This is a genomic window from Undibacterium sp. MH2W, from assembly GCF_049340215.1.
Taxonomy (GTDB): domain Bacteria; phylum Pseudomonadota; class Gammaproteobacteria; order Burkholderiales; family Burkholderiaceae_D; genus Undibacterium.
On sequence record NZ_JBMPPA010000002.1, the window covers coordinates 632,105 to 689,775 of the forward strand.

Sequence of the window (57,671 nt, forward strand, 5' to 3'; positions counted from 1 at the left end):
TGTCGGCTTTTCTATTGCGAATCCAGCGCGTATCGCCCTTGATTTTGCTGACGTTGGCAATGGCACCGGTAAGACGTCTATCGACATCAATACAGGTGATCTGCGCACAGTCACATTGGTCGAAGCAACCGGTCGTTCTCGGATGATTTTTAACCTCAATAAGCCGCTCAATTATGCGGCTACCATCGAGGGCAAAATGCTCATCGTGACTATTGATGGTTCTGGTGGACTTGCGACTGCAGCGAACTCACAAGGCTTGCCTGTCAATATGGATGCGCCGATGCAGACCTCGAAGCCCATGTTGCATGATATTGATTTTCGGCGTGGCGTTGCTGGCGAAGGACGCATTGTTGTTGATTTGCCTTTAAATCAAGTGGCTGTCGATGTACGTCAACAGGGACAGAAAATTTATGTCACTTTCTTAAAAGCTGGTTTACCGGATGTTCTACGTCGTCGACTTGATGTGGCTGACTTTGGTTCTCCTGTGCAGACAATAACAACAACCCCCTCTGGCGAAAATGTCCAGATGGTGATCGAGCCGAAAGGCTTATGGGAACAGAGTTCTTATCAAAGCGATACGCAATTCGTCTTGGAAGTGAAACCCATCAAAGAAGATCCGAACAAACTGACGCAAGGAACGCAGGGATACCGCGGGGAGCGCTTGTCGTTCAACTTCCAGAACATTGAAGTGCGCGCCATTTTGCAAATCATCGCAGAGGTGAGTGGTCTTAACGTGATTGCCAGCGATACAGTCACCGGTACGATCACATTGCGTTTGAAAGATGTTCCTTGGGATCAGGCATTGGATAACATCATGCAGATCAAAGGCTTGGACATGCGTAAGAACGGTAACGTGATCTGGGTTGCGCCAAAAGACGAGTTGTTGACGAAAGAAAAACTCGAATTAGAGCAACGAGCACAAATTGCCGATTTAGAGCCATTGAAAACAGAGTCCTTCCAGTTAAATTACCAAAAAGCGGAAGCATTCAAACTCGTTTTCGGTAATGATGGATCAACGACGAACCGACTGCTGTCTAAACGCGGTAGTGCAGTCATCGAGCCGCGCACTAACCAGTTATTCGTGACTGATATTCCTTCTAAAATCGAAGAAGTTCGTAAGCTGATTCAAAAAACGGATATCGCTTCCAAGCAAGTCATGATCGAAGCGCGTATTGTCGAAGCGGACGATACGTTTAGTAAAAATCTGGGTGCGAAGTTGGGATTCACTGACTTACGTGGCCTTAATGGCGGCACGACGGGCTATCAGGTCAATGGTAATCAAAGCGTTGCGATCACAGGAACGATGACAGGTGTCGGTGAACAAACGCTCCAAACTGCAGCGACAGGTAACACACTTGCTAATTCACAGTTTGTGAATTTACCAGCGGCTTCGATTGGTGGTTTAACGCCGGGTAGTTTGGCGGTGAGTTTGTTCTCATCCGCTGCAAATCGTTTCTTGAACCTCGAGCTTTCTGCCCTCGAAGCGGATGGCAAAGGCAAAGTGATTTCTAGCCCGCGTGTGGTTACTGCCGATCAATTAAAAGCCTTAATTGAGCAGGGTACTGAATTGCCATACCAAGTGGCAACGGCAAGTGGCGCTACGTCAATCGCGTTTAGAAAAGCAACGATGCGACTTGAAGTTACACCGCAAATTACACCAGATGGCAACATCATCCTCGACGTTGAGGTGCACAAGGATAGTGTCGGTCAGCAAACATCTTCAGGTCTTGCCATCGATACGAAAGAAGTGAAAACGATGGTGCTGGTCGAAAATGGCGGTACGGTGGTTCTTGGTGGTATTTACCAGCAAACAGAGGCCGACAGTGTGACTAAAATTCCATTTTTTGGTGATCTTCCGCTCTTAGGGAATTTGTTCCGGACAACGGGCAAAAGTAGTGCGAAAACAGAACTCCTGATTTTCATTACCCCGAAAATTATGACTGACCGTTTAGGTTTAAAGTAAACTCCACCCCCTTATTGTGATTAATAAATGCTTTCGCTCAACTACAGGTGTTTCATGAAAAGCTTTTTCCGGATTCTTTCTGGCTTATTTTTGCTGGCATTGATGTCAGCGTGTGGTGGTGGTGGTGGCTCACCAGGAGCGACGGGTGCCAAAGTGGCCCTGTTTACCTCTGCCCCAGCGTCGATTAACGTTCTTCCAGGACAATCTCAAAGTTTCACCGTGGGTGGTGGTGTGCCTGATTACACCGTGAGCACAAGTAACACAGCATTATCTGTTAGCGTGTCCGGTACAACTTTGACTATCTCGGCATCCACCACAACGACGGGTACATTTACCGTTGTGGTCACTGATCATGCGGGTACGCAAGTCAATATCACCGTTGTTGTTGGTACTGGAGCCGCATTAAAAACGTCTGCGTCTCCAAACGTAACGCTGTTGATCGGTGCCCAATCGGCTGTGTACTCGATCACGGGTGGTAGTGGGCTTTACATTTCTGCAGTGAGTAATGGTCCAGGGATTGCCGCTGTTAACTTTAATCAAAAAGCTGGCACATTTATTATCAGCGGCGTCGCAGCTGGTACGACGACTGTCACGGTAACGGATAGCCAAGGTGCACAGGTCTCGATTTCAGTGACGGTGGGTACAGGAATCACCTTCTTTACGTCAGCGCCAAGTAACATTAACTTGAGTCCAGGATCACTGTCATCGGTCTATCAGATCGGTGGTGGTAGTGGTGTCTATAATGTCGCGAGCAGCTCGAGCAATGTACGTGTCAACTTTATTCCAGGTGGAAGTGCCTTCTCCTTGGTTGGTATCAGTGCAGGTTCTGCGTTGGTGACGGTGACCGATACGCAAGGTGGAACTCAAACAATTAGTGTGACAGTTGGCACAGGTTCTAGCTTATTCATCAACGCCCCATTCAGCGTTGCTGTGCCTGTCGGGGCGACGTCTTCCACCTATCAGATCGGTGGTGGTAGTGGTATTTACTTCGCGTCAAGCAGTAACGCAAGCGTTGCGACGGTCACTCTGACCAGTAGCGGCATTAACTCTGCGCAGTTTGCGATTACCGGCGTTTCGCAAGGAACTGCCTCAATTATCGTGTCTGATAGTTTGGGTGCAAGCCAGCAATTGTCAGTTACCGTTGGTTCATCTGGCGGCGCATTGGTGACTTCTGCGTCAGGAAGTATCAACATTGCCGTCGGTGCGTCATCTGCCTACAAAGTGCAAGGTGGTAGCGCGCCTTATGCTGTTGGTACAAGCAATGCGAGTGTCGCCACGGCGACGATTACTGGCGGTACCTTAACGGTGACCGGTAATGCAATCGGCCAAGCAACGTTAACGGTATTAGATTCTTCCAGTCAAACAGTGACAATTTCTGTACAAGTAGGTGCCGTATCGAAATTATTCACGAGTGCGCCAAGCAGTATTACATTGAGTCCAGGCACCGTATCATCGACTTTCACGATTGCCGGTGGTAGCCAGATTTACCTCGTCAGCAGCGCTAATAACAGTGTTGCTACAGTGAGCCTGAACGGTAGTAACTTTATTATTACTGGCGTTGCAGCAGGTTCGACTTCGATCATTATCACTGACACAAACGGTACGACGATTCAAATTAACGTTACCGTTACTGGTGCTACAACGAATTTGTTCACAACAGCACCCGCAGCAGTGACCTTGTCGGCAGGAGGCGGTAGTGCTTCCTACAACATCAGTGGTGGTACGGCGCCTTACTCGGTTGTGAGCAGCAATACGACCGTGCTGACGGCCGTGCTTAACGGTTCAACGTTCCAGCTGACTGGTAATTTGTCTGGTTCGGCGACCGTCACAATCAAGGATGCGGCTGGCGTGAGCTTGACACCGATTACAGTCACTGTGTCAGGTGGAACTTCTAATGCACTTTACACAAATGCACCTTCTTCAGTGCAAATTAGTGCTGGTAGCAGCAATGCGCCTCAGTATCAGATCTCGGGTGGTGTCGCACCTTACAGCGTCGTAAGTAGCGCAACAGGTGTGGCAACCGTGAGTTTGAGTGGAAGCACTTACACTGTCACCGGGATTGCTGCTGGTACTGCCAACATCGTCATTACTGATTCAGCCGGGACGAAATTGACAGTAACAGTGACTGTTGGTAGCAGCGTATCCATTCCATTTTATTCTTCAGTACCAGGTAGTGTGACGATGACAGTAGGTCAGTCACCTGTCCCAACGTACGTTGTCGGTGGCGGTACTGCGCCATACACTGCTGCATCGAGTAGTGAAAGTGTTGTTAAGGCGACGATTTCAGGTGGTTCATTGATTCTGACGCCGGTGAGTGCAGGTACGGCAACTGTTCGTATCATTGACAGTGCTGGAGGCGCACCAATTTCGACGACAGTGACTGTGGTAACTTCTAACGTTGTGAATTTGGGTGTGGCGCCATCAGCCGTTACCCAAGCGTATGTTGGAGACGTTCTCCAGTTCTCCGTCAATGGTGGTTCAGCGCCATATACGATAGTTTCTAATAATCCATCCAGTGTCACAATTGGAAATATTGTTCAAAACACATCTAGTGCAACCTTTACTGCTACGATGGCAAAAGTGAACAATTCCGCTGCGATTGTTGTGACGGATAGCAAAGGAACAGTCGTTCAGGTAACCATCAGTTCTATTTTGGCGGCTGTTAATAATCTGTCTTTAACACCAGTGAATTGGTCCATATTGGATAACAACAGTTCATCCGTATCGTTGACGTTAAACGGTGGTGTACCTCCGTTCCAAGTCTTTACAGCCGGAACGAACGCTGCACTGTTATCCTCCGTCACCGTCACCAATAATGGCGTTGCATTGTTGCCATCCCAAGCACCGTTCTTTACAGACCGGACGCTGACGATCGGCTTAGGTAGCCAAGGTACACGTTGCGTGGGGGCCGATACAACACTGACTTTCACAGTTGTGGATAGTCTGAATACGTCAACAACGAGTACAATGAAGATTCTAACTGGTGGCCAAGGTTGTTAATGAGGGATCAGTAGTAAAAAGGTTGTGCAGGAGACTTTGTGAGTGTCCAGGCGCTGAATTTAATTTGCCCAGGAAATTGCGATGTCTGGCAATATTTTTCTAGTAGGTCTTATGGGGTCCGGGAAGACGACAGTCGGCCGGGCCCTGGCGAGAAAGTTAAACAAACGTTTTATTGATTCTGATCATGAGATTGAGGCCCGTACTGGGGTCTCGATCCCAGTCATTTTTGAGATAGAGGGTGAAGTTAGTTTTCGTCAAAGGGAAGCGGACGTCATCCGTGATTTAACTGCCCAGAATGATATTGTTCTGGCGACCGGTGGTGGCGCCATTCTCAATCCTGATAGCTTGAGATACCTGCACGAACGCGGCACGGTCATTTACTTGCGTGCGGGTATTAGCAGTATTCTTCAACGCACAAAAAACGATAAAAATCGTCCGTTACTCAGAACCGCGGATCCCCGTAAAAAGCTCGAAGAGTTAGAGGCGCAACGCCATCCCCTGTACCAGAAAGCAGCCCATCTGGTCATTGAGACCGGCCGCCCCAATGTGCAGCACCTCGTACAAAATATTCTCGACAAGTTACCCCAGCCATTAGTGGCAAGCTATTTTCAATCTCATCCAACTAACATGCATTCTGTACACCAAAGCGCCATTCAATCGATGAACGTTCAATTAGGCGAGCGTAGTTATCCCATCTCGATCGGTCAGGATCTGTTAGGAAATGCGGCGCTGTTGGGAGAGAAAATTCGCGGCACGCATGTTGTCGTGGTCACGAATACGGTTGTTGCTCCTCTTTATCTGCAGACGCTTGAGACGCAACTTCATGCACTCGGTAAAACCTGTAGTGCCGTGATCTTGCCAGATGGCGAGGTTTATAAAAACTGGGATAACCTCAATTTAATTTTCGATCATTTACTTGCGCATAAGTGTGATCGCAAAACCACCTTAATCGCACTTGGTGGTGGTGTCATTGGCGATATGACGGGATTTGCAGCGGCAACGTACATGCGTGGCGTTCCTTTTGTACAAGTGCCAACCACATTGCTTTCGCAAGTAGATTCATCCGTTGGAGGTAAAACAGGCATCAATCATCCGCTAGGTAAGAATATGATTGGTGCGTTTTATCAACCTCAAGCAGTGATTGCAGACACAGCAACGTTGAACACCTTACCAGACAAAGAGTTGTCTGCGGGCTTGGCAGAAGTGATCAAGCACGGTGCGATTATCGATGCGACTTTTTTCGCATGGCTCGAGCAAAATATGAGCAAACTGCGTGCGAAAGATCCGCAAGCGTTAGCGCATGTGATTGCCCGCTCGTGTGAAATCAAAGCGGATGTCGTTCGACAAGACGAACGCGAAGGAGGACTGCGTGCTATCCTCAACTTCGGCCATACTTTTGGACATGCCATTGAAGCAGGACTCGGCTTTGGAACGTGGTTGCACGGCGAAGCGGTCGGCTGCGGCATGGTCATGGCAGCTGAGTTATCATTCCGATTAGGTTACATCGATTTCGTCAGCAAAACCCGCATCAAGCAATTAGTCGAAGCGGCAGGATTGCCGGTCGTCGCGCCGGATTTAGGTGAACAACGCTGGTTAGAGTTGATGGAAGTCGATAAGAAAAATGAAGGTGGGCAAATTAAATTTATTTTGCTCAAACCGTTGGGTACGGCAGTCATCACTAGTGTGCCGGAACCTGTTTTGTTAGAAACGTTACGCCACTGCATCCTAGAATAGCAATGACATTGACAGATCAACATTTAGCACCCTATGCCGCCCAATCGTCCACATCGAGAGGGCGGCTTTTTATTGAGCCCGCATCCAGTTCGCGGAGTGAATTTCAACGCGATCGTGACCGCATCATTCACTGTTCTGCCTTTCGTCGGCTTGAGTATAAAACACAAGTGTTTGTCAATCACGAGGGGGATCTGTTTCGAACTCGGCTGACGCACAGTCTTGAGGTCGCGCAAATAGGGCGCTCGATTGCGCGTAATCTCCGTTTGAATGAAGATCTCGTCGAAGCCATCGCTCTCGCCCATGATCTCGGACACACACCCTTCGGGCATGCAGGGCAAGACGCGCTCAATGCTTGTATGCAGCCCTATGGCGGCTTTGAACATAATCTGCAAAGCTTAAGAATTGTTGATCGTCTCGAAGAGCGTTACGCTGCGTTTGATGGATTAAATCTTTGCTTTGAAACCCGCGAAGGTATTCTCAAACACTGCTCGCTCACGAATGCCAGCGCACTCGGTGACGTTGGCGAACGATTTATACATAAAACGCAACCCAGTTTAGAAGCGCAATTGACCAACCTCGCAGATGAGATTGCCTACAACAATCATGACATCGATGATGGTATTCGTTCCGGGCTCATCACAGAAAAACAAATGCTCGATGTCGATATTTTTGCACATCACCGAGCGGAAGTTGAACTTGCCTATCCAGGCCTAGCGGGCCGTCGTGCGATCTCAGAAACTATTCGTCGCATGATCAATACGCTCATCACCGATTTAATTAAAACATCCGCAGCACGTATCGCCGATTCTCAGCCAACATCCGTCGACGATGTACGTCGCATGCCAAAAATGATTACGTTCTCAGACGCACAATATCAAGAGGCCAAAGTTCTTAAGCAGTTTTTGCATCACCAACTCTATCGGCATTATCAAGTCAATCGCATGATGTCAAAAGCACGGCGCATCATTCATGAGTTATTCGATGCCTTTATCGCAGAACCGAATCTTTTACCCCCAGATTACCAAGTTCTTTCTGCCATTGATGAAGTATCCAAGCAACATCAGCAAGCGAGAAAAATCGCAGACTACATCGCAGGTATGACAGATCGCTATGCTATGAGAGAACATCGCCGACTTTTTTCTATTAATGAAAACTGAGTCGTCGCGCACCACCCTATTTACGGAGAAAATCATGCCCCAATTTCATATCAAACGTCGTCAATTTACCCGCTGTATTCCTCTCGTTTTGCTCGGACTCTCCGTGACTGCGCATGCCATTTCACTCAATGATCTGAGTAATCAAGATGCGAGTGCCGGACTCAAAGCTGCATTAGACAAGGGCTCAACCGTCGCCGTCAGTAATCTCGGTGTGGAGAATGGCTTTCTCAATAACGAAAAAGTGAAAATTCAGTTGCCTTCCATTCTCGAAAAAGCCCGACCCATTCTCAAAATGACCGGGAAAGGACAGCAACTCGATGACCTCGTCGTTTCCATGAACCGTGCCGCAGAAGCAGCAGTTCCCCTAGCAAAACCACTGCTTCTTAACGCCGTAAAGTCCATGTCCATCACCGACGCCAAAAACATTCTTACCGGTGGCGAAACCTCCGTCACAGACTTCTTTCGGCAAAAAACGTCCGCCCCCCTCGCTGTTAAATTTTTACCTCTCGTAAAAGGTGTCACCGATAAAGCAGGACTCTCTGCCAAATACAACGCCGTCATGGGACAAGCCCAGAAATTTGGCGTCGTCCCAGAACAAGAAGCCACGGTCGAAGGATACGTTACCCAAAAAGCACTCGATGGGCTCTTTCTTATGATCAGTGAAGAAGAAAAGAAAATTCGTCAGGATCCGTTGGGGGCGGGGAGTTCGGTGATCAGTAAAGTGTTCACCCTCCTCAAATAAAAACTGACGAAAAGCCGCTCTGTCTGCGTTGTTGGCGACTCGCCTTACGTCAAGTAATGTCTTCGTCGCCACGCCTTGCCAGAGCGTCTTTGCGTCAGTTTTTGGAGGTGAAAAGCCGCTCTGTCTGCGTTGTTGGCGACTCGCCTTACGTCAAGTAATGTCTTCGTCGCCACGCCTTAGTAGAGCGACTTTGCGTCAGTTGTTTTGGAGGGGCAAGCTTAGAACGCTACGTTGATGGCGACTCGCTCCGAGCGAATGTTACCTCCACGCGACAACTGAGGATGTTTTTGAGCTTATAACAATGATTTGCAATTCACGGTAGGACTGCGTTGCGGACGCACTTAAGGCTGCTCATGTGCGCGTCTATAGCGTTTTCTGCGTCCTCAGAGGGGCGTCCCTCATTGTTTTCTGTCTGTTGTCCATTTCTGTGCGACAAAAATAGCGCGTACTGCGTAGTTTCACTTAAGTAGATGGTGTTGCAATGCAGCATTGAAATATCTGTTAAGTTAAAGCTTAAGTGCACTGAATAAGAAAATGAAATACATCAGTTTGGTAGCACGACCTGGTTGAGGTCAGGATCAACGTCAAGGGTGAACATACACCAAACGGATTCTCGGCTCTCAGTCATGGAATAAAAATTGAATGAGACATCAATTATCTGGAGACCAACATGTCATACAAAATGAAAACCTTGATTGCTTCTGCATTGATCACATGGTCCGTTGCAGGCGTTGCCGCTGAGCCGATTAAAATTGGCGTTTCTGGCCCTCTGACTGGCGGTTCGGCACCAATGGGTGTGTCGATGCGCGATGGTGTGAAGCTCGCCGTTGCAGAGATCAATGCGAAGGGCGGCGTACTTGGCCGTCAACTGCAAATCGTTGAGCGCGATGACGAGGCGAAAAATGAACGTGGCGTGCAGGTTGCTCAAGAGTTGATTAACAAGGAACGCGTTGTGGCGACGGTTGGTTATGCCAACACGGGCGTCGCGATTGCTTCACAGCGCTTCTATCAAAACGCTAAAATTCCAGTCATGAATAACGTGGCGACAGGCTCTATCGTCACGAAGCAATTCGTTGCACCTGAATTTACAGAGAACTATATTTTCCGCAATGCCGCCAACGATACAGTGCAATCCGCAATGATCGTTGATGAGGCCGTTGTTAAGCGTAAGTTCACGAAAGTCGCGATCCTTGCTGACTCGACAAACTACGGTCAATTAGGTCGTGAAGATCTTGAGCGTACATTGGCCGCAAAAGGTATCAAACCGGTTGCTGTTGAAAAGTTCAATATCAAAGACGTAGATATGACCGCGCAGTTGCTCAAGGCGAAGCAAGGTGGCGCACAGGTCATTCTGACGTATGGTATTGGTCCTGAGTTAGCGCAAATCGCCAACGGTATGGAGAAGTTGGGCTGGAAGGTACCAATGATTGGTAGCTGGACGCTGTCGATGGGTAACTTCCTCGATAACGCTGGTAAAAACGGTGATGGTGCGAGCATGCCACAAACTTTCATCCAAGATCCGAATACGCCAAAACGTAAAGCCTTTATCGAAGCTTACCAAAAGTCCTACAAAATCGATCGTATCCCATCTCCTGTCTCGGCAGCTCAAGGCTATGACTCTATCTACTTGTTAGCGGCCGCGATGAAACAGGCTGGCACAACAGATGGCCCGAAAGTCCGTGAAGCACTAGAGAATCTGAACGAAAAAGTAGAAGGTGTCGTCACGACCTATGTGAAGCCATTCACGCATGACGATCACGAAGCCATTAAAGCCGGTATGCCTGTCATGGGCGAGGCCAAAGATGGTCACATCGTTTTAGCAAAATAAAACAATTCAGTTTCACTGTGTATGACTGAGTAAGACCGGAATCAGGTCGCTTGCAAAGAGCAACCGCAAGCGCCTGATCCTTTTCTAGACATTGCATCCTCTCTGGTTGGTTCATTCTTCTTCGATATGTCATGTAGCGAGGGCGGGTGGACTCACGTCTGAACGGATGCACTCCATTCGGGTAATAAAAATGGAAATCCTATTACAACTCGTGTTTAGCGGCATTGCGCTTGGCATGATTTACGCAGTGATCGCATTTGGTTATCAGTTGACCTTCGCTACTTCTGGCACGCTCAACTTTGGACAAGGCGAATCACTCATGTTAGGGGCGCTGGTCGGACTTAGTCTGGTCGGGAATATTCATGGCGGCCCTTACATGAATTATTGGCTGATGATCCCCTTGGTGATCTTGTTTGGTGGCCTGCAAGGTGTGGTTGTCGAGTGGATTGCGGTGCGGCCAGCGATTAAAATTAAATCGGAATTTGGCTGGATTATGTCCACGATTGCGATGGCGATTATTTTTAAAAACGTGGCTGAAAATATCTGGGGTAAGGACGATTTGACCTTTCCTTCTCCGTTGTCTGCGCAACCATTTCAGATTTTTGGTGCGAATGTGCAGCCGATGCAAATTGTCGTGATTGTTGGTGCACTGGCGATCATGTTGGCGGTCGAAATGTTTAATCGTAAATCGATCTACGGTAAGGCAGTCGTGGCTACTTCAAACGACCGCGATGCCGCAGGTTTGATGGGTATTAACACCAGCATGGTCATTACTTTCTCTTATGCCTTGTCTTCTGCGACAGCTGCATTTGCCGGTGTGTTGGTGGCGCCGTTGACCTTGACCGGTGCGACGATGGGCTCTTCACTTGGCTTGAAAGCGTTTGCGGTCGCCATTATCGGCGGGTTGACATCGGGTGTCGGCGCGATTGTGGGCGGTCTGATTTTGGGGATTGCTGAAACGTTGACGGGGTTCTATGTATCCACGGGCTACAAAGAGGTTCCTGGTCTCGTGTTGCTGTTATTGGTATTAGCGATCAAACCTGCTGGTTTGTTTGGTAAAACAGCGATTAAGAAAGTGTAAGGAGATATCATGAATAAAAAGACCTTCATACTTTCTGCGATTGGCATCGTCGCATTGGGATTGTTCCCCGTGTTCATGCACAATCCGTACTATCTGCATCTGGCAGAAACCATTTTAATTTACGCCATTCTCTTGTTTGGCCTCGACATCGTTGTTGGCTATACGGGGCAGGTGTCATTAGGTCACGCTGGTCTATTTGGGATCGGTTCCTATACCACTGGGGTGTTGTATCTGAAACTCGGCTTACCAATCTTGGTCGCCTTGCCTGCGAGTATTGTCGTCGCTGCTGTCTTTGGTGCTGTGATGGCCTTACCTGCATTGCGCGTGACGGGGCCCTATTTGGCGATGGTGACCTTGGCGTTTGGTACGATCACGCAAATTTTGATCAACGAAATGAGTTTCCTCACTGAAGGTCCTATGGGGATTCAGATTACGAAACCAGGATGGTTTGGTCAAAAAATGGATGAAACAACGTTCTTCTATCTCGTTGCCATTTTGATGGTCGTCGCGTTGGTTGTTGTTCACCGTGTTTTGCGTTCTCATCTTGGACGCGCGTTTCAGGCGTTGCGTGACAGCCCGATTGCTTCGGACTGTATGGGTGTCTCCGTGTATCGCTACAAGGTCTACGCGTTCGTGATCAGTGCGGCCTTAGCGGGTCTGGCGGGTAGTCTGTACGCTTACTCGGAACAATATATCTCGCCAAATACCTATAACTTTGAATTGACGATTCTGTTTTTGTTGGCCGTGATTATGGGGGGACGCAAGAGCCGTATTGGTTCTCTGATCGGTGCGTTCATCGTCGTGATGTTGCCTTCCTTGTTGGCAGATATCGATTTGTTCCGTCAGATCTCGACGGCGGCGGCTGTGATTGCGACGATTGGTTCAGGGATTGCCCTCGCACAGAAGCGTAAAACAGCGCGTGAAATCATGGTGCCGGTCGCTGCAACTATTGGTATGGCGCTGTTTTCTTATAAGTTGGAAAACATCACAGACTGGCGTCTGACCATCTTCGGTCTGATGACTTTGTTCGTTGTGTATTACCTGCAGGACGGGATTGTTGGCTTTGTCAGTGCCATGTTTGGAAAAGGCCCACGTCATCTGATTGCGAAGACCGATGCCACTGCAGTGGATGAATCCTTAGCCATTGCCAATGCTGGTGGTGCACGTGTTGGTGTGTTGTTGAGCGCACGTCAGTTGTTGATGCAGTTCGGTGGTTTGAAAGCCTTAAATCATGTTGACTTACAGATCGCTCAAGGTGCCGTGCACGGGTTAATCGGTCCGAATGGTTCTGGTAAAAGTACGATGATGAATGTCTTGACTGGGATCTATAAACCAACCGATGGTGTGGTGGAGTTTGGTGGACGGGTCATCTCAGGATCGACACCTTCAGCCATCGCCTTGGGAGGCGTCGCTCGCACGTTTCAGAACGTCCAGCTATTTGGTGAAATGACGGCGACAGAAAACGTCTTGGTCGGCTTGCACAGCACATTCCGTAGCAACGTATTTGATGCGATGTTGCATACCCCTCGCTATCTGCGTGAAGAGCGCACTGCACGAGAACGGGCGGCCAGTATCTTGCACTTTGTGGGCCTGTCTGATCTGGCGAATGAAGAAGCACGCAATCTGCCGTATGGTAAGCAGCGGTTATTAGAGATTGGTCGTGCACTTGGCTTAAATCCTCAGTTGCTGTTGCTCGATGAGCCTGCTGCTGGATTGACGGCACCCGATATTAAAGAACTGATCGCGATCATTCGAAAAATTCGTGAGCATGGCATCACTATTATTCTGATTGAGCATCATATGGATGTGGTGATGTCGCTGTGCGATACCGTCACCGTCCTCGATTTCGGTCAGAAAATTTGCGAAGGCAAACCTGCCGATGTACAGGCTGATCCGAAAGTGATTGAGGCTTACCTTGGCGGCAGCGTCAGCGACGAGTTGAGTGGCGCAGCCCATTCGGCGACAACGGCGTAAGGAGAACCCTATGTTAGAAATTTCAAATTTACACGCCGCTTACGGTAAGGTACAGGTATTGCACGGTATTTCCTTGTCTGTCCCAAAAGGAAAAGTGGTGACGCTAATCGGTTCTAATGGTGCCGGTAAAACAACCACAATGCGTGCCATTTCTGGAATGTTGAAACCGAAAGAGGGGACAGTTAGTCTGGGAGGGCAGGACATCACTGGTCTCGATTCGCACAAAATTGCTCGCGCTGGTTTGGCGCATTCACCAGAAGGTCGCCGCGTGTTTGCGACGATGTCGGTGAAAGATAATTTATTGTTAGGTGCTTTCCCTCGATTTACTGGCTCACGTAGTCGCGGTGATATTGAGACGGATCTGCAAAAGGCGATGGAATTGTTTCCGCGTCTGCGTGAACGTCGTGATCAACTCGCTGGCACGTTGTCGGGTGGTGAGCAGCAGATGCTGGCGATGGCACGTGCGGTGATGCTCAATCCGGAAGTGATTCTATTGGATGAGCCATCCATGGGATTGGCACCGATTTTGGTCGATGAAGTATTCCGGATTATCCAGCGTCTCAAGCAAGAAGGGATGACGATGTTGCTTGTGGAACAGTTTGCGGCAGCAGCGTTGGCCGTCGCTGATTACGGCTACGTACTGGAAAATGGGCGTATTTCGGTGCATGGTCCTGCGGCGAGCTTGCAGAACGATCCTGCAGTGAAGGCGGCGTATCTCGGAGGAAATGCGCAGCACTAAGACTGCCATTGATGTAAAACACCCCGCGAGTAGTACAGCGGGGTGTTTTTTTTAGACAGATTGCTGACGTCAATAGGTCTTTGGATTATCCCGCTAATGCGTGCAGCGGATGAGCATAATCTGGCCATACCGGCGAGAAGAATCCCAGCACCATATCGCGTGTCACCTCTGAGAGATGTGCAGGTGACCATTGTGGTTGATTATCTTTGTCGACAACCAACGCACGAACACCTTCTACGACTTCACCATGCTTGAAACAGTGACGAACCATGGTTCTTTCCATGCGCAGACAATCTGACACCGTCATGTTGGCGCTGCGGCGCAGTTGCTCCAATGTCACGCTCATGAGCAATGGTGAGCGTTTTTCCATCGTGGCGACGGTTGTCTGAGCGAAGGTGCTATCGCTGGCTTTCAGACGCTCTGTGATAGCAGGGACACTATCGCCGATGAACAAGGCATCAATCTCTGTACGATGTGTGGCCAGTTTGCTTTGCGTTGGGTCGATTTGCGTTGCAAAGGGAGCGGCGAAATTGTGAATCGCTTGACGCCAATCAGTCGTATCGTGATTGCTGAAAAGCGCCATCAACGCGGGAATCTCCGTTGTTGGAATAAACACATCAGCAAGGCCTGCATAGAGGGCGTCCGCCGCACCAATGATCTCTCCGCTTAAGCCCAGATACGTACCGATTTGGCCAGGTGTGTGTGATAAGAAGTAACCACCTCCTACATCGGGGAAGAGTCCGATATTCACCTCTGGCATCGCCATTTTCGTGCGTTCAGTGACGATGCGTACGCAGGCGTCTTGGCCTGCTTGTGCGATACCCATGCCTCCACCCATCACAACGCCATTCATGATGGCGATGTAAGGCTTCGGATAAAAATGAATTAAATGATTTAATGCATATTCTTCCGTAAAAAAATCTTCTAAGAGTGCACTATCACCCTTCGGGGATGCTGTGCCAACATCATAAAAAAAGCGAATGTCACCACCCGCGCACAAGGCCTTTTCGCTACTGCTATGAATAACGACAGCACGAATTTGTGCGTCATCGCGCCATTGTAAGAGACTAGCGGTGATGGCACGAACCATCTCTAGTGAAAGCGAGTTGAGTGCTTTGGGGCGGTCTAGCGTAATAAACCCAATATGATTATTAACGGAGGTGATAACGTGTTCGCTCATAGGATGACCAATAGAATAATGGTGATGAAGCCCTTATTTTATGCTGGGCTGGATGTGGCGTCACGCGCTTTTGGCACTGCGACAGAAAGCGTTACGCAAACAAAAAAGGACGCTCTATTGCGTCCTTTGTTGGTTGCCTCTGACTTCGCAGGGCGCTCATGAGGTGCTTATGATGCCGATGCCGGATCAGGCATGTGTTTGATGGCATCGTGGTGATGTTCCTGAATCTTGTCTTTGTGTTTAATCACTTGACGATCCAGTTTATCGACCAATGCATCAATGGCAGCATACAAATCATGTGCCAAACTCTCAACGTGGATATCTTTACCACTGATGTGCAGGTTGATATCTGCCTTGTGACGTTTTTCTTTTTCCCGGAGCTTGTCTACCGTCAGAATGACGGCAATATCAATGACTTGATCGAAGTGGCGCCGTACCCTTTCCAACTTGGTATGCACGTATTCGCGAATTGCAGGAGTTACTTCGACGTGATGTCCACTGATGGTGAGATTCATACTGTGCTCCTATAGTGATGTTACATGCTACAACAATGCGCTCGATTCATTCAAAATGTGTTGAGCTAAATCATATATAGCAATCTAAGCCGTAAATACAAGGACAAACTTATAAAGATTTACGCATACTCACTGGAGGAATTTTCAAGGCTTCGCGGTATTTGGCGACTGTCCGTCGGGCAATTACCATGCCCTGTTCACCCAGCATGTCTGCGATTTTACTGTCAGAGAGTGGGTTCTTCTGGTCTTCTGCTCCTATCAACTGCTTGATGAGTGCTCGTATCGCGGTGGACGATGCTTCTCCCCCGGTTTCCGTCGCGACATGGCTGCCGAAAAAATATTTCAACTCAAACATGCCATGTGGGGTCAACATGTATTTTTGGGTCGTTACACGAGAAATGGTGCTCTCGTGTAATCCTAGTGTATCAGCTATTTCGCGCAAAACAAGGGGGCGCATCGCAACTGCACCGTGTGTGAAAAAATTACGCTGTCTTTCTACTATCGCTTGTGCAACGCGCAAGATGGTTTCGAAACGTTGGCGCATATTTTTGATCAACCAGCGTGCTTCCTGAAGTTGCGTAGAGAGACCATTTTCTCCGCGGTGCTGACGCATCATGTTGGCATAAATACTGCTCACGCGTAGCTTGGGCATCACGTCTTGATTGAGGACAACCTGCCAACCGTGAGCCGTTTTTTTAACAATGACATCAGGGACAACATAGTCCGAACTGCTCTTAGCAAATTCGCTACCAGGACGTGGTTTGCAAGCACGAATCACGATTTGTGCTTCGCGCAAATCTTCGTCATCGCAATCAAAAATTTTCTTTAATTTTGTAAAGTCACGCTGTGCAAATAAATTTAATTGATTTTCAACAATATTTAACGCAAGGCGACGCGTCACGAATGGAATATCAGGTAAACGTTTTATCTGCAAAGCAAGACATTCTGCTGGGCACCGCGCACCAACGCCAGCAGGATCAAAGCTTTGCACCATCGACAAGGCAAACGTCAGTTCTTCTGGTTCGACGGTCAATTCAATTGGCAGACTGGCATGGATTTCATCTAATGTTTCACTCAGATAACCATTGTCATCAATCGCATCAATGATCAGTTCCACCAGTGCAAGATCGCGCGGTTCACGTAAATTCAAGCGCATCTGTTCCAGCAAATGCTCACGCAGACCAATATGCGCAGCTTCTAGCTGACGTTGTCCATCATCATCTTCCGCATTGTATTGGCTTGCTGGCGCATCGTTGAAGCTCCATTCTTCTTCGTTGGCACTCACGCTGTCGTTGATCGCAAATTCGGTGTCAGAAGACGTCTCTACTGTCGTTGCGGTCGTCGCTTGTAGGTCGGGTACTTCCATGCCTGCATCGGGGGTGGCACTGGCAGTGTTAATACCGCCGTCAGCCAAAAGCCGAACTGCATTGTCCATAGGATCATCGACCCGTTCGAGCAACGGGTTTTCGATGAGGAGGGTCTCTAGCTCTTGATGCAATTCGAGGGTCGATAATTGCAGCAATCGGATGGATTGTTGCAATTGCGGCGTGAGAGCAAGATGCTGAGATGTGCGGAGTTGCAGACTTTGTTTCATGATGCTTCCGTCACATGCGGAAATGCTCTCCTAGGTACACGCGTCTGACGGATTCATTTTCAATGATATCGTCGGGCTTACCGCTGGCCAATACGGCACCTTGGTTGATAATGTAGGCGTGGTCACAAATACCAAGAGTTTCACGCACGTTGTGATCGGTGATCAACACACCGATACCGCGTTCTTTCAAGAAGCGGACAATACGTTGAATCTCAATCACTGCAATCGGATCAACGCCTGCAAAGGGCTCGTCAAGCAACACAAACCGTGGATTCGTTGCCAATGCTCTTGCAATCTCAACGCGTCGCCGTTCACCACCTGATAACGAGAGCGCCTGGTTCTCGCGGATTTTTTCAATCTGCAAATCGGCCAGTAAGGCGTTGAGACGTGTATCGATGTCAGCCTTGGATAAATATTTATTATTTTTATCTTTTTGAATCTCTAACACGGCGCGGATATTTTCTTCCACGGTGAGTTTTCTAAAAACAGAGGCTTCTTGAGGCAGGTAGGACAAACCCAGTACTGCACGTTCATGAATCGCGAGACCGGAAGCGGGGATGCCATCGATTGTGATATTGCCACCATCAGAAGGGACTAAACCCACAATCATGTAAAAAGACGTGGTTTTACCTGCTCCGTTGGGGCCGAGTAGTCCAACGACTTCGCCACTCTTGACGGACAACGAGACGTCTCTCACTACTTGTCGCGCACCGTAGCGTTTTTTCAGACCTTTGACCACCAGCGTGCTGGTTGTTTCTGATGTATTGGTTGGCATCTTGGTTTTCTTGTATTTTTGTGTTTTGTCGTTATTTATCGGCTTTAGGTTGAATCGTCAGGCGAATTCTGCCGCTGCCAGAGACTGCCTTACCGCTGCTCGTATTTGAGCCCACAAAAACATCGTTTTTACTATCGTAAGACAAGTATTCGCCTTCTTGTTCGTCGGTGACCTTGGTACCTTCGAGGTAGCGAACTTTGGCAGCCGAGATAAATTTAATCAACTCAGTTTTCTCGTCATACTCTGCGTGCTCTGCCTCGCCCTCTACCCAGAGGTCTGAGCCACCGTCACGCTTTTGACGAAAGCTCACTTTACCACCTGCTTTGCTGAAGAGCTTCACATTTTGAAATTCATCGGGCGATTTTGTGGCAATAGCACGTTCTGCTCTAACGACGAGCGAGCCTTTGGTGATATGCACATCACCAAAGGCTGTTGTTACGTTTGTTTTTCCATCACTAGTGAGATGGTCGGCTTCGATTACCATTTCTTTTTTGCTGTCCGCTTTCTCAGCGTGGGCTGGTAATGCGGCTGAGGTCAAGAAGCCAACCAATAATAGTGAGTGAATCATCTGACGAGGAGAAAGGAGAGTCAGGCGCATGGTTTACTTTCTAAGGGGGTGTCTGTTCAGGTAAATGGTCAATCGCCACGTTTCTTCAAACGCGCATGGACTTTGCTAAGTAATTCCAGTTGCTGCGTCGCGATATTAGCAACCAGGCCAACGGCGCGTGCCTCGATACCTTGGGTGAATAAAGTGACTGGATGATCCGATGTGATTAAATCATCATCGGGCGTTAACATCAGATAATCGGTTTCTAAGCGCATAAAGTGGGAGTTTTCCCCATCAGGGCGCTCTACGGACACATTGTCGTACAGGCGAACGATATCGTGTTCACGTTGTGGAATCACGGTATTTGATTTTTGGTCAACGACGGCACGAGCAGCAATGATTGTTACAGGTGTGCGTTGCTCGGCAAAACTATTAATGTGCGGGTTCGTAATTTCGTATTGATCTGTCCGTGGCAAATGCACCAGCTTGTCACCCGTTAAATGATAATTGGCTTTGCTGCTATTAGAGAGTCGAATGAAATTGAACTGTTCAACGTAATAATCCGGTTCGAGGCGGATCGCCAATTTTTGCGCATCTTCCTCGCCTCGTTGGCGAAATGCACTTTCTACCCAAAAGCTGCCGAGCGCAACGAAACCCAAGATTGCAACAGCAATCCAGATTTGAGCGCGATCGATCGTGATTTGTGGTTTCATGCCAAGTAGTCGGATAAAGCAAGGGTGTATTTATTCTGCGCCCGCAGAATATAGTCACAAACTTCCCGCGCTGCGCCTTTGCCACCGAATGCGGTCGTGACATAGTCAACACGTGAGCGTACTTCAGCATGTCCATTAGGAACACTGACGGCAAATCCGACACGGGTCAAGACCGGCAGATCGATCACGTCGTCGCCAATAAAGCCGCATTGGTCGCTCGTCAGTTGCAACTCTTCTAACAACGCCAGAAATGCTTCTTTCTTATCATGAATCCCTTGGCGGACATGCGTGATGTCAAGATCTGCTGCACGTTTCGATACGATAGCAGATTGGCGAGCGCTGATAATGGCGGTCTCAATCCCCGCTTTTTGTAATAAGCGGATGCCTTGTCCATCAAGGACGTTAAACGTCTTCAATGCTTCGCCCTCTGGACCAAAATGCAGACTGCCGTCGGTCAAAATGCCGTCGACATCAAAAATCATCAGCTTGACGTTCGCTGCTTTTGCTATGGGGTCAGACATTAAATTACCTTTGCTCTGGTCAGATCATGAATATGCAACGCGCCAACGAGTTTGCCTGCATCGTCTGTCACCAGCAATTGATTGATGCGGTAGGTTTCCATCACTTCGACTGCTTCAACCGCTAACTGATCAGCGCGGATGGAACGTGGTGCGGTGTGCATCACGTCAGCGATACTAATTTGAGTGAAATCACAGACGCCTTCCATCATACGACGCAAATCGCCGTCCGTGAAAACGCCCAGAATATTATGTTCTGCATCGACGACCGCGGTCATCGCCATGCCTTTTTTGGTGATTTCCAGCAGTGCAGAGGTCAATTTTGTCTCGGGAGAGACACGTGGAATCGCATCACCCGCACGCATGACATCTTTCACGTAGGTCAAGAGCCGTCGACCCAATGCGCCACCGGGGTGAGAGCGGGCGAAATCTTCTTCGCGGAATCCTCGTGCATCGAGCACAGCAACGGCTAAAGCATCACCTAAGGCCAGCGTTACCGTGGTACTCGCTGTCGGTGCGAGATTGAGTGGGCACGCTTCTTTGTCGACCTGAAGGCTAAGATGGATGTCAGAAATTTTCCCAAGGCTAGAGGCCGGGTTACCCGTAAAGGCAATCAGTTTGACGCCAAGGCGCTTGATGATTGGTAAAATTGACATCAATTCTGCCGCTTCACCAGAATAGGAAATGGCAATAAAGACGTCTTGCGGCGTCACCATGCCGAGGTCGCCGTGGGCGGCTTCAGCGGGGTGAACAAAAAAGGAGGGCGTCCCTGTCGAAGCGAAGGTCGCGGCAATTTTACGGGCAATATGTCCTGATTTACCGATCCCAGAGACAACGACCCGACCTTTGCAGTTGAGTAGCAACTGGACAGCCTGCGAGAAATGGGCAGCATCAGTACCATTGAGGCGTGTCTGCAACGCCATCAAGGCATCTGCTTCAATTTGTATAGTTTGACTCGCCAATTGAACCGCGCGCAGGGCAGCGTTGTTCATGGCGTCATCAGAGGCAGCGTTTGCTTCTGGCAGGGAGGAGGCGTTCAAATCGTTCATCCCGACAGTATAAACGAAATCCTCAAAGCAAAAACTTTGCCAGATGTAACGAAGTTATGACGGAACGCAAAATTCCTACCCTGTTCATGTAAATTAAACAGCGGAAAACGACAGAAAATGGCACTAAATAGGCAATAATGCTTCTTATGAATGCTCTCGATACTACTCTCGCCTTATTAGCTGCCGCCGTCTTTGGGGTGGTCGCTTTTCGCATGTTGCAATTACCGCCGATCTTGGGTTATCTGACGGTGGGTATTCTTGTGGGTCCTTTCGGTTTCAATATGGCGGATGATGGGGCGGTGACCCATGAATTGGCCGAGTTTGGTGTTGTCTTTTTGATGTTTTCCATTGGTCTGGAGTTTTCGTTATCCAAATTGATGGCGATGCGCCGAGACGTATTTGGACTCGGACTGGCGCAGGTTGTGATCACGATTGTGGTGAGTTTGCTAGCTGGCTGGATGGCTGCTGTCTGGTTGCCGGGCTTCTTAACCATCGGCTGGGAGGGCGCATTTGCGCTGGGCGGAGCGTTAGCGATGTCGTCAACGGCGATTGTGTCGAAAATGTTGACTGAACGGCTCGAACTGGAGAGCTTGCACGGACGAAAGATCATTAGTGTTTTACTGTTTCAGGATTTGGCTGTCGTCCCTTTGTTGATTCTGGTGCCTGCATTGGCAACCCATGCGGGGAATATCGTTCAGACATTGTCGTGGGCGAGTGCCAAGGCGGTGCTTGTCTTGGTCATTTTATTGTTTGTTGGTCAAAAGGTGATGCGGAGCTGGTTCAACATCGTCGTGAAGCGCCGCTCGCAAGAACTCTTCATGCTGAACCTGCTTTTCATTACGTTGGGTGCAGCTTGGCTGACAGACAAAGCAGGTCTCTCGATGGCCTTAGGTGCTTTTGTTGCTGGAATGTTAATTTCGGAGACGGAATACCGGCATCAAGTGGAAGAGGACATCAAACCTTTTCGTGACGTCTTATTGGGACTGTTTTTTATTACGATCGGCATGATGCTCAATTTGGGTGTCGTCATCAGTAATAAATGGTTGGTGTTGCTGTTATTTGTGGGACCAATCTTACTCAAGTTGTTGCTCATTACTGGGCTCGCAAAGTTATTTGGGAATTCGACCAGTGTCTCATTGCGGACAGGGTTGGCGCTGGCGCAGGCGGGTGAGTTTGGATTTGTGTTGCTCAATCAGATTGGTGACCTTCACTTGATCGACGCTAATTTAATGCAAGTCATTTTGGCATCGATGGTGTTATCGATGTTGGCTTCGCCGTTTATTTTGGCAAAATCGGATGTGATTGTCATGAAGCTCTCATCGAATGAGTGGATGATGCAGTCGCTTGCCTTGACCCAGATCGCTGCAAGGACGATGACCGCGAAAAAGCACGTCATTATTGCTGGTTTTGGTCGGAGCGGACAAAGTTTGGCCCGCTTGTTAGCCGAGGAGAAAATTGCCTACCATGCCCTCGATCTTGACCCTGATCGCGTTCAAGAAGCGCAAATGGCAGGCGATCACGTTTCGTATGGGGACGCTGCTCGACGCGAAAGCTTGATGGCGGCGGGTGTTAATCGTGCCGCGGCTTTGGTGGTGACCTACACCAGCACCCCATCGGCATTAAAAATTTTACATCTCGTGGCAGAGTTAAATCCGAGTTTGCCGGTGATTGTTCGTAGTCACGATGATACCGACCTCGACAAGCTTAAAGCAGCGGGCGCAACAGAAGTGGTGCCAGAGTTAATGGAAGGGAGTCTAATGCTAGCCTCACACGCGTTGGTGTTGCTGGGCGTACCTTTGCGTCGTGTGGTGCATCGCGTTCAGGCAGCGCGGGATGCACGCTATGAATCCTTGCGTGGTTTCTTCCATGGTGTCAGTGATGCGACTGATAGCCCCGAAAATATGCAAATCCGTCTGCATACAGTGGTGTTAACTGCCAAATCGTACTCTGTGGGGAAGTCGTTGCCAGAATTGCGCCTGTCTGAACTTGCTGTTGATATTCAGGCAATACGACGCGGGAAAAATCGTGTCGCCCTCACTGATGACCTGATTTTGCAGGAGGCAGATGTGGTTGTATTACGCGGAACATCAGAAGCAGTCGCAAGAGCGGAGTCTCGCCTGTTAAAATAGCGGGTTATTTTTAAATTTGAAGGACATCTGGCGATGTTAAATCCATCCGACTACATTAAAGAACATATCCGCACGGTACCTAATTGGCCGCAAGAGGGTGTCATGTTCCGTGACATTACCCCGTTGTTGCAGAACCCCAAAGTATTCCGCGTTCTGATTGATATGTTTGTACATCGCTACATGGATGAAAAAATCGACGTGATCGCAGGTTTGGATGCACGTGGATTTATTATCGGTTCGGTCTTGGCGTATGAGCTGAATTTGGGTTTCGTACCTATTCGCAAGAAAGGCAAATTACCGTTTCATACCGTGTCTGAGCAATATGAACTCGAGTACGGTAGCGCAACGGTTGAGCTGCATTCTGATGCATGCAAGGCAGGCGATCGCGTTGTATTGATCGATGACTTGATTGCCACGGGTGGCACAATGATGGCAGGTAAAAAATTATTGGAGCGTTTAGGCGCGACCGTGGTGGAGGGTGCTGTGATTGTGGATCTGCCTGAATTAGGTGGATCGAAACTCATCAAGGACAGCGGCTTGCCGTTGTTCACGGTATGTAATTTCGAGGGGCATTAATCACCTCTGTGGGTGTCGATATTTTTTGGTGATTGATTTAAAAAAAGCAGACATGGCGTCGATACCATGTCTGTTTTTTTTATGAGGAGGGAGTAACGTCTGCTCACCGTTACCCCTTTTTCTCCTTTCGCTTCTTTCGCTTCTTTCGCTTATTTTGAGCTTATTGGCTTTTTATTTCGTCGGGAAAACGGTTGGATTGGCAGTGATATAGGCGTTGACTGCATCGATATTCAAGCTACCAAATCCTGTTGCCGCACTCCATCCAGATGCCGCTGCTTTCATACCAGGATATGTAGTGCTCCATCCTGTGTAATTCACTGCATCACCATCCACCGTTGCATTGGTCACTGGGAAAACTAAGCCTGGGTTAGCGGGAATGGCTTTGTACAAGGCGGAAGCTGGAAATCCGAGATTATTACCGTGCGCCGATTCGAGACGTGCCCAGAAGGCGGCAAACATAGGCGCTGCCATACTCGTACCACCGACAGCGGCATAGGCTGTTCCATTGGCCGCCTGATTGATATAGATGTTGGTGCCGCTTGCCTGAGCCGCATCAAAAACGATATCGGGTAAGCCGCGAGTGGTGTGACCGCTGCCAACAATGCTCGCAGTTTGCCATGCAGGTGCAGGTTCATAGGCGCTAAATCCGCCACCGGTTGCCCAAAGACGCACCGCCGATCCAACACCTGTTGAAGCAGTTCCTTCATTCCAAACCGCTTGACCGTTGTACGCACCGCTTGAGGTCGTAAACAACGCCGTACCACCGACAGCAATCACATAAGGTGAGCTAGCAGGTTCGCTGACATCATATGTTCTCTTCTGGGTTGTCGTTTTGGCGACGCCAGGGTTGCCCTGCGAATCAGTGTCGCAATTGTATGGTCCGGCGTCACCCGCTGCGACTGCAAATGTGATGCCTTGTGCGACGGCCTGCTTGAATACCGTATCGTCCGCCGCTTGCGATCCTGAAGATTTGGCATCGGCTTCACACTGTCCAAGAGAGACGTTCACAACGCGCGCGACGTTGGCCGTAACAGCCGCGTTATAGGCCGCGGTCAGTGCAGCATCTTCCATGGAATTTGCGGTGTAAAAAATCAGTTGTTTCAGACCACCCGCTGTGCCATAAATCACCTGGCTATCAAGTGCCCATTCCACTTCACCCGACTCATCGCTGGTATTTTCTGTACCGACATAAACGACGGTGGGTGTGATTTTTGGCAGACTAGGATTATTGCTCAGGAACGTCGCAAAGTCTTGCAAGGTGTAGGTCATGTTGCCTGCTGCGATGGTCCCGACAATGGCATTCGATGCTGCCGGAATTTTGACGGCCCCGTAAATGCCAGGATATTGCGTCGGCGTATGAGCAACCTCGGTTCCCGCTGGCGTTACTGTCGTCTTTTGTGCTTGATGCGCGCCGGTATTTGTTGGGTGATGAATCGATGCATTTTGTAATCCCAATACAGAGCCTACGATATGTTGTAGTGACGCTGGAACCTGTGCTGCAGATTCATTGGCATACACATTTCTGCCGTGATGTGTGAAACGTTTTAACTTCGTATTAAATGCTTGAGCAACAGCAGCGACCGTACCATCACCGCTAATTAATGTTCTATTGGGACTGATGGTGATGTTCTTAAAACCGGATGCGGAGAGGTGAGATACGACCGCATTGACCTGTGCTTGTGTCGGTCCGAATTGGGCTGCAAATTGTTCTGGTGTGAGGTACTTGTGATAGCTCGCGCTACCTGGTGTTTGCAGATCTTTTAAAAATTGGTCTAATTGATCTTGATTGCGTAACTGTAGACTGACGGTGATGCTTTTCAGTTCTCCTGGGGTCATTTCGCTTGCAATCTTGTCTGCGGTGACATCATTGCCGACATTGTCTTTTGTATTGATTTTACCGAGAAAAGCATCTGTTCTCGTTGCTACCCACGCCTCGCTGGCGATAGCTGCTCCGGTCAGGGTAGTGAGTACGAAAGCGGTCAAAGGAACTAACGCGAACTGCATATTGAATCTCATTGCTTACCTCCAAAAATAGGCTGATGAAAAATCCATTTTTTATTGCACTCTGCAAAGCTGATTTGCTTATGCAGAGACACAGGTTCGCAGTCAGAGTATCTCCCGTCTCTCAAATGCGACGCTGCATTCTTGGGGGCTGCACCGCAGAGTTGGTACAACCTTTCATTCATATTATTTGGTGCTAATCTTGAGTCGCTTGTCGCCACCTTGTGCAGTTCAGAGAACGTGGGTGGTATCGTTTTTTTGTTTTTTTATCATATGTTTTTTATCAAAGACCCGATAGCGGGAAATCATGAAACGGCAATGATGTTGTGCAGTGTATTGCTATCGTTCGGACGATTGATGTCGACAAGATTTTTTCGAATACGTTAATTTCTTGTGACAAAGTTTTCTTATTCAACGTGGTGATTCATTCGTAAGATTGTTAAATCGAATACGCGTGCTTTTTCGTTGGTTCAAAAAAAATTTTACAAAATGATTTATCTCAATCAGTTTTAGAGATTGCTCACTAAATATATTAAGGGCCTGTATTTTGTTCAAAATGTGTTGTTTTTTTGTTTTTAAATAATGACTTCGAACATCGCCAATCCTTGCAATTGCTTATTTTTTTCGAATTACCGATGCCTCGTTGGTTGGTAAAAGGTGTTGCGCCTGATCTAAAAGGCGGTTGCCCTGGGTATTGCTCAACACATGCAGAAATACAAAACCTGCGCTATACTTCAGGTCTTCCAAGGAGCGTTGCGACGAGAATGTACTTCTTGCCAGGCTTGGAACAAAAGGCGAAAGCCGGATAAATTGATTTCTTGTAATCAATACTGATGAAAAACACATCTTTTTCCGCTTTCCCTTGCCTCAACCGCGCTCACGTTACTTTTTTCTACTGAAAGGAGGGCGTGAGAACGCCACCACCATGACTACCACTACTCAACACGATTACCACGTTGCAGACATCAGCCTCGCAAGCTGGGGACGTAAAGAAATCGCTATTGCTGAAACAGAAATGCCAGGTTTGATGGCGATTCGCGAAGAGTTCGCTGCCAGCCAACCACTCAAAGGTGCACGCATTACTGGCTCCTTGCACATGACGATCCAAACAGCGGTGCTCATCGAGACGCTCAATGCATTGGGCGCTCAAGTACGTTGGGCTTCCTGCAACATTTATTCAACTCAAGATCACGCTGCTGCAGCCATCGCTGCAGGTGGTACGCCAGTTTTCGCATTCAAAGGTGAGAATCTGGACGAGTACTGGGAATTCACACATCGTATTTTTGAATGGACGGATGGTGGCTTTTCTAACATGATTCTTGACGACGGCGGCGATGCAACACTGTTGCTGCACCTCGGTACACGCGCAGAAAAAGATTTGTCCGTGTTGGACAATCCAGGTTCAGAAGAAGAAATTTGCTTGTTCAATGCAATCAAGTCTCATCTGAAAAATGAACCTGATTGGTACTCGAAGCGTCTGGCTGCTATCAAGGGCGTGACAGAAGAGACAACGACAGGCGTGCATCGTTTGTATCAAATGCACAAAGAAGGCAAATTGGCTTTCCCAGCGATCAACGTCAATGACTCCGTCACTAAGTCTAAATTCGATAACCTGTACGGTTGCCGTGAATCCTTGGTTGATGGCATTAAGCGCGCAACGGATGTCATGATCGCCGGTAAAATTGCTGTGATCGCTGGTTATGGTGATGTAGGTAAAGGTAGCGCGCAAGCAATGCGTGCTTTATCTGCCCAAGTATGGGTCACTGAAATCGATCCAATCTGCGCATTACAAGCAGCGATGGAAGGGTATCGCGTCGTCACAATGGATTACGCTGCAGAATTCGGCGATATTTTCGTGACAACGACAGGTAACTACCACGTCATTAGCCACGAGCATATGTTGAAGATGAAAAATCAGGCGATCGTTTGCAACATCGGTCACTTCGACAACGAAATCGACGTCGCTTCGCTGAAAAGATACACATGGGAAAACATCAAGCCACAAGTAGATCACGTGGTGTTCCCTGACGGTAAGCGTATTATTCTGTTGGCAGAAGGCCGCTTGGTTAACTTGGGTTGCGGTACAGGTCACCCATCCTATGTGATGAGTTCTTCTTTTGCGAACCAGACGATTGCACAAATCGAATTGTTCCTCAACAACGATAAATATCCAGTTGGTGTTTATACATTGCCAAAACATCTGGATGAAAAAGTCGCGCGTTTGCAATTGAAAACATTGAATGCGCAATTGAGTGAATTGACAGACGAACAAGCAGCGTACATTGGTGTATCAAAAGAAGGCCCATTCAAGCCTGAGCACTACCGCTACTAATTCTGCGGACAGACTCCTCGTTGCACTCATGTCACGAGGAGTTTTTTTTAATTCTTTTTCATGTCTGGATTGTTCATGCGATTGCTTGCAACTTGGTTAGTCAATGCATTAGCGTTACTCGCGATTCCGTATCTCATGCATTCGGTATCGATCGACAGTTTTGGTACGGCGCTGATTGTTGCAGTGGTGCTGGGTCTGGTGAATGCTGTGTTGAGACCTCTGCTTGTTTTGCTGACGCTACCTGCCACCTTGATGACAATGGGTTTATTTATTTTTGTGATCAATGGATTATTGTTCTGGGGCGTTGCATACATGGTCGATGGGTTTCATGTTGCTGGATTTTGGGCCGCTGTTGGTGGTGCACTGCTGTATAGCGTTATTTCATGGACACTCTCGACACTTCTCTTGCAAAAATCATGAAACCGCATAATTTCAGCATCGAATTTTTTCCGCCCAAGACGGATGAGGGCACCGAAAAACTACGCGTTACTCGTGCCAAATTGGCTGCACTCAATCCCAAGTATTTCTCAGTCACCTTTGGTGCCGGTGGGACGACTCAACAAGGAACGCTTGATACCGTCATTGAAATCCGTCGTGAAGGTTTTGATGCCGCCCCGCATCTGTCTTGCGTTGGTGGAACCCGCGAATCTATCCGTGCGATTCTGAACGAATACAAAGCCAATGATATTCGCCGCCTTGTTGCCTTACGTGGCGATTTACCGAGTGGTTACGGTATGGGAGGTGAGTTCCGTTTTGCAAATGAGTTAGTTGAGTTTATCCGCGCTGAAACGGGCGACTGGTTTCATATCGAAGTCGCTGCTTATCCTGAAATGCATCCGCAAGCACGATCTCCACAAGATGATCTGAATAACTTTGCCCGTAAAATAAAATCCGGTGCAAACGCTGCGATTACTCAGTATTTCTATAATGCTGATGCCTATTTCCGCTTTGTTGATGAAGCAACAAAGTTGGGTGTTACCGCACCCATCGTGGCTGGTGTGATGCCCATTACTAATAGCAGTCAGCTCCTGCGTTTCTCTGAAATGTGTGGCGCAGAAATCCCACGCTGGATTCGATTGAAACTCAATAGCTACGGTGACGACAGCGCGTCAATTAAAGCGTTTGGTCTTGATGTCGTGGCGAGTATGTGTGAACGTCTCTTACAAGGCGGCGCACCAGGATTACATTTCTATTCTCTCAACCAGGCGGCTGCCACAACAGCCATTTGGCAACGTTTGGTATAACATTTGTCAGACTGGTATGACTTAATTGGCATACCAGTCTCTGTTTCGATATCGTTTCGACACGTTCGTTCTGAAATTTTTTCTTCAAAGAAAATTATTCTTGTTTTTGTTGCGCCAAAACAAAATAAGCATAGAAGTCCCTCTGATTTTTTCCTAGTATAAATACAGGTCACTGAGTTATTTACTCACGATATTTTCATCTGTAGCGATTTCGCTATCTATTTGACTTTCATTCATTAACTTCTGATTTACATGTTTTTTTGATCTACGGAAATAGGCAGATCAAAGAGATTTATCCGGTCCCTGGTAGCCCATCATCAGGGTGTGATTGATGTGACAGTAGGTGTTCGCAAAGAGGTGTTTGCATTGTGCAGTTCACTTTGGAGGAATCGTAATGAAGTTCAATTTCTATTGTTGGATATCAGCATTGACCTTGTCTATGGTTTCGCTTTCAGCGCAAGCCGAATTGGTCATTATTGTGAATAAAGACAACCCCGCGACCAAGATGTATCTCGCACAAGTGGCGCAATTTTATCTCGGTGGTTCCTCTCTTTTTGCTCCTGTTGAGTTAGCAGAAAATTCACCAGCACGAAATGAGTTCTACAAAAAGGTGCTCGATAAAGATGCTGCACAGGTACAAGCTATTTGGTCGAAATTGCTATTCACAGGAAAAGCCAAAGCGCCCAAAGAATTCAAAACCGATGCCGAAGTGAAGAAATTTGTGAGTACCACCCCGAACGCTATGGGGTATATCGAGAAGTCATCCGTTGACGATACCGTTAAGGTCGTCGCCATTGTTCCATGAATGACATCGCTGATTTACCTTTGAGGAGAGATGCAATGAAGAAGTTATTACTCGCTTTAATGCTCGTGCCGGCGTTTGCTTCTGCGATTGATTTGGACGACGACGGAACATGGAAATTAACTGGTTTTTATAATCTGACTGGAGCAAAAGTGATGAGTGGCTCATCACAAGGCAGTTCTACGCCATGGACCTATCAGAAATACAATTGTCCTTGCACGATTCAAAACTGGGAATATACCGGTGTCTATGAGAAATCAAAGGGATGGGAATTTGATCAAGAATCGCTGGTTGGACTGCAGTTAAAAAAAGATTTCACGCCTAATTTTTCAGGTACCGTGCAGGTGGTATCGCGAGCACAAAATCCAAATCAAGGATCAAAGCCGACCGTTGACTGGGCCTATCTCACTTGGCAACCTTCTACAGATTCCAACTGGACGATACAGGCTGGGCGCTTCCGCATTCCTTTGTACTATTACAGTGATTATCTTTATATCGGCTATGCGTATCCATGGGTACGTCCCGCGCCGGATGTGTACGGATGGCCTGTCTATGCATACAACGGTGCCAATGTGAGTTATCGGACGCAAATCGGTAACTCTGACTGGGCAACGACTGCGACGGTATGGGCCGGCAGCTTTTCGCAAAACACAGATGCGTATTACACCAACCTCTACAACACCACGCCAACGAGCGACGCTTGGAAACGAATATTAGGTGGCTCGGTGTCGGTGAATAACGGTATCGTTGATGTTCGTGGCATGGTAATGCATCACTATGAGACGGCGATTATTAATGATCCGGTAAATGGTCCAACCTATGAGGTGAATAACGCTGGAACGACCATCATGGGGCTGTCGGCCAATATGGATTATAAGAGCTGGCTCATCAAAACAGAGATCGATCATTTTTCGCAAGTTGATCCAAGCCAGGGACTTAACAACGTCTATAAGTATGCATTGGTCGGCGTAGGCTATAACTACAAAGGTTTTACACCGATGTACACGTATTCTCGTTATCGGACAGTCGCCCAGCCGATAGAAGGACGCGATACACAAACATTTGTGCTACGTTGGGATGTCTATAAAAATACGACCCTCAAAATCCAGTATGACGTATCGAAAGACAAGTCAACGTATCCATTTAAATTTTTCGGTGATTCAAAACTTTTGTCGGTTGCATTGCAGGGCGTCTTTTAAGCATCAACGATTGTTTTTATCGTACTTGGGTGAACTACTCACCGTCGTTTTTTCTCCTCATTTGGCCCATCGAAGAGATGGGCTTTTTCTTTATATGTCGTCGCCATGGCGCATTTTGATTTGCATCAAGGTTACAGCACGTGACCTGTTTACAATCGGAACTCCTATTTAGCGATCCAAACGGACGGGAGATCAATTGGCAATAGAACTCTATAACGATGGCAAGCATGTCTGCGTGATGTTCAACGATCTGTTGAAAGACGCGGGGGATCATGCTGTCCAAGCCAATCAATTTCTGATCGTGTCCGATGGCGAAGGCGCGTTGATTGATCCCTCGGGACACCTCACCTACAACGCGCTTGTGTTGGCGATGCACAAATATATTCCCAAGCAGCAGCTGAAATATCTCTTTGCATCGCATCAGGATCCGGACATTATCGGTGCATTGGATAAGTGGCTTTTTAGTACCGAATGTAATCTCTACGTGTCGCAACTATGGTCACGATTTGTGCCGCATTTTTGCAATCTGAATCGCGCTGATGGACGTATCGTCGGCATTCCGGACGAGGGCATGCCGATTCGTCTTCGAGACACAACCTTACACGCCGTACCAGCCCATTTTCTTCACGCAGAGGGTAACTTTCAGTTTTACGATAGCAAATCGAAAATTCTCTTTTCTGGTGATATGGGCGCCTCGATGGTCGATGCAGCAGACATCCAACAGCCAATAAGGACGAAGGATGATTTTTACCAAGCAATGCATACCATGAGCGGTTTTCATAAACGGTATATGGTGTCGAATAAAGTGTGCCGCCTGTGGGCCAATATGGTGCGCGACATGGATGTCGATATGATGGTGCCACAACATGGTCGATACTTTCTTGGCAAAGAGGCGATTCATGCCTTTTTGGATTGGATTGAACGGTTGCAGTGTGGTATCGATTTATTTACGCAGGACCATTACCGTTTTCGTGGCTAGATAATCCAGACCACATTCTAAGTTCTAGTCTCTCCCGCGAAGGCGGGAGCCCAGTGGCGCTGTAGCGCCTTTTTTTGTTGGACGATTAGTCCTGCTCCGAAAGCGCTGTCGCGCACTGGATACTCCGCCTGCGCGGAGTATGACGAGTGAAAAAGGGGGTATTTCGTTCGCTTGGAGTATGAAGAGTAGGGATGGGGTATTCCATTCATTATTTACCCCAACCTCCATCATCGTCGCTCCCGCGAAGGCGGGAGCCCAGTGGCGCTGTAGCGCCTTCTTGTTTGGAGATCAGTCCTGCTCCGAAAGCGCTGTCGCGCACTGGATACTCCGCCTGCGCGGAGTATGACGAGTAAAAAGGGGATATTCCGTTTGCTTGGAGTATGACGAGTGAAAAAGGGGGTATTCCTTTCATTATTTGCTCCAACCTCCATCATCGTCGCTCCCGCGAAGGCGGGAGCCCAGTGGCGCTGTAGCGCCTTCTTGTTTGGAGATCAGTTCTGCTCCGAAAGCGCTGTCGCGCACTGGATACTCCGCCTGCGCGGAGTATGACGAGTAAAAAGGGGATATTCCGTTTGCTTGGAGTATGACGAGTGAAAAAGGGGGTATTCCTTTCATTATTTGCTCCAACCTCCATCATCGTCGCTCCCGCGTAGGCGGGAGCCTAGTGGCGCTGTAGCGCCTTCTTGTTTGGAGATCAGTTCTGCTCCGAAAGCGCTGTCGCGCACTGGATACTCCGCCTGCGCGGAGTATGACGAGTAAAAAGGGGATATTCCGTTCGCTTGGAGTATGACGGGTAGGGATGGGGTATTCCATTCATAATTTACCCTAACCTCCATCATCGTCGCTCCCGCGTAGGCGGGAGCCCAGTGGCGCTGTAGCGCCTTCTTGCCTAACTTCCTTTGCTCTGTTTTAAGATCGCATAGTCGAGCGGGAGAGCGGTTGTGCTTTTAATTACTTCCATCACAAAGCTAGAGCTGACATCTTGTAAGTCGGCGACTTTTACCAGTTTTTTGTACACCAAATCAAAACCAGCCATATCCGGTACGTGTACTTTGAGTAAATAGTCGATATCGCCACTCATCCGTAAAATTTCGACAATTTCAGGAATGTCTCTGACGCCAGTAATAAATTTTTGCATCCATTTTTCGTTGTGCTGCGCCGCCTTGAGGGCAACCATCACCGTGAGGCCCAGATTGAGTTTGACGGGGTCGCATAAAATGACTTGCTGCCGAATCACACCTTCTTCTTGCAGTTTCTGTAAGCGCCGCCAGCATGGCGTGACGGATAAATGCACCGCTTGAGCGAGATCCGCTAGAGGCATCGACGCATCTTTTTGTAAAAAATGCAGAATTTCGAGATCTTTTTTATCCATGATGACGTATTTATAGAAAATTATTCTAAAAATAGCATAAATCACTCAATAATTTGGTAAAAAATTTCTGCTGATGATTGTTACGATGTCATTCTGCCAGTCGGTCATCGTCCGACAAGCGACATCAGTTATAACGATCAATCAGGAGCCACCATGAGCAAGCACGAACAATCCCTACAAACTGCGACCCGTCTGACCCATGCTGGGCGCAAGGGCAAAGATCATCATGGTCCTGTGAATCCTCCGCTCGTGCGTGCCTCGACGATGTTATTTCCTGATTGTGCCTCACTTCAAGAAGCGCATGGTACTCGCCGTGTCTATGGTCGCCATGCGACAGAAACGACCCTGGCACTGGAACAGGCATTGTGCTCAGCCGAAGGTGCCGCAGCATGTATGCTCACGCCGTCTGGCTTATCGGCAATCACGACGACGCTCTTGGCGTTATTGCAGCCTGGTGATCATTTGCTGATGGTCGATACGGCTTATGATCCTACTCGTTTGTTTTGCGATGGCTTGCTCAAGCAACATGGTATTAGCACGACCTACTATGATCCACTGATTGGTGCAGAGATTAAAACCTTGATGCGAGCCAATACGAAGGTTGTCTTTGTAGAGTCTCCGGGATCACTGACGTTTGAAGTGCAGGACATTCCTGCAATCGCTGCTGTTGCACATGCTGCAGGTGCCGTCGTTGTTTCCGACAGCACCTGGGCCACACCAATTGGTTGGGCCTCATTTGAACTGGGTGTTGACGTCTCTATTCATGCGGCCACCAAGTACATCGTTGGACACTCTGACGCGCTCATGGGCGCGATCCTGACGAACGAGGCGTTGGAGCATCGTGTGCGCGATACTTACAAACAATTAGGGATGTCCATCGGTAGTGATGATGCAGCACTTGCCTTGCGTGGTTTGCGAACCATGGCAGCACGCCTGGCGGTTCATCGTGAGAGTGCGCAAGTGGTCGCACGTTGGTTGCAAGCACAACCTGAGGTGGCCGAGGTGTTGTATCCACCGCTTGAGGGAACAGCAGGTCACGCGATCTGGAAACGCGATTTTCGCGCAGAATATGCATGTGGGCTGATGGGTGCCGTTTTCCATAAAGAGGTGACGGAGCAACAGGTTGCTACCTTAATTGACCGTACCCGTTTGTTCGGTATTGGCTTTAGTTGGGGTGGTTACGAAAGTTTGATACTGCCAACAAAACCATCCCGTTGCCGCACCGTGAATGCAGAAAAGTGGTCCGCCCCGATGTTGCGCCTGCATGTGGGTCTCGAGGCGGTAGAGGATTTGTTGGCAGATTTATCGCTCGGCTTTGATGCCCTGCGCACATTGCCAACCCTTGCCTCGGTTGCCTAAAACTCGCCTAAAACAAATATCAGTCTCATTAGTTCGCCACCCATTCAAAGGCTTTTCTTAAGAAACTGGGTGGTGGTGGACTGAATATCGCGTTGTTGGCGGGTTCGAGATCTGGCAACAAATGACGCATCATTTCTGGTGGATGCTGTTGTCTTTGATTGGCTTTCTCAACGGCGAGCGCATTGATCTCGGCGATGATGGAGATGATCGTGTTCGTTGCCTCGTCGAGATCGAGTTGATAAAAATCGAGGTTCTTTTTGCCGTGACGCTGGGATGCAAACTTTTTGCCGATCACTTCAAGTGCCATCCCGCAGTCTTTGCTGTGTAACTCAAAGACGCATTCGTAATTACCAGGCAACATATTGTGTGCATCACGGTTAAATTCCATGGCTTTCGAGACGCCAGAACGTCGCGTCGCACCGATGCGATATAAGCCAGAACGGAGGCCGTCATTTTGCAGAATGTAGATGGTGCCAGGTGTGCCATGTAAAAATGTTGGCTCTTGTGGCAAAGTGCGATAGTTGCGGTATCTGGATGACATAAGTGCCCCTGCGTCGAGTTGTATCGAAGACAGTGTACAAACGATGGAGCGAAAGCAAGGTCGGAAACAGAGGGGCGTTTACCCCTTTATTTGCCGCGGTGGAAGAGTGGGCAGCAGGAAGGAGATGCATTGTCATCATCTTGTCATGGCCATCTATTATGATGCCGTCATCCTACTGCTTCTCCTCCAAAGGTCAGGATATTCGCCCGTCACACTTAGTGCCGGGCTTTTTTTTCATTCAATAAACTAATTGGCAGCTTGACCACTCGTTGTCGGCTTATCAGCATCAGTCGGCGGCAAGACATCAAGATCGACTGACTTCACACCCGCACCGTTTAAGAATTCCGCATACATCCAGTCGCCTTCGGCATTGCTCACACCGTCAGGCGGTGTTCGTTGGGTTTCGGGTTTGCCTGCCAGGCTGACACGCATGCTATCGATCCAAATCGGTAATGCGAGAGTCGCACCAAATTCGCGACCACCTAGCGATTTTGGTTCATCGTAACCCATCCACGCAACACCAACGATGTTGTCGGCGTAACCAGCAAACCATCCATCAACTGCCTCGCTACTTGTCCCCGTTTTACCCGCGAGATCATGACGACCAAGTCGTTGGTCGGCGGCGGCGCCAGTGCCGCGTAATGTCACTTCGCGGAGCATACTATCGGTGATAAATGCATTGCGGCTATCGATAACGCGGTCACTGTCTTGTGCAATAGCGGGTGCTTTGGTTTCACTTAAAATTTTGCCATGGGCGTCAGTGACTTTACTAATCAACCAAGGCGTCACTTGATAGCCACCGTTGGCAAATACCGCATAGCCTGCCGCTAACTGCATCGGTGTGACTTGTCCGGTACCTAGGGCCAGTGTCAGGTTGTCTGGATGTTTGTCGCGATTGAAGCCGAAATGGGGCAGCCATTCAAGTGCAGTGTTGACGCCAATTGTTTTCAAAATTCGAACTGATACGACGTTCTTTGATTGTGCGAGTGCGGTCCGCATAGTGACAGGACCATCGTATTTACCATCGTCGTTGCGCGGGTCCCATTTCAAGGATTCGGCGGTGGTTGAGGATAGTTGCACGTCATTGATTAACGTGGAGGGAGAGAATCCTTTTTCTAACGCGGCAGAGTAAATAAATGGCTTGATACTAGAGCCGGGCTGACGCCATGCGCTCGTCACATGGTTAAATTTTTTCCGGTTAAAATCAAATCCGCCAACGAGGGCGCGGTATGCGCCGGTTTGTGCATTGAGCGCGACATACGCGCCTTCCACTTCCGGTAATTGGGTAATACTCCAACGCATTTTTCCGTCTTGAATGACGCGAATAATAGCGCCGGGCACAATCTTCAGATCGGATTTCGCTTTGCTTTGCAAAGCACTCGACGCAAATCGCAAACCATCACCACTGATGTCAATCGTCTCACCAGAGGCCAATTCTGCCTGAACCGCCTTGTTGCTGACGCTTGTCACGACCGCAGCAAATAATTTGTCATTGGCGGGATGTTTTTTTAATACCTCGTCAATGGCATCATCACGCTCTTCCTCGTCAGAAGGCAAGCTGATAAAAGCCTCAGGGCCGCGATAGCCATGGCGCTGGTCATAATCCATGACGTTCTTACGTACGGCCTCGTAGGCGGCTTCCTGATCGGCTTTGAGCAGCGTTGTGTAGACTTTGATACCCGCGGTGTAGGCGGTATCTTTATATTCTGCGACGATACTTTGTCTAACCATCTCGGCGACGTAATCGGCATGGGCATCGTACATTTGTTTTCCGGTCACCGTCAGACGCTCTTTGCTGGCGGCATCAAACTGTGCTTCGGTAATCATGCCTTTATTGAGCATGCTTTTGAGTACCAGCATTTGGCGTTGTTTAGCGCGTTGAAAATTAACAGCGGGGTTATGGCGCACTGGATTTTGAGGAATGCCTGCGAGCATGGCAGCTTCTGCCAGAGAAATTTGGCTTAGCGGTTTTCCGAAATACGTTTTTGCAGCGCTGGAGAAGCCGTGCGTGCGTTGGCCAAGGTAAATCTGATTCATGTACAACTCGAGAATCTGGTCTTTACTGAGGGCCGCTTCAATCCGAAATGTGAGTAAAATTTCTTTGATTTTACGTGTGACGGTTTTTTCTTGCGATAAGAAAAAATTTCTCGCTACTTGCATCGTAATCGTTGACGCGCCCTGATGAAACCCACCACCTAAATCTGCGACAAATGCTCGCGTTAAACCGATAAAATCGACACCGTTATGTTCGTAGAAACGTGCATCCTCAATGGATAACAGCGCGTTTTTCAGGACGTCAGGAATCTCTTTAATCGGGACGAAATCACGATGCTCTTCACCAAATTCACCAATCAGCGCGTTGTCTGCAGTGTAGATGCGTAGTGGGATCTTTGGCTGATAATCCGTAATCGCGTCGAGGGCAGGTAAGCCTGGTGCTAATCCTAAAAAAATGTAGATCAGTGCACCAGCGATCAGCGCGCTGAAGATTGCCACGAGGGCGAGAATCCATTTCATTCGTCTTCCTTAGTCTTCCAATGTTTGCAGCAAATACAATTTCTGATAAATACCTTGATCGATCTGCATGAGTTCTTGATGTTTTCCGCGTTCTGCAAGTCGTCCGTGGTTGAGAACCACAATACAGTCGGCATCACGGATCGTTGATAAACGGTGCGCGATGGCAATGATCGTGACTTGGTGACGCAATTCGTTTAATGCGATTTGAATGATTTGTTCAGTTTCGCTATCAATATGGGAAGTCGCTTCATCCAAGAACAAAATACGTGGCTTTCCCGCTAATGCTCTGGCAATCGCGATTAATTGCTTCTGACCTGTCGATAACTTGGCACCGCCTTCGCCCAATGCTGTGTCATACCCGTGTTCTAGCGAAAGAATCAGCTCATGCACGTGTGCTGCTTTGGCGGCGGCAACGATGTCTTCCTCGTTGATTTCTCTGCCCATGGCAATATTTTCTCTCGCACTCGCCGCAAGTAAAAAGGGCTCTTGTGGAACCAATCCCACGCTGGCTCGGAAATGTTCTTCTGAGAAATCAGTGATGCTGCGGCCATCAATCGTGATGCTGCCGGACTGCGCCGTATAGAAGCGCAGGAGTAAGCTCATCAGTGTTGATTTGCCACTTCCAGTATGACCGACGATTCCGAAAAAAGATCCCGATGGGATCAATAAATTAACGTCATGCAATACCGGATGCTTGGGATCATAACCAAACGTGAGATGTGCGATATGGACCTCACCAGATTCCATCGTGGCATCGTTACTGGCGCTCGCGATCGTGGGTTCATGCAGCAAAGTATTGACGCGTGCTGCTGAGACAACGGCTTGCTGAATTTGTCCAAATTGCAATGTAATCTGGATGAGTGGATCAACGACCCGTGCGATATAGCTCACAAAGGCATACAGAATGCCGACCTCAACGCCTGAGAAGCTCCGTTGCCCAAAACAGAAAATAACGAGCACCAACAAGACTGAATTTAAAAAGTCGAGTGCAGGTCGTAGTAACCATGCATTAGCACGTAACTCGTCGAGTCGGGCACGGTAATGGAGCTGGTTCGTATTGGCGAAGCGCTGGCCGAAACGCTGTTCCGCGTTGCTCGCTTGTAATGCGCTCATGCCGCTAATACTCTCGGCGACCTGCGCATTGATTTCGCTACGTAGCTGACGTGCTTTACTGACGGCGGGAGCGCTCCAACGTTGGTAGAACCAGACGATAATCACCACTGCAGGAATCAGCATGGTAACGATTAACATGAGTCGCCAGTCTAGCCACGCCATCGCACCCAACGCACCGATGACAACGATAGAGCTATCGAGCATCACAAAAAGCACTTGGACGTAGAGATTCTTGACGGCTTCGGTGTCATTCGTGACACGGCTGACCAATTGCCCCGTCATCGCCTTATCAAAAAATGCCATCGGCAAGCGTAAGACGTGGGTATAAACTTGTTCTCGCAATCGCCGTACCGAGCGCATCGCTACGCCAGCAAGGCGCGTAAGTTGCAAATAACGTAGCCAGGTTGCTCCCCAACCCGTCACCACATAGGCTGTCAGTAAGCCAACGACCAAGGGAAGTTCCATGCGGTGCGGTAGCAAATATCGGTCGATAAATGCTTTACCCAATAATGGTCCGAGCGCCTCAAGGATAGCTGCGATCAGCAAAAATAGAATGCCAAGAATGACCTGCGATTTTTCTGGACGCGCCGATGCCATCAGCAATTGCACCGCCATCTTTTTCTCAGAAGGCTTTTCTTTTTTCTCTGGTAAAAACTGATCACGCGGCATTTAAACTTGCCTCCAGTTGTTGGTAACGCCATTGCGATGCATACCAGTGGTTTGCTGCCAGCAGTTCAGCATGCGTCCCTTGTTCAGTGATTTTTCCTTCGCGAAGCACCACAATATGATCCGCTGCGGCAACTGCGCTTAAGCGATGACTCACAATGACGGCACTGCGATCGGTTTGCTCTGCGCGTAGCGTTGCAAGATGCTGCAATATATGACTCTCTGTTTCCGTATCGACGGCAGATAATGCGTCGTCGAGGAGCAGTAAGGGGCTGTCGGTTAAGAGCGCTCTGGCGATGGCGACGCGTTGTCGCTGCCCCCCTGAGAGAGTGACACCTTTTTCGCCAACGGGAGTGTCATACCCCTGCGGGAAACGCACAATGTCGTCATGGACTGACGCTAAGGTCGCCGCATGGATAATGTCTTCTCGTGTGGCATTGGGTCTGGCCAATGCAATGTTCTCAGCAATCGATGCTGAAAATAAGAACGGTTCTTGTGCAACCCAGTTAATCGCGCTACGGAGCTGCACCAGCGGATAGTCTGCAATTCGATGACCGCCCCAATGGATTTGACCTTGTTCTGTTTCTATCTGACGCAATAAAAGTTTGATGATGCTGGATTTGCCGGCACCTGTCGGTCCGACGATGCCCAATGTTTTACCTGGTAACAATGATATCGAGACATCGTCCAGCGCAGGGCGTGTTTGTGCGGGATACGCAAAATGGACGTGGCTGAGCGTCAATGTGCCTTGAGGATGATCACTGACCGTCCCGTGGTCTTCAATAGAAAGTGGCATCGTTAGTACAGGTTCTAAGCGATTCCACGCGGCTTTACCTCGTTCTAACAGAGATAAAACCCAGCCCGCAGCAAACATAGGCCAGATGAGTTGACCGAGATACATGGTGAAGCTGGTGAGCATACCAATACTCATTTCGCCATGCCACACCAGATAGCCACCCATCGCTAATGTGAGGGCGCCAGCAGAGGTCAGCGCGATACCCACCGCCGGTTCGTAGGCGGCTTCCCAACTTTGCGCCGATAAACTTGCATCCGCGGCTTGTTCTGCGAGTACGGCAAACTGTTTAGCGCTGCGTTCTTCGAGACCTAAGGCACGTAAAGTGCGCACCCCAGCCAAGGTTTCTTGTACTTGATCGTTCAGCGCGCTAAACCGCTGTAATGAATCCCGCGAGGCTTCATGAACGTGGTGGGTTATCCGTTTGAATGCCCAGCCCATGAAAGGAAATGGGAGTAGTGCAACAAGGGCTAATCGCCAATCCACACCGAGCAACATCATGCCAATCACCAGCGCGAAGGTCAGTGAGCCATCAAAGCCTGCGAGGGCCGCTTCACCGGATGCGAGTTCAATCGCATCGGCATCATTGGTGCCCAACGCCATGAGATCGCCAGTGCGTTGTTGTTGAAAGAAACTTTGCCCTTGCACACTGAGACGCTGATACAAGCGGGTACGTAACTCTGCGCCAAGTTGATAAGAGGCCGTAAAGAGTTGCATACGCCAACCAACGCGCAAAAAGTAAATGGCGACGCCCATCAGTAGCAAATAGCCGAGTTGTACCAATAGGCCATGCTGATCGAGTTGGTGATTGACCATGCCGTCAATCACCGCGCCCACTCGACGCGGGATCAAGACTGTCATCACCGCAACCGCGAGTAACATCGCCGCCGCTGCGCAATAGTGTTGCCAATGGCGACGAATGAATTCTTTAAGTAGTTGAAACAGTGTCATGCCAATTCTTCAATTAATCTTTCTAAACATCATTCTGCCGTGGCGTTGCCTAAGCACCATTACTATTTTGAATCGTTATTTAACGTGCTATCGAGTAAAAAATCCGTTATCCCTGCGAGGATAACGGACCGTTGGTCTCAGCAGAGTCAGTCAGCGTTCATGCCTACGGAATGCTGGACTGGATTAAACGATCAATGAACCACATTGGCGCTATTATCCCACTTCAGCATGTTCCACAAGAAAGAATACGTAATGGCGCTCATATCAGCACGTTGGGTATTATTTGCCGCGCCACCGTGGCCACCTTCAGTGTTTTCAAAATACCAGACATTTTTGTGTCCTTGCTCCAGCATCTTAGCTGCCATTTTACGCGCATGCCCGGGGTGAACGCGATCATCACGGGTTGATGTGATAAAAAGAACATGTGGATAGGTGATTTCAGGCTTAACATTCTGATAAGGAGAGTACTGCTTGATGTACGCCCATTCATCAGCGATGTCTGGGTTGCCGTATTCGCCCATCCATGAGGCCCCCGCAAGTAATTGATTGAATCGTTGCATATCAAGCAAGGGTACTTGGCTCACAATGGCGTTAAATAGCTCCGGATGCTGCGTCAATGTCACGCCCGCCAATAGCCCGCCGTTACTGCCACCCATCGCACCCAAATGTTGAGGTGACGTGATTTTTTGGGCGATCAAATCTTTTGCTACGGCAGCAAAATCGTCATATGCACGTTGCCGATGCTCTTTCAATGCAGCTTGGTGCCAGCGTGGTCCATACTCGCCGCCACCCCGAATATTGGCAACAACATAGACGCCGCCTTTTTCTAGCCACGCTTTACCGATCGTGCCTGAATACGAAGGGGTAAGTGAAACTTGGAAACCACCATAGCCGTATAGCAACGTTGGATTGTTGCCATCGTTACGCAACTCTTTGCGTTTGACGACAAAATAAGGAATCTTTGTGCCGTCCGTAGATGTCGCAAATTGCTGAACAGTCTCATACGGTGTTGCATCAAAAAATGCAGGTGCTGACTTGAGCGTGCTGCGCTGGTCATTGCCAGCATGGGCCAGCAGGTACACACTTGGCGTCAGGTAATCAGAGTAACTTAGCAGGTAGTCATCGGATTTTTCAGGATTCATGGGGCTGATCATCACGCTACCCAGCGTTGGCAGATTGACCGACCGCGACGACCATTTGCCGTTGTTGAATGACCATTCATCCAATTTTCCTTTGACGTTGTCTAAGGATTGCAGCAGCAGGAAATGGCGAGTGGCGGCAAGACCGGTGAATGACGTGTTATCGGTTGGCGCAAATAAGACCGCAAACTGACGGTCGCCGCGTTCAAAGGCAGAAAATGAAATCGCCAGAACAGCACCTGCTGGATAAGTTTTATCTTTGATGGTCCATGCTTCTCTGAGTGTAATGATGAGTTGGTCTTCAAAGAAACTCAGGTCTGATTGCGCTGGCACGTCAAGTTTTTGTAATTTCCCGTGATCGCGCACATATTGCTCAGAACGATAAAAGTCGATCTGTCGTTGTACGAGCTCGTGATGGTAACCACCGTGATCAATGCTTTGTGCGCCGACGGATAAATCGGTGCGTTGGCTTTCTAGTATCAGTTTTGCTGCAGTGATGGGGGTGCCACGTTTCCATTCTTTGACCTGACGTGGATAACCAGAATCGGTCAAGGTGTTCTTACCAAAATCAGTCGCAATGAAAACGGTATTGAGATCCCGCCAGTCGGCAGTCATTTTTGCCTCAGGGAGGTTAAATCCGTTTTTGACGAATTGCTTTGTCCGCAAATCGAACTCACGCAATGTCACCGCATCGGCACCGCCTCTTGATAATTCAATCAGGCAGCGGTCGTAGACAGGTTCACGACAGACACTATTTTTGAATACCCAATTTTCTTTTTCAGTTTTTGCGAGTGCGTCAATGTCTAAGACAACTTCCCAATGAGGAGCCGTCTTTTTGTACTCTTCGAGGGTGGTTTTGCGCCATACTCCACGTGGATGTTCCGCGTCGGTCCAAAAATTGTAGACTGCATTACCCATCTGTGTGATGCTTGGAATTCTGTCCTTGGAATCTAAAATCGTTTGCAATTGACCACGTAGTTGTTGAAAACCGGCATCACCATCGAGTTGATGACGTGTTTCTTGATTTCGTGATTTGACCCAATCCAGAGCTTTTTCTCCGGTCACTTCTTCTAGCCACAGAAAAGGATCTTGGCTTTGCGCATGGATGATACTGGTGATACTACACAGGTAGATTGCTGCGAGAATTTGATAAGAACGCTTCATGCTGTCTCCGATGGTTGATCTTTGGACGAATGATGGTGAGCTTGTTGAGCACACGTGATCAGTGAATGGTATTCGTGTCAGAGAGGGGAACCCCTGCCGATGGTGAATCATAATCCAAACCAGAAAAAAAATGCCGCCCCATTGCATTGGCGCGGCATTTTTTAAGCATCTAATCCGTCATTAATAGGTGACAACAAGACTGGTATCGTTGATGTCACTCTCAGCAGAGAACATAATGTAGTACTTCCCGGCAGTGGGGGCGAGCAACGACACTGTTTCGACATTGCCTGTGCCATTCGATTTGACCTCGTAGCTGGATAAAGTCGGGGCAACATCACGTTTGACGTAAAGTTGACCGCCAGGAGCCCCAGTGCGTTTGATCGTCAGTTTTTTTGCGCTTGCCGGTACGTCGATGGTGTAGAGTTGGTTGCTTCCTGCTGGCAGCGATATATGGTCAATCGCCACGCCTTTTTTCATCGCAATTTCAATGCTTGGCATGGGGCAGCGAACGCCTACTTTGGCAAATGCATTCGTGACATCATCTACCCGATAGTTACGATTTGCCGCTGCTTTTTCCACACCACAAGCGCCTTGATTAAAGGTGCTGTTGTTGGTCCAGTAGAAGCGATTAGCATCAGCCATCACCTCAAATGCCTTGCGCGTTGTCCAGTTTAGGCTGGTAGCGAGCAAATAGAATGCTTTGTTATAGACGCCACTGGCTTCGTGGACATCTAGCATCGAATTGTAGTTGTTGGCATGATCGATTGATCGACCATCCTGTGTTGGGTTATTCATGTACCGCAGCGCATCGCCCGATTTGGTGATGTCACTGCCAATTTTGAAATCGTTACGGCCTCGAACAAAGTCTTTGGCGGCTTCACCTGCCATGTCAGAGAAAGCTTCATTCATTGCGCCAGACATGCCAATATAAATTAGACTCGAATTCTGCTCGGTAAAGCCGTGGCTAATCTCATGACCAATTACATCGAGCGACGTCAGCGGGAAAAAAGTAGAGCCGCCATCGCCAAACGTCATACTCGTTCCATCCCAGAAGGCATTTTCATATTGAACACCATAATGCACCTTCATTTTCAATTTTTGCGTGATCGGACGAATGCCAAAATAGGTTTGATACATCGTCAATACCTGATTACCAAAGTAATGCGCATCATTCATCGGTGAATAGGCGCCATTGATGGGCAGGGCGGTATTACGCGGACAGGTGAAGGTGTGGATCGTGCCACTACCAGAGGACTTATTGTTCATATTATAGGTGCTCACATTGGCGCTACTGAGTTTGCAGTCGGCACCACTCACCGTAATATCTAAGAAGGGATAGCTAGGGGTGCTACCAAATTCATGCTGTCCTGTTTTTGTATTGCCACCTGGTCCTGTACCGATGACAGCATGTGTTAAACCGTTCCACTGACGAAGAATGAGGCCAGTGTTGGCATCAATGATGTAATGAGGACGCGATGGTCGATTGGGATAGGAGAGATCAACAAGCGAAACCAAGTAGATCAATTGGGCGCGATGGTCTTGATCGAGACGAACAAATAATTGTGCTTGCTCATTGTCTGTGATGGTGGCTCGCGCATGTGTTTTTGCGATGCTCAGTATCTGTTGCGCATCGTAGAGAGGTGTGGTGTTGGGCAGATCTGTAGCGACATCACGGAGTAGCGCCCCCGCTAACAGAGGACGTTGTGCTCCCGGTGTCATCAGTTCAGTCACCACTTCATCAAAAATGGGAATACCGTGGAAGTATTGCTGGTATCGCGTGATTTGTTTGCCGTTGGCATACTGGTGACGTTGTACTGGACGTAGTTCTTCTGTATTGAGATTCAATAGTTCGTGTGTTGATTGCGGACTGCTTGCCGTGAGCGATGCAGCTTTGTTCATCGCCAATAAGTGATCGAGGTCGATCCGCTCTGCGGCGTGGGCTGTTAATGTCGCAGAAATGAAAGCGGCCATGAGCGATGGTCGAAGTACTTTTTTTTCGATTGAAAATCGATGCATTTTTTCTCCTGTTGATGCGATAAAGCACACCGCACAGTGGAATCCCACCGTGCTTTGGTGATTGAAATTTGCGAGGAGTTATCAGTGAGATGGTGATGGAAATCGACATGACGTCGAGATCATCGATCTGATAACGATGTACAGTTAATCAGATCTAGGAGGGAGAGCAGAATGGAAGTGTGTCGCGATGTTTCTGCGTTCGATATCAGTGCGCTACGTCATGTTGCATCGACAGCGAGAGCCGGCGAGTGATGAAGGGACTATCATCGCACAGCGATCGCGTTACAGTTCCTTGCAGAAAAAGGACGCCATCACAGACGCTTAGCCGGTTTCGGGTGTGCCGCAATATTCTGTCTGATCCATTTTTGCATGTCTTGCCAGATGCGTTCAATTTCGGCATCGGGCGGCATTTGACTCGCATTTGGTAGTTCGATTGTCACAACAGGAATGTCGCGATGAAGGCCACTGTAGTTACCCAAGGAGCCAGGATAGACGCCGACCCGGTTATAGATCAATCGACCAAACCGGCTTGGCGGTGATGCGGGGCCATCGAAATCCAATACGCCAAAGGGGGCATGAACCGAAATGACGACATCGGGTTTGTATTTTTCAATGGTGTCATAGACCCACCGGCTCTCTGGTTCCGAGATGGGTGCTTTGCCAGGGTAGCGACGAGGATCGCTGCGGGTGACCCGAGACCAATACGCTGGCGCCTCTTTTTGCCAGTCTGGCGTGGGGAAATTGCGATTGAGGTCGACGCCATGGGCATTCACACGGCGCGGCTTCGGCGCTAATAACCCGTCAGGATTGACGATGGGTGCAATTTTCCATTGAAACTCTTGCACGCTATTTTTTTGCATCTCGCCCAGCCATTTAAAGACGATCGCTGACGCCGTTTGCTCATCGCCATGAATGCCGCCGATGAGTAAAATTTTGATGGTATGGGGATGCTTACTATCCGCATTGACGTCACGAACGAGGATGGGGAAACCATTGAGTGATGTTGTGCCGGTGGTTTGCAATTTAACGTTGCGACAATCGTTAACCGAGATTTTTGGTAAACGCGCAGCGAGAGGCGAACACCAATCGGTCACGGTTTTTGTTTTTGCTGGCGATGTGGGATGTGTCACACCAGAAGGCGACGCTGGTGTCGCATTGGCGATGACTGGAAAAAAAGAAGCGCACGCTGCAACGATCAATGCACCGTGCACTTCTTTATTTGTTTCTGGATACAACCGGTTGCAGCAAGATGCAATGAAACGACTGATCAATGGACTCCATTGCATCTCTACTTCAACTCCTTACCGAATTACTTCAAGCCTGCTGCAGCGCGCAGAATGGCTGCTTTGTCTGTGCGTTCCCAAGTGAACTCAGGCTCTTCACGACCGAAGTGACCATACGCTGCGGTTTTAGAGTAAATCGGACGCAGCAGGTCGAGCATTTGGATGATGCCTTTTGGACGCAGGTCAAAGTGTTCGTTAACCAATGCGGCGATTTGCTCGTCTGGAATCACGCCTGTTCCTTCTGTATAGACTGTGACGTTCATTGGACGGGCAACGCCAATCGCGTAAGCAACTTGAATCTGGCACTGACGAGCAAGACCGGCCGCAACGATGTTTTTCGCTACGTAACGGGCGGCATACGCGGCAGAGCGGTCGACTTTTGTAGGATCCTTACCGGAGAATGCGCCACCGCCATGTGGGCAAGCACCGCCGTAGGTATCAACGATAATTTTACGACCAGTCAAGCCGCAATCGCCTTGTGGTCCACCGATAACAAAGCGACCTGTCGGGTTGATCAGATATTTTGTATCTTGCAGCCATTCTTTTGGCAGCACTGGTTTGATGATTTCTTCGATGATCGCGTCAATGAAGGATTGCTTCATTTTTGTCGCGGTTTCGCTTTGATCTGGGCTATGTTGTGTTGACAACACGACAGTATCAATGCTGTGCGGCTTACCATCCACATAACGCATCGTGACTTGGGATTTCGCATCTGGACGCAAGAATGGAAGACGACCATCTTTACGCAATTGTGCTTGACGCTCTACCAGACGATGCGCGTAGTAAATCGGTGCAGGCATCAGTTCAGGTGTTTCATCGCACGCATAACCAAACATCAGACCTTGGTCGCCCGCGCCGATGTTGAGGTAGTCGTCACTCGCACGATCTACACCTTGTGCGATGTCATTGGATTGTTTGTCGTAGGCCACCAATACCGCGCAACCTTTGTGGTCAATACCGTAATCGGTATTGTCATAGCCGATACGCTTGATAGTATCGCGTGCCACTTGGATGTAATCGACATGCGCATTCGTGGTGATTTCACCTGCCAGAACAACCAGACCCGTATTGGTCAGTGTTTCTGCAGCAACGCGGGAACGTGGATCTTGTTCGAAGATCGCATCGAGAATCGCATCGGAAATTTGATCCGCGACTTTGTCCGGATGTCCTTCGGACACGGATTCAGAGGTAAAAAGGAAATCATTTGCCATCGCAGGCTCCTATAAAAAATGACCGTAAAAAATTGTGCCGCAGTCGAGAAGAGAACCTGCGACGCTTTAGCGGAACTTATATACCGCCTCGCAAGTTGTCTGTTAACTCGGCGGTGGCTTGCTTTTGTGCTCTTGCAGAACGACCAAAGCTTGCCAATGTGTGATATTTTACGCCTTCTATTCAAGCTGTGTCGAATACCCTTCATTTTTTCTACTATTCTTGATCAGCCTCATGCTCGTCACTCTATTCCGTTTTCTCTCTATTTTCCCACTGTCGGTGTTGCATATTATCGGCGCAATTCTGGGGCGTGTCGTCTATTTGTTGTCAGCTTCATATCGTCAGCGGTTGCAAGAAAACCTCGCTCGGGCGGGCTTTTCTGCGCACCTCAAGGAGGCGATTCAGGAGGCTGGGAAGAATGTGCTGGAGCTCCCGTTTATCTGGTGCGCAAAACCGGAGCGAGTGTTAGCGACCGCGACGATGGAGAACTGGGCGCTCCTGCAAGAGGCACTCGACGCAAAGAAAGGCGTCATTTTGCTGACGCCGCATCTTGGTTGTTTTGAAATCGTTGCACAAATGATTGCTGTGCGGACGCGGTTGACGGTCTTGTATCGTCCACCACGGAAAGACGCGCTCAAGCCCCTGATTGAGGGAGCACGAGCACGTGATAACCTGTTGTTGGCCGCTGCCAACTTGTCCGGCGTTCGCATTATGGCTAAGGCGCTCAAAAAGGGAGAAGCCATTGGTTTGCTGCCAGATCAGGTGCCGCAAGAAGGTGAGGGCGTTTGGGCTGATTTTTTTGGCAAGCAAGCCTACACCATGACCTTGTCAGCAAAATTGCACAGCATGAGCGGTGCCCCGATTATTTTGACCTACGCTGAGCGTCTCCCGCAAGGCAAAGGGTATGTTGTCCGATTTGTGAAATTTGAAGAAACCTTGACGGGCGACCCCGTTCAACAAGCCGAAGCCATTAACCGTTCGATGGAAAAATTGATCGCACGCTCTCCAGCGCAATATTTTTGGAGTTATAACCGCTACAAGACACCGGAAGGGGTCGCGGGTCCGGATGTTGCTGCTGCGCAGGAGCAAGCATGAGACTCGTGCTGGTGTTGATGTGGTTGCTGCATTGGCTGCCATTGCCCCTTCTCGGGCGATTAGGCGCTGGCGTCGGGCGTTTGTTGTTCATATTGATCCGTTCGCGACGCCATATTACGCTCACCAATTTACGGTTGTGTTTGCCGCACTTGAGCGAAGCTGAGCGAGAGCATATCGCCAAGCAACATTTTGAGATGTATGCCCGTAGCGTGCTAGAACGCGGCATTTTGTGGTGGGGTTCTGAAGCCAGATTAAAGCGGTTGATTCAGGTTGAGCCCAAGGTGCCATTGGATGTGATCAAAGCGGGGCCTACCATATTGATGTGTCCGCATTTTGTTTGCCTTGATGTCGCTGGCGTTGCTGTGATGCTGGAATCGTCTTTGTGCTCGATTTATACCGAACAGCGCAACAAAGTCTTTGATAAGGCATTGCGTCAGGGTCGTTCACGGTTTCGTCCAGTCAAACTCTTTTCTCGTGCCGAAGGCGTCAAGCCGATTATTCGCGCCATGACCAAGGATGGCTTACCTTACTTCATGTTGCCGGATATGGATTTTGGTGTGAAGAATGCCGAATTTATTCCGTTTTTTGGGATTCCTGCGGCCACACTGACCGCGATGCCGCGGCTTGCCGCTAGTACAGGTGCCACCATTGTGCCGGTGATTGCGACGATGTTGCCCAATTACCGTGGCTGGAAAGTCACTTTTCATACGCCTTGGGAAAATTATCCAGGCGATGAAGATTTGACGACCGCCACCCGCAGGATGAATGCGTTCATTGAGCAAGAAATCTTGAAGGTGCCGTCAGAATATTTTTGGGCACACAAACGGTTTAAAACACGCCCAGAGGGTGTACCGAGCGTGTATTGATGATCCGTCGCTGATTCAGTTTGTTTTACGCTGTTGGATTGACTACCTACTGATCACCCTCACATCGAAGGAACGTCATCGTGAAAATGTTCGGCATCCTTGTTTTCTCTTTGTGTGCTACCACCAGCGGCGTGGCATTAGCAGACTGTCCCGGTTCAAGTACCCCAGAAATCGATTATTGTCTGGGGCTTGAAGCCACACAACTCGATCACGATTTGAAGCGCACCTATGACAAAGTGGTGCAGACCTTAAAAGACGCCTACGATGTTCAGCAGAACAGAGACAAGCTATTGTTGAGTCTGGAGAAGGCGCAGCAACAGTGGCTCAAGTTCCGTGATGCTGATTGTGATTTTGTTTATAAAACATTCAGCGGTGGCACTGGCGCGCCGATTGGTGCGGTCTCTTGCCGCATCGAATTGACCCAAGCGCGCATCAAAGAGCTGAAAGAAATCATCGAACATTAATCCGCTTCGATTGCGCTCAAACAGCAGCGTTGACAAGCGAACACGATCGCCTCTACAATCGCCCCACGGGTGCACAGGGGCGCCCTCCCGCACAAGAGGCTCTCACCCTGCTATCTCACTTATTTCACTTTGATTAATGTGATATTGCCATGTCGTTTGACGTCAGCGGGTCGTCAATCAACGAATGGGAGTCTGTCATGTTAATGTCTTTTTGTTCTTTCTTTGTTGTCCCTCTCCATACTGCACGTCAGTTCCTAGCCTTACGCACAGACCTTGGTGCCGAGGGAGTGTCGCTATGAACGCTTTAACGACCGAAATCAAAACTCGCGCACGATTGTTGCTGAAGCTTTTACAGAGTAACAATGTGGCGGCCAGAAAGCGTGCACTGATGCTGAGTCGCAAACAACATTGGGAATTGCCTGAGGAGTGGCAATTGCGCCATTGTCTTCATTTGGCTGCTGCTGATTGTGGCTTTCAGCATTGGGAGCAAGCGCGTGAAATATTAGGCGGAGAAGCAGGTCGCGATGCTGATATGGGAGATTTTTGGCATGGTCCAGAAGTGGGTGGCTATACCAATCATTGGTTCTCAGTTTACGCGGAAGCGCTTGTCCAATTGCACGCGCATCCAGAGGACTATTTGCTACCGTATCGTCGGCAATACATGGTTGTCGGGAGCGATTATATTCGCGCCTTAGGTGTCAATCCTGATGATGCCTTTTGGAAGAGTATTAACCATGATGTGGTTGCAGGCTATGGATCAGTAAGCTGGCTGAACTTGGCGCAGCAACGAATGCAGGCAACGCGTGTTGAACGTTTTGAAAAAGTCTGGGATGTACAGCAAAGTAAGTTGGATTTGCAGTCGACTGCAAACGAAGTGGAGCGCGTGCTGAAGTCGTTTCTCCAACAAGGACGTTTGATCAAAATTCCAGATCAACGCAAAAAGCGGCTTGTGATTCTGCGGTGGTTGGTCGATCAATTAGACGCGACGCGGCGTTACTCCGAAGGGGAAATAAATAGTTTCTTTTTGGGTTTTCATGAGGACTACGCCACTTTGCGGCGAGAAATGATTATCAACGGCCTGATGCTCAGGGAAGATGGCGTGTATTGGCGTCAGCTAGAAAACATCGACGTTATTCCCTGAACATCAATGTCGCGTTGTCTCCGTTGAAACGTGCCCATAAAAGTGTCCTGATAGCGACGTGATATCAGGACACTTTTTAAATACGATGACAGAGAACAGTTTTCTCTGAACAGTATTTATGGCAATAACTCCACTTCACCGGGCAGTAAGGTATTGGCTGGATAGGCTTCACCTCGTTTGAGCTTCTCGTAATAAGGTTTGAAATCCGGCGCAGTGCCATCAAATAACTCTTGGAAATTATTAATGACAAAATAAGTTTCCTGGTAGCTGTCGATTTTGTAAAGCGTGTTGAGACAGCGCTCAATGTCGAGATGGATATGACGTGAGGTGGTGCCAGGTGTGAGGCAGTATTCGACTTCGCCGCCCGACGATAAAATGCCTGCACCATAAATCCGCATGCCGTCTTTGGTATTGATCAGACCAAATTCGACGGTGTACCAATACAAACGTGCTAATTGATCCAGACCACCCAATTTCATCGCTTTTAAACCACCTTTGCCATACAACTGCATGTAGTCCGCAAAGATAGGATTGAATAGCATCGGTACGTGACCGAAAAAGTCATGAAATACATCGGGTTCAACGATGTAGTTAAATTCTTCTGGCTTGCGTAACCAGACGGTGACGGGGAAGCGGCGGTGCGCAAGATGTTCAAAGAAAGTGAGTTCGGGGATCAGTCCAGGAACAGCAACGATCGTCCAACCTGTCGCTTTGAACAATTCTTCGGAGGTTTTTGCAAACTCAGGAATTCCCTCTGCCGCGTCCATTTGTAAGAGCGCATCGATAAATTCTTGACATGCACGACCCGGTAATAGACTCATCTGGCGTTGATAGAGTTTTCGCCAGAGGGCATGTTCTTCTTCCGTGTAAGCGTCCCACTGTTGTTGTACCACGTAGTGTTCATCTGCGTGGGTGTAATCGCCACGCAAGGCTGCGCCGTCGGATTTGCTAGCAACGGTGGCCAGAAAATCTTCATTCGACACCGTCGTATCGAGAGTTGTCGTATCCATGTTTTTTCTTTGTTATTGTGAAAGGACAAAAGGCTGACCTGTTGAGGTGTCAGCCTTTTGTTGTTGTCTCATGTGCAGTCGCGCTGTAACGCAGTGGATCAGGCAGTTGCCTTCTCGTCTTTCAATACGCCGCGACGAATCTGGTCAAGCTCAATCGATTCGAATAGCGCACGGAAGTTACCTTCGCCAAAGCCTTGATCACCCTTACGTTGGATAATTTCAAAGAAGATCGGACCAATAACCGTTGTCGTAAAGATCTGCAACAACAATTCACGGGATGTCTCGGTGCTCTTGCCGTCGATCAGTACCCGCAGTTTGCGTAATTCTTCGAGGTTTTCACCGTGACCCGGCAAGCGACGATCAACCAGATCATAGTACGTTTCGATCGTGTCTTGGAAGCTCACGCCAGCCGCTTTCATGTCGCCGACGGTTTTGTAGATATTATCGGTTCCCATCGCGATATGTTGAACACCTTCGCCATGGTATTGATCCAAGTATTCAGCGATTTGAGATTTGTCGTCAGAAGATTCGTTGATAGGAATACGAATCTTGCCACAAGGAGATGTCATCGCTTTTGACTTCAGACCGGTGTGTTTACCAGCGATATCGAAATAACGAATTTCGCGGAAGTTGAATAGTGTTTCGTAGAAATCTGCCCACTCTTTCATACGACCACGATGAACGTTGTGTGTCAGGTGATCAATGTAAGTTAAGCCGTTGCCCACAGGGTTGGAAGCCACGCCTGGCAATGCAACGAAGTCAGCGTCATAAATGCTGATATTACCGATGGCACCTGGTTCGGCACCATCTTTGCCATGCCAGCGGTCAACGAAATAAATCAAGGAATCGCCAATACCTTTGATCGCAGGGATGTTCAGTTCCATCGGACCTGTTTTATTATCAAATCCCCAGGCACCCAACTCAAGCGCGCGTTTGTACGCCGCATTCGCATCTTTCACGCGGAAAGCAAAAGCGCATACGGACTGACCGTGCTTGCGGGCGAATTTTTGTGCGAAAGAATCGGGCTCTGCATTGATGATGAAGTTGACATCGCCTTGACGGAACAAGGTCACATCTTTCGTACGGTGTTTAGCAATCGCTGTAAAACCCATCGTGACGAACAAATCGCCGAGTGCTTTTGGATCTGGTGCTGCGTATTCGATAAACTCAAAGCCATCGGTACCCATTGGGTTTTCCCATGTCTGGAATGTCATGCTGGTCTCCGTTATTAGTAAGGTCAACTAAATTCAATGATGCTCTGCATCGAGCGCTACGCCGCCGTGATGTCATTCTGGCGTTGATTTGACGTAGATCAAAGTATCAGTATAGTCCGTCAAACGCGCCATAAAATTCCAAAATAACCCAAAGAAAACAAAATGTAAGCAATAATATTGCGTAGATAAACCAATGAGTGGCATTTTATGACTGAGATTGTCTTGGATAAAATTGATCGCAAAATCCTTGCTATTTTGCAATCAGATGGGCAGCTGACTAATCAGGAAGTGGCGGAGCGTATCAATTTGTCCCCTTCACCTTGTTTGCGGCGTATTAAACGACTGGAAGAAACCGGCGTGATCCGCAAATACGTTGCTTTACTGGAACCGACCAAAATTGGCCTTGGATTGCTTGCTTACGTGAACGTGCGCCTCGAAAAGCATAGCGATCACCCCGGCAAAGGGGCCTCTCGTTCGCCCCGTGATGATTTTTCAGCTTCTGTCGCTCAGTGGCCAGAGGTAGTTGCTTGTTACGCGATGACGGGTGAAATGGATTACTTGTTACGTGTTCATGTTGAGGACATGGACCACTTTTCACGATTCATGATGGAAACCTTATTACGCCATCCATCGGTCCTTGACGTGAAATCGAGTTTCGCGTTGCAGCAGATCAAGGAGACCACGGCCCTGCCAGTATTGGGAGGGGCGTGATGTGATTTTGCGTTATTTCTGTCTGATGCCAGGCAGATGTCGGATCCATTTGACCGCTGCTCGCGTATTGGCTTTGATGCTGTAATCGATCGAAGCAACTTGCTCCTGAACGGCTTCGCGTAAGACGCTGGCTGGGTTGGCGGGGGACAGTTTGAGGTAGGCATCGGCCTCACCGTACTCGCGATGAATTTCCATCCCGGCCTTTTTGGCGATATGGATCATTGTTTGATTGGAAGACAAACAGTGCATATACAGTGTGTCGACGTCTGCATTGCGGCAATGGATAGCGCCACGTTCAAATAATTTTGCCCCGACACCTTTGCCGCGGGCTGTTTTTGATACGGAAACACCAAACTCTGCGACGGTATCTTTGTCTGTTGCTTCGTCTTTTTCGCTGCGCGGGGCAAAGGCCAAATGTCCAACACCAACAAGCCGGAAATGATGGCTCATAACACCGAACACTTTATCGCGGGAAAAATCGATTCCTTCGACATACTTTTCGATCATGGCGTCAGGCAAATAAGTGCCAAATCGCAATAGACGATCGCTTTCTTCGAGGGCGAGAAAGTGCCGCAGGATACGATGCCGATCCTTTTCTGAGAGTTCTTTGACGTAGATGTTTGCTTTGCCAGATCCACTGGACTTACTGAAATTCATGGGGAAAATATCGACAGGATTCATGATGCCTCCTTACTACGACCGAATTGGTGCAGTGCACAAAGTATTCTAGACGATTCACCCTGATTATTCCAGAAAAGCTTGAAAATAAGAAGAAATTATCTATTTCTTGAATTGTTGCACTGCAAGAATTCTTGCTTCGCGGATCGCTTCTGGGATGCGTTTTGGCTGATCGGCATACTCTCGGGCAATCTCGCCACCATTGACTTGCTGCGCTGCATGCAATGCGCCTTCAAGAAAGGCAGGTTGAGGAAACGGGACGTGTTCTAACCCTGTTCGACCGAAACAATCACACTCGGCCGCCCGAAGCATATCGAGAAACCGTTGCGGCTTACGAAAGGCGTCATTTCGCGTCAATAGATCGACGATTGTTGCAGGGCGCATTTCCAATGCTTTTCCGACGTTGCCGTGATCGCGGGCCGTCATGAATGCCAAGTCGCGGCAGTCTGCAGGAACTTTCAAACGTTGACAGACCTGATCGACCAATGCGGCGCTGCGTTCTTCGTGACCATGGTGACGAGGCCAGAGTTCGGGCGGGGTTGTCCCTTTACCGAGGTCATGCAACAAGGCAGCGAATCGGATCGGCAGTGAATAGCCTTGGGCTGCCGCGTAATCGACCACCAGCATCACGTGCACACCGGTGTCAATCTCGGGGTGGTATTTCTCTGGTTGTGGAACACCCCATAGCGCATCGAGCTCTGGCAGGAGGCGTTTTAACGCACCACACGCCCTGAGGACGTCGAACATTCTCGACGGCTTTACTTCCATCAAGCCGCGCGCGATCTCTTGCCACACACGCTCAGGAACCAAAGCGTCGACTTCTCCTGCCTCCACCATCGATGTCATGAGCGCCATCGTTTCAGGTGCAACAGAAAAATCATACGGTGCGACTGAAAAACGTGCAGCGAACCGTGCTAATCGTAAGATGCGGACAGGATCTTCCGTGAATGCGTCGGACACATGGCGAAAAAGTCGCTTTTCCAGATCCTGCTGTCCACCAAAAGGATCGTAAATCACGCCTTGCTCATCCTGCGCCATGGCGTTGATGGTTAAATCGCGCCGAATCAGATCCTGCTCTAAGGTGACGTGTTCGTCGGTATGAAACACAAATCCTTTGTAGCCCGCTGCGGTTTTACGTTCAGTGCGCGCGAGTGCATATTCTTGATTTGTTTTCGGGTGGAGAAAGACCGGAAAATCTTTACCCACCGGACGAAATCCTTCAGCCCGCATTTGTTCTGGCGTGCTTCCCACGACGACATAATCACGGTCCTGTACTGGAAGACCGAGTAAGCCATCACGGACGGCACCGCCAACAATGTACGTCTTCTTCATGCTTATTTTTCAGAGCGGGCATCATGCCATGCCATGGTTTCGGTTTCTGCGCATGCTTCACGAATCCATTGCATCACGGCAGGGTGGGCCGTGATACGGTCAACATACGCCTGCAATGCAGGTGCCAGTGAGACGCCATAACTACGAAAACGCATGACGACAGGCGCGAAATAGGCGTCTGCAATAGAAAATTCGCCAAAGAGGTAATCGTGCGCGCCATGACGTGCAAAGCATTCCTCCCAGATCTCACAGATACGACCAATATCCGCTTGTGCGCCCAGCGTGCGACCTTTGCCAGGCAAGGAAGAGCGAATATTCATTGGCATATCAAAGCGTAGCGATGAGAACCCAGCGTGCATCTCTGCACAAATACTACGTGCATGGGCTCTCGCGGAAGAATTTTCCGGCCACAAGGCGAGCTGAGGAAATTGGTCTGCTAAAAATTCGCAGATTGCCAGTGAATCCCAGACGGTCACGTCATTCATCAGAAGCACTGGCACTTTACCCGCCATCGAGTACTCGGCAATTCTGGTGGTGGTATCAGGTTGCCCAAGGAGAATTCGCACTTCTTCAAACGGAATGCCGAAAGCTTTCATCAGCACCCATGGTCGCATTGACCACGAGGAGTAATTCTTATTACCGATGACTAATACGATCGGTGACCTGCGG

Annotated in this window: 46 protein-coding genes and 1 riboswitch (2 of these 47 running past the window's edge); of the genes, 23 read left to right on the plus strand and 23 right to left on the minus strand. The window is 48.9% G+C overall.

Features of this window, described 5'->3' with window-relative positions; translation table 11 throughout:
* From pilQ to ACO0K2_RS07190, 9 genes are all read left to right on the plus strand, one after another.
* Nucleotides 1–1,963: the 3' portion of a type IV pilus secretin PilQ gene (gene pilQ / locus ACO0K2_RS07150; protein ID WP_423017167.1), read on the plus strand. Its footprint begins 185 nt before the window's first position; 1,963 of the gene's 2,148 nt are visible here — the last part of the coding sequence; the start codon falls outside the window, past its left edge; it ends in the stop codon at nt 1,961–1,963.
* Between the two features lie 54 nt (nt 1,964–2,017).
* Nucleotides 2,018–4,963 carry a beta strand repeat-containing protein gene (locus ACO0K2_RS07155; protein WP_423017169.1) on the plus strand — a complete coding sequence of 982 codons (2,946 nt, stop codon included), beginning with the start codon at nt 2,018–2,020 and terminating at the stop codon, nt 4,961–4,963.
* An 81-nt stretch (nt 4,964–5,044) separates the two neighbouring features.
* Entirely contained in the window at nt 5,045–6,697 is a 1,653-nt protein-coding gene (gene aroKB, locus ACO0K2_RS07160; protein WP_423017171.1) for a bifunctional shikimate kinase/3-dehydroquinate synthase AroKB, read from the plus strand.
* 2 nt (nt 6,698–6,699) lie between these two features.
* Nucleotides 6,700–7,854 (plus strand): deoxyguanosinetriphosphate triphosphohydrolase, encoded by a 1,155-nt coding sequence (locus tag ACO0K2_RS07165; protein ID WP_423017173.1) that lies wholly within the window; start codon nt 6,700–6,702, stop codon nt 7,852–7,854.
* 34 nt (nt 7,855–7,888) lie between these two features.
* Nucleotides 7,889–8,596, plus strand: a complete 708-nt coding sequence (locus ACO0K2_RS07170; RefSeq protein ID WP_423017175.1) for a DUF4197 domain-containing protein — start codon at nt 7,889–7,891, stop codon at nt 8,594–8,596.
* A 670-nt stretch (nt 8,597–9,266) separates the two neighbouring features.
* Nucleotides 9,267–10,424 carry an ABC transporter substrate-binding protein gene (locus ACO0K2_RS07175; protein ID WP_423017177.1) on the plus strand — a complete coding sequence of 386 codons (1,158 nt, stop codon included), beginning with the start codon at nt 9,267–9,269 and terminating at the stop codon, nt 10,422–10,424.
* Nucleotides 10,425–10,614: 190 nt separating this feature from the next.
* Entirely contained in the window at nt 10,615–11,505 is an 891-nt protein-coding gene (locus ACO0K2_RS07180) for a branched-chain amino acid ABC transporter permease (protein ID WP_423017179.1), read from the plus strand.
* A 9-nt stretch (nt 11,506–11,514) separates the two neighbouring features.
* Nucleotides 11,515–13,479, plus strand: a complete 1,965-nt coding sequence (locus ACO0K2_RS07185; RefSeq protein ID WP_423017181.1) for an ABC transporter permease subunit — start codon at nt 11,515–11,517, stop codon at nt 13,477–13,479.
* Nucleotides 13,480–13,489: 10 nt separating this feature from the next.
* Nucleotides 13,490–14,218, plus strand: a complete 729-nt coding sequence (locus tag ACO0K2_RS07190) for an ABC transporter ATP-binding protein (protein ID WP_423017183.1) — start codon at nt 13,490–13,492, stop codon at nt 14,216–14,218.
* Nucleotides 14,219–14,303: 85 nt separating this feature from the next.
* Here the strand turns inward: ACO0K2_RS07190 and ACO0K2_RS07195 are convergent, their stop codons facing one another.
* The 8 genes from ACO0K2_RS07195 to ACO0K2_RS07230 all read right to left on the minus strand — a co-directional run bounded on the left by ACO0K2_RS07195 (nt 14,304) and on the right by ACO0K2_RS07230 (nt 21,052).
* A complete protein-coding gene (locus ACO0K2_RS07195) occupies nt 14,304–15,398 on the minus strand; it encodes an enoyl-CoA hydratase/isomerase family protein (protein WP_423017185.1) in 1,095 nt (364 codons plus the stop codon).
* Nucleotides 15,399–15,565: 167 nt separating this feature from the next.
* Nucleotides 15,566–15,913, minus strand: a complete 348-nt coding sequence (hpf, locus tag ACO0K2_RS07200) for a ribosome hibernation-promoting factor, HPF/YfiA family (protein ID WP_423017187.1) — start codon at nt 15,911–15,913, stop codon at nt 15,566–15,568.
* A gap of 109 nt (nt 15,914–16,022) precedes the next feature.
* Nucleotides 16,023–17,507 (minus strand): RNA polymerase factor sigma-54, encoded by a 1,485-nt coding sequence (locus ACO0K2_RS07205; RefSeq protein WP_423017189.1) that lies wholly within the window; start codon nt 17,505–17,507, stop codon nt 16,023–16,025.
* 10 nt (nt 17,508–17,517) lie between these two features.
* The gene (lptB, locus tag ACO0K2_RS07210) at nt 17,518–18,282 is read right to left on the minus strand and encodes an LPS export ABC transporter ATP-binding protein (RefSeq protein ID WP_423017191.1); all 765 of its coding nucleotides are present in this window, start codon (nt 18,280–18,282) and stop codon (nt 17,518–17,520) included.
* A gap of 31 nt (nt 18,283–18,313) precedes the next feature.
* The gene (gene lptA / locus ACO0K2_RS07215) at nt 18,314–18,880 is read right to left on the minus strand and encodes a lipopolysaccharide transport periplasmic protein LptA (RefSeq protein WP_423017193.1); all 567 of its coding nucleotides are present in this window, start codon (nt 18,878–18,880) and stop codon (nt 18,314–18,316) included.
* Nucleotides 18,881–18,918: 38 nt separating this feature from the next.
* Complete coding sequence (gene lptC / locus ACO0K2_RS07220; RefSeq protein ID WP_423017195.1) at nt 18,919–19,542, minus strand: LPS export ABC transporter periplasmic protein LptC; 624 nt, start codon at nt 19,540–19,542, stop codon at nt 18,919–18,921.
* The gene (locus ACO0K2_RS07225; protein ID WP_423017197.1) at nt 19,539–20,063 is read right to left on the minus strand and encodes a KdsC family phosphatase; all 525 of its coding nucleotides are present in this window, start codon (nt 20,061–20,063) and stop codon (nt 19,539–19,541) included. Before ACO0K2_RS07225 ends, lptC begins: the two co-directional genes overlap by 4 nt.
* Nucleotides 20,063–21,052, minus strand: a complete 990-nt coding sequence (locus ACO0K2_RS07230) for a KpsF/GutQ family sugar-phosphate isomerase (RefSeq protein WP_423017480.1) — start codon at nt 21,050–21,052, stop codon at nt 20,063–20,065. The genes ACO0K2_RS07225 and ACO0K2_RS07230 overlap by 1 nt, the downstream gene beginning before the upstream one ends.
* A gap of 194 nt (nt 21,053–21,246) precedes the next feature.
* Here ACO0K2_RS07230 and ACO0K2_RS07235 point away from each other — a divergent pair, with 194 nt between their 5' ends.
* Together ACO0K2_RS07235 and ACO0K2_RS07240 are read left to right on the plus strand one after the other, a co-directional pair.
* On the plus strand, nt 21,247–23,238 hold the full coding sequence (locus tag ACO0K2_RS07235) for a cation:proton antiporter (RefSeq protein ID WP_423017199.1): 1,992 nt from the start codon (nt 21,247–21,249) through the stop codon (nt 23,236–23,238).
* 33 nt (nt 23,239–23,271) lie between these two features.
* On the plus strand, nt 23,272–23,814 hold the full coding sequence (locus tag ACO0K2_RS07240; RefSeq protein WP_423017201.1) for an adenine phosphoribosyltransferase: 543 nt from the start codon (nt 23,272–23,274) through the stop codon (nt 23,812–23,814).
* A 171-nt stretch (nt 23,815–23,985) separates the two neighbouring features.
* Here the strand turns inward: ACO0K2_RS07240 and ACO0K2_RS07245 are convergent, their stop codons facing one another.
* Nucleotides 23,986–25,830 (minus strand): S53 family peptidase, encoded by a 1,845-nt coding sequence (locus ACO0K2_RS07245; protein WP_423017203.1) that lies wholly within the window; start codon nt 25,828–25,830, stop codon nt 23,986–23,988.
* A 724-nt stretch (nt 25,831–26,554) separates the two neighbouring features.
* A riboswitch (S-adenosyl-L-homocysteine riboswitch) is annotated at nt 26,555–26,701 on the plus strand.
* A gap of 39 nt (nt 26,702–26,740) precedes the next feature.
* Here ACO0K2_RS07245 and ahcY point away from each other — a divergent pair.
* The 6 genes from ahcY to ACO0K2_RS07275 all read left to right on the plus strand — a co-directional run bounded on the left by ahcY (nt 26,741) and on the right by ACO0K2_RS07275 (nt 32,371).
* The gene (gene ahcY, locus ACO0K2_RS07250; RefSeq protein ID WP_423017205.1) at nt 26,741–28,147 is read left to right on the plus strand and encodes an adenosylhomocysteinase; all 1,407 of its coding nucleotides are present in this window, start codon (nt 26,741–26,743) and stop codon (nt 28,145–28,147) included.
* A 75-nt stretch (nt 28,148–28,222) separates the two neighbouring features.
* Nucleotides 28,223–28,567, plus strand: coding sequence for a phage holin family protein (locus ACO0K2_RS07255; protein WP_423017207.1), 345 nt, complete (start codon nt 28,223–28,225; stop codon nt 28,565–28,567).
* Nucleotides 28,564–29,391, plus strand: a complete 828-nt coding sequence (gene metF, locus ACO0K2_RS07260; protein ID WP_423017209.1) for a methylenetetrahydrofolate reductase [NAD(P)H] — start codon at nt 28,564–28,566, stop codon at nt 29,389–29,391. Before ACO0K2_RS07255 ends, metF begins: the two co-directional genes overlap by 4 nt.
* 394 nt (nt 29,392–29,785) lie before the next feature.
* The gene (locus ACO0K2_RS07265) at nt 29,786–30,196 is read left to right on the plus strand and encodes a hypothetical protein (RefSeq protein ID WP_423017211.1); all 411 of its coding nucleotides are present in this window, start codon (nt 29,786–29,788) and stop codon (nt 30,194–30,196) included.
* A 35-nt stretch (nt 30,197–30,231) separates the two neighbouring features.
* Nucleotides 30,232–31,392: a hypothetical protein gene (locus ACO0K2_RS07270; RefSeq protein WP_423017213.1), complete on the plus strand. Its 1,161-nt coding sequence runs from the start codon at nt 30,232–30,234 to the stop codon at nt 31,390–31,392.
* Nucleotides 31,393–31,588: 196 nt separating this feature from the next.
* Nucleotides 31,589–32,371, plus strand: coding sequence for an MBL fold metallo-hydrolase (locus ACO0K2_RS07275; RefSeq protein ID WP_423017215.1), 783 nt, complete (start codon nt 31,589–31,591; stop codon nt 32,369–32,371).
* Between the two features lie 889 nt (nt 32,372–33,260).
* Here the strand turns inward: ACO0K2_RS07275 and ACO0K2_RS07280 are convergent.
* Nucleotides 33,261–33,743, minus strand: a complete 483-nt coding sequence (locus ACO0K2_RS07280) for an Lrp/AsnC family transcriptional regulator (protein WP_423017217.1) — start codon at nt 33,741–33,743, stop codon at nt 33,261–33,263.
* 153 nt (nt 33,744–33,896) lie between these two features.
* Here ACO0K2_RS07280 and metC point away from each other — a divergent pair, with 153 nt between their 5' ends.
* Nucleotides 33,897–35,102, plus strand: coding sequence for a cystathionine beta-lyase (metC, locus tag ACO0K2_RS07285; protein WP_423017219.1), 1,206 nt, complete (start codon nt 33,897–33,899; stop codon nt 35,100–35,102).
* 28 nt (nt 35,103–35,130) lie between these two features.
* Here metC and ACO0K2_RS07290 read toward each other — a convergent pair whose 3' ends face one another.
* From ACO0K2_RS07290 to metK, 8 genes are all read right to left on the minus strand, one after another.
* The gene (locus ACO0K2_RS07290; protein ID WP_423017221.1) at nt 35,131–35,643 is read right to left on the minus strand and encodes a hypothetical protein; all 513 of its coding nucleotides are present in this window, start codon (nt 35,641–35,643) and stop codon (nt 35,131–35,133) included.
* Nucleotides 35,644–35,889: 246 nt separating this feature from the next.
* Nucleotides 35,890–38,157 (minus strand): penicillin-binding protein 1A, encoded by a 2,268-nt coding sequence (locus ACO0K2_RS07295; protein ID WP_423017223.1) that lies wholly within the window; start codon nt 38,155–38,157, stop codon nt 35,890–35,892.
* 9 nt (nt 38,158–38,166) lie between these two features.
* The gene (locus ACO0K2_RS07300) at nt 38,167–39,939 is read right to left on the minus strand and encodes an ABC transporter ATP-binding protein (RefSeq protein WP_423017225.1); all 1,773 of its coding nucleotides are present in this window, start codon (nt 39,937–39,939) and stop codon (nt 38,167–38,169) included.
* A complete protein-coding gene (locus ACO0K2_RS07305) occupies nt 39,929–41,680 on the minus strand; it encodes an ABC transporter ATP-binding protein (RefSeq protein ID WP_423017227.1) in 1,752 nt (583 codons plus the stop codon). The genes ACO0K2_RS07300 and ACO0K2_RS07305 overlap by 11 nt, the downstream gene beginning before the upstream one ends.
* 191 nt (nt 41,681–41,871) lie before the next feature.
* On the minus strand, nt 41,872–43,983 hold the full coding sequence (locus ACO0K2_RS07310) for a prolyl oligopeptidase family serine peptidase (protein ID WP_423017229.1): 2,112 nt from the start codon (nt 43,981–43,983) through the stop codon (nt 41,872–41,874).
* 180 nt (nt 43,984–44,163) lie between these two features.
* Nucleotides 44,164–45,999 (minus strand): M4 family metallopeptidase, encoded by a 1,836-nt coding sequence (locus ACO0K2_RS07315; RefSeq protein WP_423017231.1) that lies wholly within the window; start codon nt 45,997–45,999, stop codon nt 44,164–44,166.
* Between the two features lie 311 nt (nt 46,000–46,310).
* Nucleotides 46,311–47,285 (minus strand): M14 family zinc carboxypeptidase, encoded by a 975-nt coding sequence (locus ACO0K2_RS07320; RefSeq protein WP_423017233.1) that lies wholly within the window; start codon nt 47,283–47,285, stop codon nt 46,311–46,313.
* 23 nt (nt 47,286–47,308) lie between these two features.
* Nucleotides 47,309–48,493, minus strand: a complete 1,185-nt coding sequence (gene metK / locus ACO0K2_RS07325) for a methionine adenosyltransferase (protein ID WP_423017235.1) — start codon at nt 48,491–48,493, stop codon at nt 47,309–47,311.
* A 232-nt stretch (nt 48,494–48,725) separates the two neighbouring features.
* On the opposite strand from metK, the gene ACO0K2_RS07330 reads away from it, so the two are divergent.
* From ACO0K2_RS07330 to ACO0K2_RS07345, 4 genes are all read left to right on the plus strand, one after another.
* The gene (locus ACO0K2_RS07330) at nt 48,726–49,586 is read left to right on the plus strand and encodes a lysophospholipid acyltransferase family protein (RefSeq protein WP_423017237.1); all 861 of its coding nucleotides are present in this window, start codon (nt 48,726–48,728) and stop codon (nt 49,584–49,586) included.
* Nucleotides 49,583–50,452 carry a lipid A biosynthesis acyltransferase gene (locus tag ACO0K2_RS07335; RefSeq protein WP_423017239.1) on the plus strand — a complete coding sequence of 290 codons (870 nt, stop codon included), beginning with the start codon at nt 49,583–49,585 and terminating at the stop codon, nt 50,450–50,452. Before ACO0K2_RS07330 ends, ACO0K2_RS07335 begins: the two co-directional genes overlap by 4 nt.
* Before the next feature lie 86 nt (nt 50,453–50,538).
* On the plus strand, nt 50,539–50,916 hold the full coding sequence (locus ACO0K2_RS07340) for a lysozyme inhibitor LprI family protein (RefSeq protein WP_423017482.1): 378 nt from the start codon (nt 50,539–50,541) through the stop codon (nt 50,914–50,916).
* A gap of 295 nt (nt 50,917–51,211) precedes the next feature.
* Nucleotides 51,212–52,057 (plus strand): DUF2087 domain-containing protein, encoded by an 846-nt coding sequence (locus ACO0K2_RS07345; RefSeq protein WP_423017241.1) that lies wholly within the window; start codon nt 51,212–51,214, stop codon nt 52,055–52,057.
* 116 nt (nt 52,058–52,173) lie between these two features.
* On the opposite strand, the gene phhA is transcribed toward ACO0K2_RS07345, so the two are convergent.
* Nucleotides 52,174–53,067, minus strand: a complete 894-nt coding sequence (gene phhA / locus ACO0K2_RS07350; RefSeq protein WP_423017242.1) for a phenylalanine 4-monooxygenase — start codon at nt 53,065–53,067, stop codon at nt 52,174–52,176.
* A 98-nt stretch (nt 53,068–53,165) separates the two neighbouring features.
* Complete coding sequence (gene hppD, locus ACO0K2_RS07355; RefSeq protein WP_423017244.1) at nt 53,166–54,281, minus strand: 4-hydroxyphenylpyruvate dioxygenase; 1,116 nt, start codon at nt 54,279–54,281, stop codon at nt 53,166–53,168.
* 207 nt (nt 54,282–54,488) lie between these two features.
* Here hppD and ACO0K2_RS07360 point away from each other — a divergent pair, with 207 nt between their 5' ends.
* The gene (locus ACO0K2_RS07360; protein ID WP_423017246.1) at nt 54,489–54,992 is read left to right on the plus strand and encodes an Lrp/AsnC family transcriptional regulator; all 504 of its coding nucleotides are present in this window, start codon (nt 54,489–54,491) and stop codon (nt 54,990–54,992) included.
* Between the two features lie 12 nt (nt 54,993–55,004).
* Here ACO0K2_RS07360 and ACO0K2_RS07365 read toward each other — a convergent pair whose 3' ends face one another.
* The 3 genes from ACO0K2_RS07365 to ACO0K2_RS07375 all read right to left on the minus strand — a co-directional run.
* Entirely contained in the window at nt 55,005–55,673 is a 669-nt protein-coding gene (locus tag ACO0K2_RS07365) for a GNAT family N-acetyltransferase (RefSeq protein ID WP_423017248.1), read from the minus strand.
* A gap of 99 nt (nt 55,674–55,772) precedes the next feature.
* A complete protein-coding gene (locus ACO0K2_RS07370; RefSeq protein WP_423017250.1) occupies nt 55,773–57,002 on the minus strand; it encodes a multifunctional CCA addition/repair protein in 1,230 nt (409 codons plus the stop codon).
* Between the two features lie 2 nt (nt 57,003–57,004).
* Nucleotides 57,005–57,671, minus strand: partial view of a glutathione S-transferase family protein gene (locus ACO0K2_RS07375; RefSeq protein WP_423017252.1) — the 3' portion only. 47 nt of this gene lie beyond the right edge of the window; only the last 667 of its 714 coding nucleotides appear in the window; its start codon lies off the right edge, out of view; its stop codon occupies nt 57,005–57,007.

Coding starts and splice junctions, on each gene's coding strand:
- ACO0K2_RS07155 (WP_423017169.1), top strand. CDS start 2,018: ATGAAAAGCTTTTTCCGGATTCTTTCTGGCTTATTTTTGCTGGCATTG.
- aroKB (WP_423017171.1), top strand. CDS start 5,045: ATGTCTGGCAATATTTTTCTAGTAGGTCTTATGGGGTCCGGGAAGACG.
- ACO0K2_RS07165 (WP_423017173.1), top strand. CDS start 6,700: ATGACATTGACAGATCAACATTTAGCACCCTATGCCGCCCAATCGTCC.
- ACO0K2_RS07170 (WP_423017175.1), top strand. CDS start 7,889: ATGCCCCAATTTCATATCAAACGTCGTCAATTTACCCGCTGTATTCCT.
- ACO0K2_RS07175 (WP_423017177.1), top strand. CDS start 9,267: ATGTCATACAAAATGAAAACCTTGATTGCTTCTGCATTGATCACATGG.
- ACO0K2_RS07180 (WP_423017179.1), top strand. CDS start 10,615: ATGGAAATCCTATTACAACTCGTGTTTAGCGGCATTGCGCTTGGCATG.
- ACO0K2_RS07185 (WP_423017181.1), top strand. CDS start 11,515: ATGAATAAAAAGACCTTCATACTTTCTGCGATTGGCATCGTCGCATTG.
- ACO0K2_RS07190 (WP_423017183.1), top strand. CDS start 13,490: ATGTTAGAAATTTCAAATTTACACGCCGCTTACGGTAAGGTACAGGTA.
- ACO0K2_RS07195 (WP_423017185.1), bottom strand. CDS start 15,398: ATGAGCGAACACGTTATCACCTCCGTTAATAATCATATTGGGTTTATT.
- hpf (WP_423017187.1), bottom strand. CDS start 15,913: ATGAATCTCACCATCAGTGGACATCACGTCGAAGTAACTCCTGCAATT.
- ACO0K2_RS07205 (WP_423017189.1), bottom strand. CDS start 17,507: ATGAAACAAAGTCTGCAACTCCGCACATCTCAGCATCTTGCTCTCACG.
- lptB (WP_423017191.1), bottom strand. CDS start 18,282: ATGCCAACCAATACATCAGAAACAACCAGCACGCTGGTGGTCAAAGGT.
- lptA (WP_423017193.1), bottom strand. CDS start 18,880: ATGCGCCTGACTCTCCTTTCTCCTCGTCAGATGATTCACTCACTATTA.
- lptC (WP_423017195.1), bottom strand. CDS start 19,542: ATGAAACCACAAATCACGATCGATCGCGCTCAAATCTGGATTGCTGTT.
- ACO0K2_RS07225 (WP_423017197.1), bottom strand. CDS start 20,063: ATGTCTGACCCCATAGCAAAAGCAGCGAACGTCAAGCTGATGATTTTT.
- ACO0K2_RS07230 (WP_423017480.1), bottom strand. CDS start 21,052: ATGAACAACGCTGCCCTGCGCGCGGTTCAATTGGCGAGTCAAACTATA.
- ACO0K2_RS07235 (WP_423017199.1), top strand. CDS start 21,247: ATGCTTCTTATGAATGCTCTCGATACTACTCTCGCCTTATTAGCTGCC.
- ACO0K2_RS07240 (WP_423017201.1), top strand. CDS start 23,272: ATGTTAAATCCATCCGACTACATTAAAGAACATATCCGCACGGTACCT.
- ACO0K2_RS07245 (WP_423017203.1), bottom strand. CDS start 25,830: ATGAGATTCAATATGCAGTTCGCGTTAGTTCCTTTGACCGCTTTCGTA.
- ahcY (WP_423017205.1), top strand. CDS start 26,741: ATGACTACCACTACTCAACACGATTACCACGTTGCAGACATCAGCCTC.
- ACO0K2_RS07255 (WP_423017207.1), top strand. CDS start 28,223: ATGCGATTGCTTGCAACTTGGTTAGTCAATGCATTAGCGTTACTCGCG.
- metF (WP_423017209.1), top strand. CDS start 28,564: ATGAAACCGCATAATTTCAGCATCGAATTTTTTCCGCCCAAGACGGAT.
- ACO0K2_RS07265 (WP_423017211.1), top strand. CDS start 29,786: ATGAAGTTCAATTTCTATTGTTGGATATCAGCATTGACCTTGTCTATG.
- ACO0K2_RS07270 (WP_423017213.1), top strand. CDS start 30,232: ATGAAGAAGTTATTACTCGCTTTAATGCTCGTGCCGGCGTTTGCTTCT.
- ACO0K2_RS07280 (WP_423017217.1), bottom strand. CDS start 33,743: ATGGATAAAAAAGATCTCGAAATTCTGCATTTTTTACAAAAAGATGCG.
- metC (WP_423017219.1), top strand. CDS start 33,897: ATGAGCAAGCACGAACAATCCCTACAAACTGCGACCCGTCTGACCCAT.
- ACO0K2_RS07290 (WP_423017221.1), bottom strand. CDS start 35,643: ATGTCATCCAGATACCGCAACTATCGCACTTTGCCACAAGAGCCAACA.
- ACO0K2_RS07295 (WP_423017223.1), bottom strand. CDS start 38,157: ATGAAATGGATTCTCGCCCTCGTGGCAATCTTCAGCGCGCTGATCGCT.
- ACO0K2_RS07300 (WP_423017225.1), bottom strand. CDS start 39,939: ATGCCGCGTGATCAGTTTTTACCAGAGAAAAAAGAAAAGCCTTCTGAG.
- ACO0K2_RS07305 (WP_423017227.1), bottom strand. CDS start 41,680: ATGACACTGTTTCAACTACTTAAAGAATTCATTCGTCGCCATTGGCAA.
- ACO0K2_RS07310 (WP_423017229.1), bottom strand. CDS start 43,983: ATGAAGCGTTCTTATCAAATTCTCGCAGCAATCTACCTGTGTAGTATC.
- ACO0K2_RS07315 (WP_423017231.1), bottom strand. CDS start 45,999: ATGCATCGATTTTCAATCGAAAAAAAAGTACTTCGACCATCGCTCATG.
- ACO0K2_RS07320 (WP_423017233.1), bottom strand. CDS start 47,285: ATGCAATGGAGTCCATTGATCAGTCGTTTCATTGCATCTTGCTGCAAC.
- metK (WP_423017235.1), bottom strand. CDS start 48,493: ATGGCAAATGATTTCCTTTTTACCTCTGAATCCGTGTCCGAAGGACAT.
- ACO0K2_RS07330 (WP_423017237.1), top strand. CDS start 48,726: ATGCTCGTCACTCTATTCCGTTTTCTCTCTATTTTCCCACTGTCGGTG.
- ACO0K2_RS07335 (WP_423017239.1), top strand. CDS start 49,583: ATGAGACTCGTGCTGGTGTTGATGTGGTTGCTGCATTGGCTGCCATTG.
- ACO0K2_RS07340 (WP_423017482.1), top strand. CDS start 50,539: ATGTTCGGCATCCTTGTTTTCTCTTTGTGTGCTACCACCAGCGGCGTG.
- ACO0K2_RS07345 (WP_423017241.1), top strand. CDS start 51,212: ATGAACGCTTTAACGACCGAAATCAAAACTCGCGCACGATTGTTGCTG.
- phhA (WP_423017242.1), bottom strand. CDS start 53,067: ATGGATACGACAACTCTCGATACGACGGTGTCGAATGAAGATTTTCTG.
- hppD (WP_423017244.1), bottom strand. CDS start 54,281: ATGACATTCCAGACATGGGAAAACCCAATGGGTACCGATGGCTTTGAG.
- ACO0K2_RS07360 (WP_423017246.1), top strand. CDS start 54,489: ATGACTGAGATTGTCTTGGATAAAATTGATCGCAAAATCCTTGCTATT.
- ACO0K2_RS07365 (WP_423017248.1), bottom strand. CDS start 55,673: ATGAATCCTGTCGATATTTTCCCCATGAATTTCAGTAAGTCCAGTGGA.
- ACO0K2_RS07370 (WP_423017250.1), bottom strand. CDS start 57,002: ATGAAGAAGACGTACATTGTTGGCGGTGCCGTCCGTGATGGCTTACTC.